The sequence below is a fragment of the Nostoc sp. genome (assembly GCF_036917465.1).
GTDB lineage: Bacteria > Cyanobacteriota > Cyanobacteriia > Cyanobacteriales > Nostocaceae > Nostoc.
In genome coordinates this window covers 1-57671 of sequence record NZ_JBALDL010000105.1, presented here as the reverse complement: position 1 = coordinate 57671, position 57671 = coordinate 1, and the positions used below count along the sequence as shown (strand labels likewise).

36 protein-coding genes and 1 pseudogene are annotated in these 57671 nt (G+C 41.4%); 18 read left to right on the top strand and 19 right to left on the bottom strand.

Annotated features, from left to right (window positions below; genetic code table 11):
- Positions 1 to 111 precede the first annotated feature (111 nt).
- The 3 genes from V7K38_RS27980 to V7K38_RS27970 form a co-directional block, all read right to left on the bottom strand.
- The gene (locus V7K38_RS27980; protein ID WP_334862804.1) at positions 112 to 1059 is read right to left on the bottom strand and encodes an aldo/keto reductase; all 948 of its coding nucleotides are present in this window, start codon (positions 1057 to 1059) and stop codon (positions 112 to 114) included.
- 205 nt (positions 1060 to 1264) lie between these two features.
- Entirely contained in the window at positions 1265 to 5215 is a 3951-nt protein-coding gene (locus tag V7K38_RS27975; RefSeq protein ID WP_334862802.1) for a DUF2157 domain-containing protein, read from the bottom strand.
- Positions 5216 to 5470: 255 nt separating this feature from the next.
- Positions 5471 to 7063, bottom strand: a complete 1593-nt coding sequence (locus tag V7K38_RS27970; RefSeq protein ID WP_334862800.1) for a glycosyltransferase family 39 protein — start codon at positions 7061 to 7063, stop codon at positions 5471 to 5473.
- Between the two features lie 947 nt (positions 7064 to 8010).
- Here V7K38_RS27970 and argZ point away from each other — a divergent pair.
- Together argZ and V7K38_RS27960 are read left to right on the top strand one after the other, a co-directional pair.
- Complete coding sequence (gene argZ / locus V7K38_RS27965; protein ID WP_334862798.1) at positions 8011 to 10122, top strand: bifunctional arginine dihydrolase/ornithine cyclodeaminase; 2112 nt, start codon at positions 8011 to 8013, stop codon at positions 10120 to 10122.
- 34 nt (positions 10123 to 10156) lie between these two features.
- The gene (locus V7K38_RS27960; RefSeq protein WP_334862796.1) at positions 10157 to 10678 is read left to right on the top strand and encodes a DUF2085 domain-containing protein; all 522 of its coding nucleotides are present in this window, start codon (positions 10157 to 10159) and stop codon (positions 10676 to 10678) included.
- A gap of 248 nt (positions 10679 to 10926) precedes the next feature.
- Here the strand turns inward: V7K38_RS27960 and V7K38_RS27955 are convergent, their stop codons facing one another.
- The 8 genes from V7K38_RS27955 to V7K38_RS27920 all read right to left on the bottom strand — a co-directional run bounded on the left by V7K38_RS27955 (position 10927) and on the right by V7K38_RS27920 (position 20355).
- A complete protein-coding gene (locus V7K38_RS27955; RefSeq protein WP_334862793.1) occupies positions 10927 to 11598 on the bottom strand; it encodes a hypothetical protein in 672 nt (223 codons plus the stop codon).
- A gap of 376 nt (positions 11599 to 11974) precedes the next feature.
- On the bottom strand, positions 11975 to 13249 hold the full coding sequence (locus V7K38_RS27950; protein ID WP_334862791.1) for a glycosyltransferase: 1275 nt from the start codon (positions 13247 to 13249) through the stop codon (positions 11975 to 11977).
- A 411-nt stretch (positions 13250 to 13660) separates the two neighbouring features.
- Positions 13661 to 14920 (bottom strand): glycosyltransferase, encoded by a 1260-nt coding sequence (locus V7K38_RS27945; RefSeq protein WP_334862789.1) that lies wholly within the window; start codon positions 14918 to 14920, stop codon positions 13661 to 13663.
- A gap of 134 nt (positions 14921 to 15054) precedes the next feature.
- Positions 15055 to 15522 (bottom strand): DUF2141 domain-containing protein, encoded by a 468-nt coding sequence (locus V7K38_RS27940; RefSeq protein WP_334862787.1) that lies wholly within the window; start codon positions 15520 to 15522, stop codon positions 15055 to 15057.
- Between the two features lie 79 nt (positions 15523 to 15601).
- A complete protein-coding gene (locus V7K38_RS27935) occupies positions 15602 to 16585 on the bottom strand; it encodes a glycosyltransferase family 2 protein (RefSeq protein WP_334862785.1) in 984 nt (327 codons plus the stop codon).
- Between the two features lie 100 nt (positions 16586 to 16685).
- A complete protein-coding gene (locus V7K38_RS27930) occupies positions 16686 to 17690 on the bottom strand; it encodes an NAD-dependent epimerase/dehydratase family protein (protein WP_334862783.1) in 1005 nt (334 codons plus the stop codon).
- A 203-nt stretch (positions 17691 to 17893) separates the two neighbouring features.
- Positions 17894 to 19072, bottom strand: coding sequence for an ABC transporter permease DevC (gene devC, locus V7K38_RS27925; RefSeq protein WP_334862781.1), 1179 nt, complete (start codon positions 19070 to 19072; stop codon positions 17894 to 17896).
- Positions 19073 to 19146: 74 nt separating this feature from the next.
- Positions 19147 to 20355, bottom strand: coding sequence for an ABC exporter membrane fusion protein (locus tag V7K38_RS27920; RefSeq protein WP_334862779.1), 1209 nt, complete (start codon positions 20353 to 20355; stop codon positions 19147 to 19149).
- Positions 20356 to 21706: 1351 nt separating this feature from the next.
- Here V7K38_RS27920 and V7K38_RS27915 point away from each other — a divergent pair.
- The 7 genes and pseudogenes from V7K38_RS27915 to V7K38_RS27885 all read left to right on the top strand — a co-directional run bounded on the left by V7K38_RS27915 (position 21707) and on the right by V7K38_RS27885 (position 39219).
- A pseudogene (locus V7K38_RS27915) lies at positions 21707 to 21984 on the top strand (hypothetical protein).
- Positions 21985 to 22212: 228 nt separating this feature from the next.
- Complete coding sequence (locus tag V7K38_RS27910; RefSeq protein WP_334862777.1) at positions 22213 to 27609, top strand: beta-ketoacyl synthase N-terminal-like domain-containing protein; 5397 nt, start codon at positions 22213 to 22215, stop codon at positions 27607 to 27609.
- Positions 27610 to 27788: 179 nt separating this feature from the next.
- Positions 27789 to 29516 (top strand): SDR family NAD(P)-dependent oxidoreductase, encoded by a 1728-nt coding sequence (locus V7K38_RS27905; RefSeq protein ID WP_334862775.1) that lies wholly within the window; start codon positions 27789 to 27791, stop codon positions 29514 to 29516.
- A gap of 221 nt (positions 29517 to 29737) precedes the next feature.
- Positions 29738 to 34486: a PfaB family protein gene (locus V7K38_RS27900; RefSeq protein ID WP_334862772.1), complete on the top strand. Its 4749-nt coding sequence runs from the start codon at positions 29738 to 29740 to the stop codon at positions 34484 to 34486.
- Between the two features lie 180 nt (positions 34487 to 34666).
- On the top strand, positions 34667 to 36343 hold the full coding sequence (locus V7K38_RS27895) for a PfaD family polyunsaturated fatty acid/polyketide biosynthesis protein (RefSeq protein ID WP_334862770.1): 1677 nt from the start codon (positions 34667 to 34669) through the stop codon (positions 36341 to 36343).
- A gap of 2 nt (positions 36344 to 36345) precedes the next feature.
- On the top strand, positions 36346 to 37860 hold the full coding sequence (locus tag V7K38_RS27890) for a thioester reductase domain-containing protein (RefSeq protein ID WP_334862768.1): 1515 nt from the start codon (positions 36346 to 36348) through the stop codon (positions 37858 to 37860).
- Between the two features lie 555 nt (positions 37861 to 38415).
- Complete coding sequence (locus V7K38_RS27885) at positions 38416 to 39219, top strand: SDR family NAD(P)-dependent oxidoreductase (RefSeq protein WP_334862766.1); 804 nt, start codon at positions 38416 to 38418, stop codon at positions 39217 to 39219.
- A gap of 47 nt (positions 39220 to 39266) precedes the next feature.
- Here V7K38_RS27885 and hetI read toward each other — a convergent pair whose 3' ends face one another.
- Positions 39267 to 39974 (bottom strand): 4'-phosphopantetheinyl transferase HetI, encoded by a 708-nt coding sequence (hetI, locus tag V7K38_RS27880; RefSeq protein WP_334862764.1) that lies wholly within the window; start codon positions 39972 to 39974, stop codon positions 39267 to 39269.
- Between the two features lie 136 nt (positions 39975 to 40110).
- Here hetI and V7K38_RS27875 point away from each other — a divergent pair, with 136 nt between their 5' ends.
- Positions 40111 to 40305 (top strand): DUF433 domain-containing protein, encoded by a 195-nt coding sequence (locus V7K38_RS27875; protein ID WP_334862762.1) that lies wholly within the window; start codon positions 40111 to 40113, stop codon positions 40303 to 40305.
- A gap of 161 nt (positions 40306 to 40466) precedes the next feature.
- Here V7K38_RS27875 and V7K38_RS27870 read toward each other — a convergent pair whose 3' ends face one another.
- On the bottom strand, positions 40467 to 41531 hold the full coding sequence (locus V7K38_RS27870) for a YheT family hydrolase (RefSeq protein WP_334862760.1): 1065 nt from the start codon (positions 41529 to 41531) through the stop codon (positions 40467 to 40469).
- A 156-nt stretch (positions 41532 to 41687) separates the two neighbouring features.
- Between V7K38_RS27870 and V7K38_RS27865 the strand changes: the two genes are divergently transcribed.
- Entirely contained in the window at positions 41688 to 42431 is a 744-nt protein-coding gene (locus V7K38_RS27865; RefSeq protein WP_334862757.1) for a response regulator transcription factor, read from the top strand.
- Positions 42432 to 42608: 177 nt separating this feature from the next.
- On the opposite strand, the gene V7K38_RS27860 is transcribed toward V7K38_RS27865, so the two are convergent.
- Entirely contained in the window at positions 42609 to 43703 is a 1095-nt protein-coding gene (locus V7K38_RS27860) for a hybrid sensor histidine kinase/response regulator (protein ID WP_334862755.1), read from the bottom strand.
- A 632-nt stretch (positions 43704 to 44335) separates the two neighbouring features.
- On the opposite strand from V7K38_RS27860, the gene V7K38_RS27855 reads away from it, so the two are divergent.
- The 6 genes from V7K38_RS27855 to V7K38_RS27830 all read left to right on the top strand — a co-directional run bounded on the left by V7K38_RS27855 (position 44336) and on the right by V7K38_RS27830 (position 51376).
- Positions 44336 to 45055, top strand: coding sequence for a response regulator transcription factor (locus V7K38_RS27855; RefSeq protein WP_334862754.1), 720 nt, complete (start codon positions 44336 to 44338; stop codon positions 45053 to 45055).
- Positions 45056 to 45180: 125 nt separating this feature from the next.
- Positions 45181 to 46869, top strand: a complete 1689-nt coding sequence (locus tag V7K38_RS27850) for an NAD(P)H-quinone oxidoreductase subunit 4 (protein WP_334862752.1) — start codon at positions 45181 to 45183, stop codon at positions 46867 to 46869.
- 548 nt (positions 46870 to 47417) lie between these two features.
- Positions 47418 to 48332 carry a homoserine kinase gene (gene thrB, locus V7K38_RS27845; RefSeq protein WP_334862750.1) on the top strand — a complete coding sequence of 305 codons (915 nt, stop codon included), beginning with the start codon at positions 47418 to 47420 and terminating at the stop codon, positions 48330 to 48332.
- An 11-nt stretch (positions 48333 to 48343) separates the two neighbouring features.
- Positions 48344 to 48853, top strand: a complete 510-nt coding sequence (locus V7K38_RS27840) for a hypothetical protein (RefSeq protein WP_334862748.1) — start codon at positions 48344 to 48346, stop codon at positions 48851 to 48853.
- A 570-nt stretch (positions 48854 to 49423) separates the two neighbouring features.
- Entirely contained in the window at positions 49424 to 51037 is a 1614-nt protein-coding gene (locus V7K38_RS27835) for an NAD(P)H-quinone oxidoreductase subunit 4 (protein ID WP_334862746.1), read from the top strand.
- 195 nt (positions 51038 to 51232) lie between these two features.
- A complete protein-coding gene (locus tag V7K38_RS27830; protein WP_334862744.1) occupies positions 51233 to 51376 on the top strand; it encodes a hypothetical protein in 144 nt (47 codons plus the stop codon).
- Between the two features lie 103 nt (positions 51377 to 51479).
- Here the strand turns inward: V7K38_RS27830 and V7K38_RS27825 are convergent, their stop codons facing one another.
- The 4 genes from V7K38_RS27825 to V7K38_RS27810 all read right to left on the bottom strand — a co-directional run bounded on the left by V7K38_RS27825 (position 51480) and on the right by V7K38_RS27810 (position 55227).
- Positions 51480 to 51890 (bottom strand): response regulator, encoded by a 411-nt coding sequence (locus tag V7K38_RS27825; protein ID WP_334862742.1) that lies wholly within the window; start codon positions 51888 to 51890, stop codon positions 51480 to 51482.
- A gap of 6 nt (positions 51891 to 51896) precedes the next feature.
- Positions 51897 to 52298: a response regulator gene (locus V7K38_RS27820; RefSeq protein ID WP_334862739.1), complete on the bottom strand. Its 402-nt coding sequence runs from the start codon at positions 52296 to 52298 to the stop codon at positions 51897 to 51899.
- Positions 52270 to 54381: a sensor histidine kinase gene (locus tag V7K38_RS27815; protein ID WP_334862737.1), complete on the bottom strand. Its 2112-nt coding sequence runs from the start codon at positions 54379 to 54381 to the stop codon at positions 52270 to 52272. The genes V7K38_RS27820 and V7K38_RS27815 overlap by 29 nt, the downstream gene beginning before the upstream one ends.
- A 330-nt stretch (positions 54382 to 54711) precedes the next feature.
- The gene (locus V7K38_RS27810; protein ID WP_334862735.1) at positions 54712 to 55227 is read right to left on the bottom strand and encodes a phosphoribosyltransferase; all 516 of its coding nucleotides are present in this window, start codon (positions 55225 to 55227) and stop codon (positions 54712 to 54714) included.
- A gap of 100 nt (positions 55228 to 55327) precedes the next feature.
- Between V7K38_RS27810 and V7K38_RS27805 the strand changes: the two genes are divergently transcribed.
- The gene (locus V7K38_RS27805; RefSeq protein ID WP_334862733.1) at positions 55328 to 56785 is read left to right on the top strand and encodes an MFS transporter; all 1458 of its coding nucleotides are present in this window, start codon (positions 55328 to 55330) and stop codon (positions 56783 to 56785) included.
- 265 nt (positions 56786 to 57050) lie between these two features.
- Here the strand turns inward: V7K38_RS27805 and V7K38_RS27800 are convergent, their stop codons facing one another.
- On the bottom strand, positions 57051 to 57269 hold the full coding sequence (locus V7K38_RS27800) for a hypothetical protein (protein ID WP_334862731.1): 219 nt from the start codon (positions 57267 to 57269) through the stop codon (positions 57051 to 57053).
- Positions 57270 to 57671 lie beyond the last annotated feature (402 nt).

Below are 57671 nucleotides of genomic sequence, written 5' to 3'. Positions count from 1 at the left end.
CAAATAATGTTTGCGACACATCATATCATGTCCGGTTAAACAATTGCTGACACTGGGAACTAATCCCAATTCGCTTGGGTTAAAGATTGTTTGTAGTTAGCGCTAAATGTTCTAGGAACTGGCTTGATTTAGAAGGTCTATCGCATCTGGGTCGAGTTTGAGATCGATAGCTTTAATGATATCGTTGAGTTGCTCAATATTAGTTGCACTCACAATAGGAGCAGTAATAGTGGGACGCGCAATCAGCCACGCCAAAGAAACTTGGGTGGGAGTAGAATTATAAGTTTTTGCTACTTCATCAACCGCCTTTAGAATTCGGAAACCACGAGCATTTAAATATTGCTTGACAGAATTACCACGGGCACTAATAGACAAATCTTGTTCTGAGCGATATTTACCAGAGAGAAAGCCACTAGCAAGAGAGGAATAGTTAATCACACCAATTCCCTGTTCTTGGCTGAGAAGTTGTAAATCCTGCTCATAGTCGGATCGAGAATACAAGTTATAACGGGGCTGAAGGCTCTCGTAGCGAGGATATCCATGCTGCTGGCTGATTTGCAATGCCTGTGCTAGACGGGATGCACTATAATTTGAAGCGCCAATTACACGCACTTTTCCCTGACGAATTAATTCCCTATATGTTTCAAGGGTTTCTTCAAGGGGAGTGCTTTCATCATCGATATGTGATTGATATAAATCAATATAATCGGTTTGTAATCTTTGTAATGAGTCTTCAACAGCTTGTTGAATATATTTGCGAGAAAGCCCTTTACCTTTAATACCTAAATCATTACCAACTTTAGTAGCAATCACTACTTGATCACGGTTCCCACGGTGCTTAAGCCATTTCCCTAAAATTGTCTCAGACTCTCCACCCTGATTCCCAGGAACCCACTTGGAATAGACATCAGCAGTGTCAATAAAATTACCTCCAGCCGCAATAAAGTGGTCTAAAATCTTAAATGAAGTATCTTCATTAATTGTCCAGCCAAATACGTTGCTACCAAAACATAGGGGTGATACTTCTAGTTCTGAACGTCCAAGTTTGCGTCTTACCATAGATATTTAGACTCCTTTTTATCTATTGCTTACTCTGGCTTTGGGTGCTAGCTGACTGCAAAGTAATAAGTACAATCAAGATTAAAATACGGCAACAAACTAGTTTAACCGTAGATTATAAAAGATAAATGCAGACTATCATAGAAAATCATCCAAAATCAAGGGCGAATTTTTCGAGTGTCAAATAGTTAAAAACTCTCTGCCTTTATTGCCATGATTGAAATTCATCAATAGCGCTACGAATTAAGGTAGTTATTTGAGCGCGACGGGTTTCAAAGTTGGCGGCGATGTAAATCAGTAAAATACCAACTAGCAAGCCAACAATCCATTTTAAAAAGGAGTACTGCAAGCTGAAAATTACCGATTGATAGATTGTAGTAGTTAAAAAAGTGGCTGTACCAATGTAGAGAAAAGCCCGCACTCGCAAAGCTAATCCGGCAAAAATGGCGATGAGGCTGAAAATTCCAGGTATCCAGGCTGTATTTTGATTAAATAAAATTGCCCACCCACAAATTAAACCACTACCTAGCAATCTCAAAATATGGCGAGGTGTTTTGTACTCTGGTAGCTTCAGTTGGGTATCTACTTGAGCAATATAAAGCAGTGATAACCCAATTGGTGTTATGTACCATAAAATTTCAGTCAGGCGTAAGGAATCAAACCAACGGTAAAGCGCCCAATCAATCAACGCCACACTAATATAGGTAAAACGGATGTTTTCACCTATCTTTGCTAGGAAGATGTAAAATCCAGCTGCGAGTACCAAAGTAATGGGGTAAGTTTGCAGTCTGGTTTCCCATAAAATTATCAGTGGAATGATGTAGGCGGCTTGCTGCCAAGGTTTTTTAGACCAACCCCAGCTTTCCCAAGGTAGGATGTACAAAAAATAGGCTACCACACAAGCGATCGCACCATTCCAAGGAAGTAATGGCCCAGCCCAAAATTTTCCGACTGCTGTCTCGCGCCAATAAATCCTCATGCCGGCTACCTCTAATAAACCAAGGTAAACCCACATCTCGCCGATTGTGATTCCTCTCAAGATAGTGGGGGAAGGGCGCGAATTTCTTCCCTGAAAGATGGCATAACGAATCAAAAATACCCCTGTAGCTAATCCCACCAAACGGTTAACTCCAATGGGGAGAGGAATGGCAGCCATTAATAAGCAGCTACTCCAAGCCCAATGAATATGGGCAATTCCTCTAAGTTCTTGGGGGGTTAGGTGTAAGTAGCTGACTAGCCTTGGCGACAAAATGCGGTAAGCATACATGATACTGGCACCAAGGGCAGACATGGCAATCAATCCATCACCTAATGCTCCTCCTGAAGCTTGTGACATTTGATAGAACAAAAGTTCATAAGCAGAAATTGATACGCCAATTATTCCTAAATACAGCAGGGGTTTAAAGTTCTCGCGCCGTCGCCCCACGCCAATGATGATTAAAGCTACACCCAAGGAATACAAACCAGTCCACTCGGTGAAGGTGTTCAAACGTAGGAATACGCTGAATGCACCATAAATTAAGGGCAAAATGTGAAAACTGCTAGGAACCCTTTCTAATTGGTATCGTCGTCGCCACCACTCTCCGAAAAGTTGAGCGATTAAACCTAAAGCGATATTTGCGATCGCAATTTTAACAGTTGAGCGTTCCCCAAATCCCAACACCTGGGCAGTCAACAATTCCAATGACCAACCAATGCCATAAAATGCCCAATTTGTCGGTTGTTGCCAACTGCGATAAACAATAGCTACCAAGGTGATTGCAGTGGCAGCTATGTACAAAAATCCTGAAGACAGAAACCCTGAGTAAATCAGTACTGAGTGTAGCGTCAAAATAAACAACTCAAAACCACATAATGCGATCGCCCATTTATCACTGGCGGCTGCATAAATAAGGGCTAATTCGTTACCGCGTCGGTTTAAAACTGTCCGCGCTAACCATAGACTTAAAGTTGTGATCGCGCCTACGAGAAACCAACCTGCTAGCATGAGGCGAGGTAAACCAGGTACACCCATCCACAACAGCGCCACTATGAAACTCAGAGCAAATCCTTCTGTAATTACGGCAGATATTTGGTTTCGTAAATAGCGCGTATTTACAAACATTAGCCCCGCACCTACCGCCAAACCAATTAATCTGGTTCCTGGTAAGTGTAAAGTAAGTAGCTGGGCAACTCCCACAGCCAAAATACTCAAGTAACGGGTAGTAGTGCGACGTTCTGTAATTGTACAATTTGCAACACCCGTAAGAGCTATAGGCGTAACTAGCCATAAGGTTCCCCAATAAGCTCTGGTATCAACGACACCATACCAAGATGATTCTGTATTCATCCACAATAGTAAAAAACTAACGGCGGCTAGTACTAAACCAATATCCCATGCACTACTTCGCCATACTCCTTGTTTGACGCTAAATCGCCATTCTGCAACCATGAGAGCTAATAATATACTTGCCCAGACTTGTTGACTCAAGGTTGGTACTAGGCAATTAATAGTAGAGCAAAATGTCAACACTCCCATGATGTGAGTTAGATATACCAGGGGAAGGGATGAGGGGGAACGGCGTTGAGTGACGAATGTCAGAGTAATACTGGAAAATAGTAGATTTAGCGATCGCAATACCGGATTTACCATAGCGATCGTTGTTAAAAAAGCTCCAAGTAAGAGAGTGAGCAGTTCGCCAAATTTCGCTAACTCTCGCTTTTCGCTGCGGTGTAGGCTATCTGTAAGCGCCACCATCAAAATTATGTAGGGAAATAAAGCTATACCCAGCAATGCCCAAGGTTCATTTTGAGAATTTGTGAGTTGGGTGCTAGTTGCGATCGCTAATTTCTGAAAGCTATCAGGTACTAATCGCCAACCTAGCCAAATCGTCTGTAAGCCGATCAAGAAAACCGCAGCGAAGTCTAACTTTAAACTATACCGCCGCAAGCGATTTCCCACAAACCACAAACCCAAACTACTGACAGCTATGGCTTGCCAAGGATAATTTATTACCGAAACCAGCCAACCGAGGAAGAGGAGAATCCCACCAAGTTTTTCCCAAAGAAAGAGAGACGAGGGGAATGGGGGAGATGGGGAGAATATTACAGTTACATCCTCTGCTTCCCCTGCTCTCTGCCCCCTGCCTCCTGCCCTCTGTTGTGCTAACCAAGTTACAAGAGCGCCGCAAATGCCAATAGCTAACCCCAATTGCGTGATATCTACCCTAGCGACAAAAATCGCCCGCACTAGCAGCACTATTAAAGCATAAATAATCACAGCAGCAGGTAAGCTAATATTTAACCTACTGCGTAGGTGTAGCCCGTCGTAGACATCGTTTCTATCTTCTTGACTTTGGTAAAGATTGTGATAAATGGTAATGACAGTTGTGCCAATCATTGCCAGATAAACCGCAATTAAGGGGAATCCTCTTAATTGCCAACCCCAATGCAGATAACTCAGCCCTAGAATATTGGCTAAAGGTAATTTGTCGGTACGTAAATTGGGAAAAATAGTCCGATTTTTGAAGAGTAAGACAGTTATAGCAGTGAGGATAGGGCAGGCGATCGCAACTACAATCAAATCCACAGGATTTTGCCACAACTTAAAGCTATCCATTGCCCAAAAATTCATTGGGACTAACAAAAGAGTGGCAATCAGCAAAGTTTGAGCCGTCAATCTGAGGTTGTTTTGTCTAGTTGCCCAAAAGCTTAACCCCCAAAAACTCAAAGTATAAGCAAATAAAACTCCATACTGTCCAGAAGCAGGAAACTTTTCCCACTGACTCGCAGCCAGTACCCCAGAGGATACGACTACCAAAAATACCCCGAGAAAAAGTAGCCAGCGTACACTTAGTTCTGCCCCCAAAGACTGCAACATTGTACTGACAAAGTTGGGTTCGGCTGTTTTTGGTTGCGGTTGTCTACGGCTACGAGATTGCGAAGCGGGTACGGGTAACTCTTCGGGTTCATCAGTTAAAAAAGTTACCTTTTTTTGAGTTTCCGGTTGCGATCGCAACGCTACCGTACACACCAGAAACTCTCGGCATAGCTCCTTAACTTCGGTATCGGATATCAAACCTAAACGCAGCCATATATCTAGTCCTTCTAGTAACTGAGGATGTGACGATGGGAGTCTAATTTCAAACTTTAGCGGGCGCTCAAGGGGCGATGACATAAGCGGCAGCAGTATCAGTATATACTTTAACTAGATATTAATTAAAGTATATTTTGGCTTTAATTATGCCACTTATTAGACTAGTTGATGTTAATTTTTAAGTTCCAACTGACGATTTTTGCTGAGGTTAAGGAGGCAGTTCTTGCTGGATAAATCCCCATACATAAATTTAGGCGTTCCGTGAGCGTCAGCCGAACGGGGACTTAATAATGACGAAGTAAAAATCCCAACAGCTAGATGCGATGTATCCTTGGGTTAGGTGGATTTTGTTACTTTCCATAGAACCTGGTTGATCTGCTGTAACTTTGAGTTGTAAACTTTTTCAACTCCAGCTTTTAAGAAATCAGATGGTTCGACCAATAACAAAAATATATCAGTAAAGCCATTAGTTATCTTTGGTAACTGATTTTTTCCGATAATTTGATATTGCACTTTCGGTTCGAGCAAATAACTAAGTATTTGTACTGACAAAAGTATATTGTCAGTGCTACTTATTAATAGTGGTTTATTACCTTGATTAACAATGTTAGCAATTTTCGGAAATTCTCCATATTTTTCAGGTAAGTTGTTCCACCACATCTGGGCTTGAGAGTTGAGTGTACAAGATACAATTCCGCTCATAATCAACATAAACGTTATAAGCGACCAGAGTTTGTTTTGCCAAGCTTTAGTATTAATGGACGCAATCTTAGTCGTCAATAGGTAAGCAATCGCTAACTGTATACCTAAAACTGAGGAAAGTGTATATCGACTAGTACCATATCGTTTTTGAAAGATGAAATCTGCTATTAGTAGAGGAATTCCTACCGAGCCAATCAAGGTTAAGACAAATAACCAAACTTTTTTAGGGGTTCTTCGACAAATAAAATAAATTGAGTAAATAATTAAAGCTAAAATAATTAAAATAAAAGGAATTAAGGCGATCTTAACTATTCCTGGAGCGTTAGGATTAATACCTAAATCAAGAAATGGACGACTATAAAGCCCTGCCCACCTCATAGCTGAGGCAAAGAATGTTTGTTTAGCACTTGCCCAACTTACAGATCCTGGCTGAACGTTAGTAATAATAATCCAAATCCAAGGTACAAAACTCATCACCCCTGCAAGTGATGAAATCAGGTAATAAATCGATGTTTTACTCAATCGGAAGCGTTCGATTGCTATTAGATAAATTCCTTGTCCAAAAGCAACTAAGATAAAAAATAGATGAGTATAAAATCCTAATGATAATGTTGCTGCATAAATACCCCAACTAACTTTTGTTTTCAAGCGTATGGCTCGCAACAGTGCTACGCTCGACATTAAGATGGTTACTATCCATAAAGTGTATGCTCTTACCTCTTGTGCATACACGAGATGAATAGGTGAAACGGCTATCAACGCGATCGCTATCCACCCTACTAGTGAAGACTCAAATAATTCTAGACATAGCAAATATATAAGAGGAAAGGTAAACAGACTAATAAATGCCGAAAAACTTCTCACCACTGCTATAGAATCACCAAACCACTCTATCCAAAACCGGGTCATTAAAAGATATAACGGCAGAATCTGTGAGTCCTCTAGAGCAATCGCTTTAATTGTGTCACCTGCATCTTTTTCTGCATTAGGATGCTGGTATTTATGCAAATCTTCTACAGTGAATACCCGGCCATCACTTAACTGCTCATTCATTTCTGACTGCAAATAGCCAGATATGCGTAATAATGAAAAAGCTTCATCGCCCCAATACCCTTTTTTGTCAAGATTGGCAAAGCGAAAAAAGACACCTATTACTAATAGGATGATAATTAAAAAACGTAACCCAGACTGAGAAATATTCCAGTTCTGTAACGATTGCTTTTCCATACAGGTTAGAAAATTATTAGGAACATTAGAAAACAGTATCGGCAAAAGTTAAAAACAGTTTTTATGGCAGCTTCTCTAAATATTTAGATTTAACATATCAGTTATGAGCTAGCAAGTAAGCGTCTAATTAAATTATCTCAGATTAACACTTAATTAGAATCAAATTCTCTTGGGACTTACGCAAAACTAGACGCGTTAGGGGCAATTCATGAATTGCCCCTACCGAAAACTCAAGGTTTGGGCTATTTTTTACGTAAGTCCTCTCTCTATAAAAAATACTTGGGCTAAAGGTATCCTATTTACAAAAAATGACGAGCAGAAAGTTTGTATATTTACGGAAATGGAATACCATACTGAATGTAATTTTTCACTTGAAATCATACAGTATAGATTGATCTAAATGTAAAATAATTGTGTTAAAAACAAAAAGATTTGATAAACTTTATGTAAAGATACCATAAATACGGATTCGGGTAGGATTGTAGCCAAAGGTACGTTAAAGCTTATTTAAACCCAACCTTGCAACAGTGGAAGATTCTGGATTTGGTTTATTGAGTAGTCTGAGCGATCGCACAGACAAAATAATCTGTCTTTTTTAGATCCTCGCTCCCTGCTATGGATGTAGATCATTTTGTAACCTTCTCTACTGATTACCATCTTGCAGTAAGATAGAACTCCTATTTGATTTTTGAAAAAAAACTCGGTACACCTTTAATCTTCCAGAATCCTTTTGCCTCTTGCCTACTAAGCTAAATAATTATGGTTACGCTCCCGTGAGGGATACAGGAATCAAACCGGATTTCTATAGAATTTAAGAGTGAAGCTGTTGTAAAGCCTTCAACTATCTAAAAATGAAGCTCTAGTTGCAGATTTTACAAAAAGTTAGTAAATCAAAAATCTGTATCTAAAATGGGCTTGTAGCAATATAAAACGCTTGTAAAATTTTTATGACTTCCCGGATTCGCTTTTTGATGTGTCCTCCTGACCACTACGATGTAGACTATGTGATTAATCCCTGGATGGAAGGGAACATCCATAAATCATCGCGCGATCGCGCCGTGGAACAGTGGCAGGGATTACACCAGATTCTTAAAGAACACGCCATTGTAGATTTAGTATCACCCCAAAAAGGTTGGCCTGATTTGGTTTTTACCGCCAACGCTGGCTTAGTACTGGGGGATAATGTTGTCCTAAGTCGCTTTTTGCACAAAGAACGTCAGGGAGAAGAACCTTACTTCAAACAATGGTTTGAGGAAAATGGTTATACAGTTAATGAACTTCCCAAAGATTTGCCCTTTGAGGGCGCAGGAGACGCACTGCTAGATCGGGAAGGACGCTGGTTATGGGCGGGATACGGTTTCCGCTCGGAATTAGATTCTCACCCTTATCTAGCTAAATGGCTCGATATTGAGGTTCTCTCTTTACGACTCATAGACGAACGTTTCTATCACCTGGATACCTGTTTTTGTCCCTTAGCAAATGGCTATTTGCTGTACTATCCAGGCGCTTTTGATTCTTACTCCAACCGCTTAATTGAAATACGAGTCGCACCAGAAAAGCGAATCGCAATTGCCGAAGCCGATGCAGTCAACTTCGCCTGTAATACGGTGAATGTGGACAGCATTGTAATCATGAACAAGGCAAGTGATGCTTTGAAAACCCGCCTTGCAGATGTGGGTTTCCAAGTGCTGGAAACACCGTTAACTGAGTTTCTCAAAGCTGGTGGTGCAGCTAAATGTTTAACCTTGCGGGTAACAGAACCAGTTAGAGATGAAATTCATGCCAATATCTCGGTAGAAAGCCGGATCATTCGCATGGAAGGACACTTACTTGATGCTGGCTTAATTAACCGCGCCTTGGATTTGATTATAGATGCTGGGGGAAGCTTCCAAGTCCTGAATTTCAACTTGGGAGAACAACGGCAAAGTACCTCCGCCGCCGAGGTGAAGGTATCAGCACCATCTCATGAAGTGATGGAAGAAATCATCTCAATGTTGATTGATTTGGGTGCAGTAAATTTACCCCATGATGAGCGAGATGCAATCTTGGAACCTGTGATCCAAGATGGTGTAGCGCCTGATGATTTCTACGTCAGCACAATTTATCCTACCGAAGTCCGAATTAATGGGCAGTGGGTGAAGGTAGAAAATCAACGAATGGATGGTGCGATCGCAATTACTCAAACTCCCACTGGCGTAGTTGCTCGGTGTAAAATACTCCGCGACTTAAAAGTTGGCGAACAGGTAATTGTAGATGTATTAGGTATCCGCACCATCCGCAAAACAGAATCGCGCGAACTCCGCAACACCCAAGAATTCAGCTTCATGTCGGCGGGCGTTTCCAGCGAACGGCGCGTGGAATTGGTGGTTGAACAAGTAGCTTGGGAATTACGGAAAATCCGCGATGCTGGCGGTAAAGTAGTTGTCACGGCTGGGCCTGTGGTGATTCACACTGGTGGCGGCGAACACCTGGCGCAACTGGTTCGGGAAGGATATGTACAGGCATTGCTGGGTGGAAATGCGATCGCAGTTCACGACATCGAGCAAAATATGATGGGTACTTCCTTGGGTGTGGACATGAAGCGGGGTGTCGCCGTTCGTGGTGGACACCGCCATCACCTGAAAGTAATTAATAGTATCCGTAGATACGGCAGCATTCCGAAAGCTGTGGAAGTGGGGGCAATTAAGAGTGGCGTGATGTATGAGTGCGTCCACAATAATATACCTTTTGTGCTTGCGGGATCGATTCGGGATGACGGGCCTTTACCTGATACCCTAATGGATTTGATTCAGGCGCAGGAGGAATATGCTAAACACTTAGAAGGGGCGGAGATGATTTTGATGCTGTCATCAATGCTGCACTCCATTGGCGTGGGGAATATGACTCCGGCGGGGGTGAAAATGGTGTGTGTGGATATTAATCCAGCTGTGGTGACTAAATTAAGCGATCGCGGTTCTGTAGAATCAGTTGGTGTGGTGACGGATGTGGGATTATTCCTGAGTCTGTTGATTCAGCAGTTGGATACGTTGACAAGTCCCTATGTAAATAAGGTACGTTAAAGAAACGAGCCGCAGAAGACGCAGAGAGAGGGAGATGATAAGAGTAGCTTTTAATGAGGAGTTGCAGGTTAATTGGGTCAGTTTGATTGCTGATTTCTTGTTGGCGGGAATGGTTTTCGGCCCGCCTATCGCTCCCTTTTTGGCTGCGTCTGGAGTGTCTTTGCTTCCTGGGATTGCGGACATCATTTATTTTATGGGTAATCATGTATGTCCGCAACCAAATATGGGGTTAGATTTAGCACCACCCTTTATTATGGCTGTGTGTATGCGCTGCTACGGCACTATAACGGGTTTGTTGATTACTCGTCTGCTGTATGGCGTAACTGGTGATAAAGGATTTTACTGGTTAAGTCAGTATGGCTGGAGTGGTGTGGCGATCGCAAGTGTGCTGATGATGGCTTATCCTTTGGAATTGGCAGCACAAATTTTTGGTTTGTGGAGTTTTAATAACTATCTGGTTACGCCTTTTGGGTTAATTACAGGTTTGGCGTGGGGATTGTTTACCATGCCTATTTTGCATGGGTGGCGGGTTGCTATCAGTTTAGATAAATTGTAGAAATAAATAATTTTCCAGGATTTAGTAGAGACGTTATAATCAACGTCTCTACAGCTATCAAATCTTGACAAAAAATCCTTAAGTGAACACCATTAAGTAAGTGGGTCAAATTAAATATAAAACCTCACCCTGCCTCCGGCTTCCCTCTCCGAACTCACGGAGAGGGGTTGAGGGTGAGGTTTGATCTTATATTTAATTACGCCTACCTACTTAGTATAGTTACCCGGTTTTAAGTGGCTTATGCACGATCAAGCCTTAACCGAAGCGTATTGATTTACAGGACTGAGGGCTGATTTATGTTTACGTTTTTGCCGCAAACCTACACTTAAGGCTCCAAAAGTCAATGCAGCCAGTGCAAAATTAGGTTCGGGAACACTGGCAATAGTAGACTTATTTTCGTTTGTAAGAGCATTCCAAGCACCAAACTCGTACAACTCTAACCGATAGCTAAACAAACCGTCTGAATCACCAATAAATTGCAGAGGTGCTGAAAATTTCAGCACAGTGCCATCGAGGCTGTATGGTACTGAACCCCGAATCTTACCCCACCCTGCGGAATTGGGTTCTGATGGGCCAACTGAGAAGACATCACGTATCCGAACGTCACCTGCAACGTGAATTTCTTCTCCGCGAATAATTGACTCAAGGTTACTATCGAATGGAGAGCCTCTGAATATAGGGAATTCCCCATCTGCTTCAATAAAGTATTGGAAAGAGTCGGCTTGCCTCCCGAATTGATCAAGCGTGAAAAAGTCTGGCACTCTATTAAAATTTATAGTAAACAACGCTTCTTGAGCATCAAGATTTACCACAGCTGACTCTGATGTAACCAATAGTTTTGCTTGTGCCATTTGCACTGTACTTAAGGCAATTAAAGCTGCTGCTGACAGAGACACTGAGAATTTTTGTAGATATGTCATAAAAATTACTGTTTTAACGGTAGTATGACATCCAAATAGTACAGCTACCAACATACTAATTAAAAACTGCCATAGTAATCTCACTGAAATTTTATAATAATTTTACAAAATTGTTAACAAAGCTCGTACTACATTAGGCTACGCGAGCGCACCATTCAATTAACAGTCTTGCTCATCCTTAACCTAAGTTCCTCAACCAATTCGTAATTACGAATTACAAATTACGTTAGCGTTCGCGCAGCGTCTCGTAGAGAAGCGTAATTACGAATTACGAATTATAATCTATCCCTCTCCGACTCGGAGAGGGACGGTTTTACGTAGTAAAACCAGGGAGAGGTCTTTTGATTCCGCTCGTTAAGCGAACACTATATAATCGTTATCGTCTCACCCTAGTACCTACCTTCACTCTCTGCGATCCTGCAACGATTTGGTAAAGTTTGTCTTCAAGTTTTTGCATACATGCCGACCAATCAAATTCAAGTATAGAAGGGCGAGCGTGGCGGGTCATATCTGCTTTCAAATCAGGATTTTCCAGAATCGTAATCACCTTTTGAGCAAAGTCTGTAGGGTTGTTAGGTTGAGCAAGAAAGCCGTTATGACCAGGAGATACCTGTTCTGAAGTTGAGGGTGCAACAACCGCAACTAGAGGCGTTCCAGATGCTAGCGCTTCGTTATTTGTAGTGCAGAAATTCTCAGTAACGGAGGGATTCACAAAAATATCCGCTCTAGCAAACCAGCCTAAAAGTTCTGTACCGTGGGATTCGCCCCAGATAGTAATACCCGATCCAAACTTTTTAGCACGCTCACGAATCTCTTCATCCAACGGGCCACTACCAACAATCACCAGATGAATATCAGGAATTTTGGCAGCTATGAGTGGAAATATATCAAGCAGCTGATTAACATTCTTTTCGGGGGTGATGCGTCCAACAAACAAAATAGTTGGTCGGTTGTCGTTAGGAATGGGATTATAACAAATGTTGCGCGGGTGAAATTTTTCGCAATCAATGCCTTGATAAGGGACATATTCAGCCCGTTGGCATTTCAGTTCTTCGTATTTAGTGAGCTGTTCTTTAGAAGAAAAGTAATTGAAGTCATAAGACTCACTAAATTGCTTGACTAAAACGGGAATGATGGGACGAACAAAGTTAAAGAATTTATCTCCAAAATAATATTTGATATACGCAACGATATCAGTGTGGAAAAGTGATATTATTGGCGTACCTGTTCGTTTTGCGTACTCGACACCAATTGGACGACCATAACCTTGCAGGAAAAATGAGTATAAACCTCTCATTTGCGCGGCTTCTTCAACCAAGATAATATCGGGCTTAAATTTCTCCAGCAACTTGGTATCACTCCAATGCCGATGATTTAACGGTTGGGGAAGAGACTTATAGAATAATAGCGGTTCGGTGGGAAATGCGTAAGCAGAGAAATTGGGGAAAGACTGAATTTCATTCAAACCTACCATCGGGCGATCGCCAACATTTTTGGGGTAGCGATCGCTGATTTGCGGATGAACTAGAAAAACCTCATGTCCTTGCTCTAGTAACCAACGAACTCGTTGGTGAACAGCGACAGAAACACCAGTCAAGAAAGGAGCATACAATCCTGTAAACAGTGCAATGCGAAGTTTTTGCTTAGTCATAATAAAGGGAAATATTTCACAAAAATGCTGGTTTTGAATTCAGGATTTACGCAGCTTATGTTTCATGAACATCCTGATTCTCTAGCTAATAAATTACAACTAATTCGGGTAGGCTAAGGATTTACGTATTTTCAAATAGCCAAAAATATCGATTGTGAAGTGGATGTTTATAAACTGGGATTGAAACTATCAAAACATCCAAAGTACTAAGTCAAGATTCCCCTTAATATATTTGTCTAAACTCTTGCCATTAGTGCAAATACATTTTGATAATCAACAAGAAAAAACGTGTATTCTGACAAGAGTTATAGCTAATATAGTTGTACTAAATATAAGATAATCTAATTTGAAGACTAGGGAATGTTTAGTGTAATAACTTTCATGCCCTAGTTCATATTTTAGCGATTTAATTCAAAGAGAAACTTTGCTATCAATAGGCTGATCTAACCATTGATAAGGGCGATATTCCACTAACCGGACATTCCAAGGCCCTTGAATTCGATAAGAGACACCACGCCAGGTTACTGTTGAGATCCAAATGGATGATAGCATCGCTAATCCATAAACCCACTGTGTTAGGGGAATCCCAATTAACATTTTGATGATTGTAGCAGCTGATAATTTTGCGATCGCCTGGTCATTAGAGCGAACCACTCGCTGAACCTCTAATTCCAACACAAGCATTATTAAGAGTAGTGCTACAGTATAGGCAGCATAACAGCCTAATAAGAGAAACGCAGCTTCCCATTTTGCCTGCAAGAAGGACTCTAGAATTAAGATAATAAGTGCAGTCGGAAACAAAATGCTAGAAACAGCTTCACTGACTAAAGCTAACCAACGTGGGTGATACAGTCGAGAATAAAGTATCAAGCGCTTAAGATAGTCGATTAAGTTGGATAAATCAGTCTCTTCACGATTGACAATTAGCAGCGAAGGCACAAACTTTACCTGAAACCCATGTTTTTTAAGGATATCGTGCATCATAAAATCTTCGCCTAAAGCTTGTCCCCACTTATCTAGGAGTTCTGTTTGGCGAAGCACTTCTGTTTTCACAGCCAAACTTCCACCCCAAGGAATCTGGAAGATAAACATTTGCACTACTGTGGATACATTACCGATGTACCGGACTAAAGATCCCCAATATTTACCTGTAGGGACATACCAACGATTACCTGTTGTCGCCCCTACTTTAGCATCACCTAAAGGACTGACCAATTCTCGCAGCCAATTCACATGAACTATGGTATCAGCATCTACTAAGGCAACCACCTTGTAGGAATCATCCAACTCACCCACAGCTTGGACTAAGGAACTACATTTGAGACTACAATTGTTGCGTACTATTCTCAAAGGGCTAATTTGAACGTTGGTCGCTTCTTGCTCTGTGATGGTTTCACTGGCAATTTTCCAAGCGGGGTCTTCGTGACTATCAACGATCAATTTTAAATCATAGTGTGGATAGTTTTGGTTCAGGAGCGATCGCAAACATCTAGGCAAAAACGGATCGGCTCCGCGTAAGCAAAGAATCACTGCTGTTTTGGGTAACTGATCATCTGGTAATAAGTTTTTTTTAGATGAGCGCAGATACCATATAAAGACAAGCGTAAAACACACCTGAATAACCAACCAACCCATCAAAGACTTAGACAAAAATATCGCCAAATCTTCCATTAAATTTTTAATCTCCGATAGGATTAAGGACTGGGGATTAGGGACTGGGGATTAGGGACTGGAAATCAGAAGTATTTTCTAGAGAATGAGTAGTCCCCAGTCACCAGTCCCCAGTACCCAATCCCCAGTAGCCTTTATGAATCCAGCGAATACTTCATAATGATGTTCACAGTTGTATTTTTGTTGACAACAAAACTGGCATCACGAAACTTTGGTGTACCTGTTTGTATAGACACAGTTGGATTTTTAGAAATCCCAAAACCTTCTGTGGGAATACCGAAAAAGTCTTTATGGAGTTTGCGATCGCCATTTTGATCGTCAAGCACGCTAACAGCATAAGTTCCAGGCTTCAAACCGGAAAATTCTTTTTTTACAGAAGTGCCAATAATCTTAGTGCAGCCACTTTGAGATCCCTTAGAATTACTCGTGGGAAATCCTTGTTCAGTTGCGTAAACTCGGAAGCAAATTTCACCTTTTTTGTGTTGTATACCATTTACTACAATACTAAGTGTTGCAGTTGGTTCAGCATTAACTGTTTTAGCAAAGCTGAGGCTTACTAAAGTAGCAAGTAAAACATGAAAGATATGAGATAGTTTCAGCATAGTTTTGTGGTGATGAATAGGTAATTTTGCAACTGGGTAAAAGCTAGTAAGTACAGCTTTTATTTTTGAACTGATTCGTTCAATTTATGACTTGATGTTTTTTAATTAATGCTAGTCGCCAACTTTTCCAAAGTACTTGCAGCACTCTTAGTAAATCTTTCAGCAAAAGATATTCTGCCCCTTTTAACTGCTGATATAAACTTCTATGACAACATAGGCGCTCATTCCAACTCAGAGGGCTACGCCATATAGAGAGTAGATACTCCCAGATTATTCTCCAATGTGGCAATAAAATTTTTCCTTGCTTTGCTGAATCAAACCACACTGTATACGCATAAAAATCAGGTAGCATACTCAATGAGTGTTTTTTACTGTTGTTAGCAAACAACAAATAATTAGGGAAATACATACTCATTGATTGTTGCGGATGGCTTCTGGCAAAAAATAGGTATTCAGGAATTTCATAAAACCTACCAAGAATACCAAGTCTTAATAAAAGAATTCCATCTGCATTACCGTAACCACCCATAGATGGTATCTTTCTCAGGACACTGGCACGAATTACTCCGTAACATTGATAACATAAATGTTTCGTCAGTAATTCGTGAAAACGCTCGTGTGGTTTTAGCGCATCTGCCTTAAGTTTGATATCGTAATTTTGGAGAAAATTACCCTGTTCATCAATAAAATATGTCTGGGGGTGACACAAGATTATGCTAGGGTCTTGGTCAAGTATCTCAACACATTTCTTGATAAAATCTGGAGCATGTAGATCGTCATAAGCTGCCCACTTAAAGTACTCACCTGAAGACAATTGAAAGACACGATTAAAGTTACGGGCGCAACCAATGTTACTGTCATTGCGGTAGTAACAAATACGTTTATCTTTCTCAGCATAAGCTCTACAAATTTCCTCAGTTTTATCTGTAGATGCATTATCTGAAATAATTAGCTCAAAATCTTCAAAGGTTTGATCCAAGAGTGAATCTATGGCTTCTTTGAGAAATCTTTCACCATTGTATACAGGTAATCCGATGCTCAATCTTGGCTGATCGTTACTCATAATAAGTATTCGGAAAATCTGTGAATTATTTTATGCTCAATTGCAGATAATTGTGGTATCTACATCCCCGACTTATTTAAGAAGTCGGGGATGTAGAGGACTATTTAATCAAGTTTTGAATATCTGTTTTTTGCAGCCATTCATGTGTTCGCTGCATTCCTTCTTCTAGGTCAATTGTTGGTTTATAATTTAACAGGCTTTGTGCTTTGACAATAGAACAAGCATAAGGACGAGTCATAAAATCTATAGACTCTGGTAAGATGTCAACTTTTTTCCGAAAAAGTTTTTGTCCTTGAACACGTAGCTTTAGAAACAACTTGATTTCATCTTTCGATAATGAAAGAGGTGCTTGTAAGCCTTCCATTGCTGCTAAACGCATAAAATACTCTTTCCACGAAGTTTCTTGTCCATCAGTGATATTAAATATTTCACCGTAGGTTTCTTTTTGTATCGCTAGAAAGATGCCATCAATCAGGTTATCTATATATACGTGATTGATTACTCCTTTACCATCATTGGCACAGGCAAATAATTTTTGACGCATCATCAAAACCGGTCTGACTATCCAGGGTATACTTCCTGGTCCATAAACATCTCCGGCTCGAATAACGATGATGCCAAAATCTGGAGGATTATTCAGTTCTAAAACTGCTGTTTCGGCTTCTATTTTTGTTTCACAGTAAGGATTATTTTCGCCAGAAAGTGGCCCAGATTCTGTAACCCCATTAGGATAGTTGAAGCCGTAAACCATTACACTAGAAAGATGCACAAATGTTTTTACACCAGCCTGTTTAGCAGCTTTAGCCATGTTGACAGTACCGCCAACATTTACATCACGAAAATTCTTAATTGCACCAGCTTCTTCGGCAAGTTGATCTGTATGTAAAACGATATCTGCTCCCTGACAAGCCTTTTGAGCAATAGTAGAATCGGTGATACTACCAATAATTATCTCAACACCTAAATTCTGTAATTGTTTGTTCTGTTCTGTAGAACTTTGCAGTCCACGAACCTTCATCCCTTGCGCTATGGCTAACTCGGCTGTACGCAAACCGACAAATTCATCAATACCAGTAATTAGCAAGGTTTTATCTTTGAGGTTCATATAGTTGGGGTATACCAATTTTGGATTTTAGACTTTTGGTGAGCGTTCAGTCGAACGGTTTTAGATTTTGGATTCAAACAAAAGCACTAGCTTTGATGGTTCGTAGTAAGAACTTCAGTACTTATAAAATAATTACTTAAATCCTTACTACAAAATTAATTTATCCACCAGATTAAATATTTATTAAAAGCAGATTTTCTTGCTTAGAAAATATCTCCAGGGTCTGCGGAGCGGAGTTTATTGATAGCAAGCGCTCCTGATGTTATGCACATTAAAACTGTTGAAGTTAAGACGATCGTTGCATTATTAGTGGTCATAACTATTGGTAGTTTAGTTGATTCTGCTGCAAAACTATATAACAAAACAGAAGTGATAAATCCTGGGATATAACCTAAGATTGCCAAAATTAAAGCTTGCTGAAATACCACATTCAACAAATAACTATTGGCATATCCGATGGCTTTTAAAGTGGCGTAAGCAACAAATTGAGTAGCAATATTGCTGTAAAGAATTTGATAAACAATAACCACACCAACCACCGCAGCCATTGTCAACATCAAGTTAAGAATAAAACCAATGGGAGTTCTAACAGCCCAATAGTTTTTTTCAAAATCAATGAAGCCTTTGCGGGTAAAAACTTGGACATCATTAGGCAAGTTTGCTTGCAAATTTTTCAGTACTGTTTCGGCATTAGTACCAGGTTTGAGTGAAATCAAACCGATATCTATCATATCCGCAGGACGGCTATTGGGATTTATCCTCAAGAAAGTGGAGTCACTAACAAGTAAATTTCCGTCTACCCCAAAGGAAGGCCCTAATGTGAATAAGCCACCAATTCTGACTCTATAGCCAATTAATGAATTGTAGGGAAATATTTCAATTGTCTGTGCAGTATTTCCCGCATCAAACTTTTCAGCTATTGGGCCAAATTCTGGGCGAGAACCCCGGTCAAAAAGTACGACATCAGGAATTTTGAGTTTATCTAAATTTTTCTCCACTTCTGGGAGATTCATCACAGGTTTACCCGGATCGAAACCAATAACGTATATTGAATATTTCTCACTAGTTGCCGGATTTTTCAGTTTAGCAAATTGCAAATACATGGGACTAACTGACTCAACGCCATCAAACCCCAGAGATTGGTACAAACGAGTCCGCGAAAAGCTTTGATTTGAGGTTAAAGATTTATATTGCGAACTGACTACAAATAAATCTCCCTTGAGATTCTGATGTACAGCAGTTGCACTAGAATAGAGGGCATCTTGGAAACCAAGTTGCACAAACATTAGCAGCACAATAAAACCAATCCCGGCTACAGCTACTAGTAAACGAACTTTTTGCTGCGCTAGCTGTAGCCATCCTAAAGGAATTTTGAAATTCATGGATTTATTTGTCTTTTGTCATTGGTCATTTGTCATTGGTCATTTGTCATTTGTGAATGACATCTGCCAATTGACTAAATATGAATGGCTACATCCACTTGTAAGTTAGTTAAACGAGCGACCTTTTCACTATCTGCGGGATTATCAATGGAGATTTTAACTTCAACTATTCTGCGGTCTGTATCTGAACCAGGGTTAAGGCTGAAGATGTTTTGCTTGTCAACTTGCCAACCAATCTCTTTTACAGTTCCTTTTATTGTTCCAGTAAATGCAGTGCTGGTAATTGTGGCTTTTTGTCCTACACGCACTTTTTGAACATCGGTTTGATACACCTCTGCAATCACATACATTTGAGATGTTTTACCGATTTCAGCAAATCCTTTGTTGGTGCTGATTACTTCTCCGGTTTTGGCATGAATTTTTAAAATTTTGCCATTTATGGGAGATTTAATGTAAGTTAAATCCAAGTCGGCTTTTGCTTGTTGAACAGAAGTTGTGGCACTGTTGACTTCGGTTTGTGCCACCTGAACATCTACACTACGCACTTCGCTAATACTGGTGAGTTGTGCTTGTGCTTGCTTGCGTTGTGCTTGGTATGTGTCTTGAGTGCGCTTGAGAGTGGCTTGGGCTTCTGTTAGCTGCTGTTGTGTAGTCTTGAGTTGCAAAGCTTTGGTATCTGCTACAGAGACCGCGATCGCACCTTGTTTATATAATTGCTGATAGCGATCGTTTTCGGCTTGAGCATTGTCTACCTCAGCCTGGATACGGTCGATTGTCGCCTGTTGGGTAGCAACATCCCCTTTATATTGTGGCTCTAAACGGGCGATCGCAGCCTTTTGAGCATCGACATCTCCGGTTTTAGCTCCAGATTTAACCTGCACTAATTTAGCTTTGGCAACTTGTAATTGGTCTAAAGCCTGTTGCAATGCACTTCTAGAACGACCATAATTTTCTAGATAAGCCAGTAATTGCCCTGTTTTAACTGCCTCTCCTTCTTTCACCAACAGTCTGTCTACTCGCACCCCATTATTAGAAGCAGGAGCAGTCAAAGATGTAACTTCACCTTCTGGTTCCAAACGTCCCAAGGCTGTCACAGCAACTTTCGCAGGAGTCACAGCTTTTGGAGGATTTGCTGCTGGTGTCACAACTTTAGGTTTAGACCAAAATGGAACTAAACTATAAAAAGCTATTAATCCGGCCGCTAGAATGAGAGAAGCTGCTAAAATTACTTGCGATCGCCCTACGGGTTTTGTGAATAATCGGCTTTCTTTATTTACTGCCATCTTTTCATTCCAATTCTGTTTTCTAGGGGATAGCCTGGTTATATTTAATCGATTAGATATAGACTCATCCGCAAATTACTAAGAGGATTTTCCTCTAGAGTTTCTACCTTAATAAACTGGATGGGTCTAAATTGGTTTTATATGAATTGTTGTACGCTTTTACCACCCAAACTCACTATTGTGGCGTGAAAATTAATGGTGGTGTTACTTCAAAGCTTCCTAAGTTATATCCTAATTTGACATCTAGTCCAGTAGCGTAAAATACAATAGCGCTAACCAGAAAACTTAACTCTCAAGAACAACGAAGCGCTAATAAAAATGCAATCAAAACTTGGATAAACTTGTCATTAAGTCTGACGTAAAAATGGGATTTTGTCAATCGATTTAATTTGTATAAGTCTTGATTCTCTCACTAAAATATTTCATCGGAGTCAGATTAGATGCTGAAAGATTTTACTCATCACCAATCCGTAGTCTGCTATTGAATACCAACAGATAGTTCGTTATTAAGCAGATTTGATATTCCTAACAGATTATTGTTAGCAAGGTTGTGTAGTATAAGACATTATTTTTGGCTTTGCTCATAGTAATTAAAAGGCGGTTATAAACCGCTTCTACACAAGCATAACCCACCTCCGTGGGCTTAAAATACCCAATTTTCTTAGTTTGAGGAGGCGGTCTACTCTGCCCTGTACCAGAGGTATAATTCCATTGCCCCGGCTTTATCTCATGCAATCATGATTATGTTTATCACGGAACATACTAAAAATTAACATTTGCTTTATAAATAACCGCTTTATTTCTTAAGTTGACTTATATTGAAAAATAACCCAAAACTTTGACTCAATTATGATGCTTCTCTGAAAAAACATACTTATGGTTGTTCAGTTGATCTATGTATTCATTGAATTGTTACTTACTAGACAACAGATTTGTATTGTTAACTTAATTCAGCAGAAATTTATGGTTAATGCGTAGATAACAAAACATCTGAGACATTTATAGAGTTATAAATTATACTTTTTTGCTTAATTTTATTCAAATTAACATCAGTAATTGTGAATGTTACTTTATAAAATAACTTTAAAGAAATGATTTAGTTTCTGTAAAGTATGTTAGTATTTTTATTAATTCAATGCTTTAAAGTAGTTATACAAACTAGTTATTTAATTGAGATTTTGAAATTAAAAATAACTAAATATAACTGCTTTTCCATCGTCGTCTGCTCGTTTCATTACTTTTTCAACTTACATAAATTCGGATTAAAGGTGGTGTCTTTTGTGTAACGAACTTGTCAACTTTGCTAGTTCAAGTAGCATAAAATATATTATCCCGGACGCTGAAATTGGCTATGACGTTGATCGAGATACAGAACGTTGTCATTAACAATCGCTATGTTGCTGTGGTTAGGCTAAATAATCAAAAGCTTGTGGCTGAAAAAATGTTTCTGTTCTCTTAGCTACTCCTAAATTTCCATCGCTCCAGTAGGATACCATTACTCAAAATCTCTACCATTACAAATGGATTAAATTCACTGGTCAAGCAGCTATTACACTCCAAGACTATTTTACCAGTTTTAACAACGTTTTTGACCTATTGCCACAATTTAAAGAGTCTAGCGTTGGATAACAATTTTTGCGATGTCTACGACGGGCTACGCCTACGCGGGCTACGCCTACGCAGTCTGCCAAAGTCGCCTGGAAACATAAGGCTTTACCTGGTATAGTTCGTAATTCGTAATTACTTTTCTGCCAGGATTTCAAATGTGCTAACTGGTTGCACAACGAGAGTTTTTCATTAATTAGTAGGCAACAGAAATTACTGTAACTACACAATCCACAGTACTCACTATGCCCTATGTCTGCTTATTCAATTGATACTGCCTTAGCGGAGTTAGAAAGCCTGATCCAGAATTGCGAACAGGCTGTAATTAAGTCTATTGAGGGAAAAAAAATGAAGTCAGATAAATCAGTGTCAGTCAACAGAATTAACAGACAATTACAACACAATCCTATTGCCATCGTTGGGATGGCTTCTCTATTACCTAAAGCCAGAAATCTGCGGGAATACTGGCAAAATATAGTAAACAAAATTGACTGTATTACTGATGTTCCTTCCACTCACTGGAGCGTCGAAGATTATTACGATCCGAATCCTAGAACTACTGAAGATAAAACTTACTGCAAAAGAGGCGGGTTTCTTCCAGAGGTAGATTTTAACCCGATGGAATTCGGCATACCACCCAGCATTTTAGAAGTTACAGATGTATCGCAACTATTAAGTTTAGTGGTTGCAAAAGAGGCGATGGAAGATGCTGGCTATGGCGAAAAACGTGAGTTTAGCCGCGAGACTGTTGGGGTAATCTTAGGCGTGGCTATGGCCAAGCAATTAGGAATGCCGCTTTCTGCCAGGTTGGAATATCCGATTTGGGAAAAAGTTCTCAAAAGCAGTGGTTTATCCGACGAAGATACGAAAAAAATCGTCGATAAAATTAAAAGCGCTTATGTGAAATGGGATGAGAACGCTTTCCCTGGAATGTTAGCGAATGTAGTCGCTGGACGAATTGCCAATCGCCTAAATTTTGGCGGGATGAATTGCGTAGTTGATGCCGCTTGCGCTAGTTCTTTCGGTGCTTTAAAAATGGCAATTAGTGAGCTAGTTGAGCATCGTTCTGACATGATGCTGACTGGTGGTGTTGATACCGATAACACCATCATGGCTTACATCTCGTTCAGCAAAACACCGGCTGTTTCTCCTAGTGAAAATGTCAAACCTTTCGATGCTAAATCCGATGGGATGATGCTAGGTGAAGGTATTGGGATGATTGTCCTGAAACGGTTAGAAGATGCTGAACGGGACAACGATAAAATATATGCCGTAATTAAAGGTATTGGTACTTCCAGCGATGGACGTTATAAGAGCATTTATGCTCCCCGCAAAGAAGGCCAAGTTAAAGCCTTAGAACGCGCTTATGAAGATGCCGGCTTCTCTCCCGCTACTGTTGGTTTGATGGAAGCACATGGTACGGGTACAATGGCTGGAGATCCGACAGAATTCGGTTCTTTAAAAGACTTCTTTGATGAACATGATGAGAAAAAGCAGCACATCGCTTTGGGTAGTGTGAAATCACAAATCGGACACACAAAAGCAGCTGCGGGTGCGGCGAGTTTGATTAAAACTGCTTTGGCTTTACATCACAAAGTCTTACCGCCCACAATTAACATCACTGAGCCAAACCCCAAACTCAACATTAAAACTTCGTCCTTTTATTTGAATACCGAAACTAGACCTTGGATTCGTCCAGAAGGTGAAGCGCCAAGACGTGCGGGTGTAAGTTCTTTTGGGTTTGGCGGAACCAACTATCACGTCGTTTTGGAAGAATATGAAGCCGACCAAAATGCCGCCTACCGCTTACACAGTCCTGCTAGTGAAGTGCTGTTGTTTGCTCCTACAGTAGACCAATTGTTGAGCAAATCTGAAGAGATTTTAGGTAAGTTGCGCTCGCCAGACGCACCCAGATACTACGCACAATTAGTCAATGAGTGCAAATCACAACAAATTCCCCTCTCTGCTGCCAGATTTGGGTTTGTAGCTGAGAATCTCGAAGAAGCTTGCAAGTTGCTGCAAACTAGCATTGAGTGGCTGAAACACAAAGGAACAGCAGCATCTTGGGAGCATCCCCAAGGGATTTATTACCGTTCATCTGGTATGGAGTTGGGTGGAAAAGTTGTCTCTCTATTTTCTGGTCAAGGTTCGCAATACTTGGAGATGGGACGCGAACTGGTGATGAATTTCCCGTTGATGCGTCGTCTTCATGGTTATATGGATAGCCTGTTGCTCAAAGATAATTTGCAGCCGTTGTCAGAGATCGTTTTTCCTCATCCTGTGTTTGGAGAGGCAGAAAAAAATGTCCAAATTGCTGCCTTACAACGCACAGAATACGCTCAACCAGCCATCGGGGTGTTGAGTGCAGGGATGTACAGCATACTGCAACAAGCTGGGTTCAAGTCAGATTTTGTTGCCGGCCATAGCTTTGGTGAACTGACAGCGCTATGGGCTGCGGGGGTTTTGAGTACAGAAGATTACTTGTTCTTAGTGAAAGCTAGGGGTCAAGCAATGGCTGCCCCCGAAGATCCAGATCATGATGCGGGAAGTATGTTGGCTGTTAAAGAAGACATCAGCAAAGTGGAAGCAGTGCTGAGGTATTTTCCGCAAGTTGCGATCGCTAATCAAAATTCTCCCACTCAATTTGTCTTGGCTGGCCCCACCGCAGAAATAGCGAGAGTCAGAGAGGCTTTACACGAGAAAGGATATACAGCCGTATTGTTACCTGTTTCAGCAGCGTTCCATACACCGCTAATCGCCTTTGCTCAAAAATCCTTTGCGATCGCTACCAAGTCTGTCAAGTTCCAAAGTCCGAAAATCCCTGTTTACAGCAACGTCACCAGTAAGCAGTATCCCAAAGAACCCCAAAATATTCAAAAAATCCTGGAAACCCACCTCTCGAACTCGGTGCTGTTTAAACAGGAAATTGAAAATATCTATGCGGCGGGTGGTACTTGCTTTGTGGAATTTGGGCCGAGAAGAATTCTCACCAACTTAGTAAAAGATATCCTTGGCGATCGCCCACACATCACTGTATCTTTGAACCCCAGCGCTCAAAAGAATAGCGATCGCTCTTTACGGGAAGCAGTTGTGCAGCTGCGAGTAATTGGTTTGGCTTTGAATAACCTCGATCCTTACCAACTTCCCCAAACTATTCCCCCAATTGAGACGAAGAAGACATTAAATGTCCGTTTAAACGGCATAAACTACAGATCCGAAAAAACGAAAAATGCCTTCGCTTTAGCTTTGCAGGATGGGCATAAAGTCACATTACCCACCCCCGAATATTCTGATGCGGCTCCCTTATTTACTAGCCCAGGTGTGACTCCACCTCTAGCAGTGATAGAGACTAACGGACATAAAAAATCCATCCCAGAAATGAACGGTGTGACATCTAATATCATCACCCAGCCAGAGCAACAGATGAATCCTGTTACCCTGTCACAACCAGCCCAGGAATCTAAGATGCAACCAACACCAGAAAAGCTGACAAATTACGAACAACTTTTAGCAAGTTTAGAATACCTCCTGACACAGTTCCAGGAAAATCAAGCCGAGAATTTACAAGTTCACGGTACTTATCTCAACCATCAAATGGAATATGCTAAAGCGTTTTTCCAACTGATGCAACAGCAGAATTCCTTGTTGAGTGAAAGTAAATCAACAGCCGAAACTGCCAAAATGAAGCTTGTTGTCATGGAAAGCTTAGAGCGCAGTATGATGCAGTTTCATTCCCAACAAGGTGAAACCCTACGCATCCATGAGCAATATCTTCAAGAGCAGTTGGAATATACTAAGAGCTTTTTCCAACTCATACAGCAAGAGTATTCTCAGATTATCTCTGGTGAGGGAGCAACCCAACTAACAGAGAAACTAAGCGATGCAGTACGCCATCATTTCACAACAGAAACAACTGTTACTAATGCACCAACCAAGATAGTAGAAAGCCAACCTTTGCCTGTAGCCGAGCCTGTAGCTAAAAATGACTTAAATGTTATCCAAGAATCTCTCTTGGTTGCTGTAGAGCCAATACAGACGCAATCAATCGCATCTCTACTTCCGACTCCCCACTTCGCCACCGTCGAGACATTAGAGCCTGTAATCGCGCCACCTGTCCCAGTTGTAGAACCCCAAGCTGAGGTTGTAGTCAAAATTAGCTCACCTCCAATCAGCGAAGTTGTTGCATTCACTCCAGAACCGGCATCTGTATCTAATGCAACCATCGATATTGTTGACTTGGATAAAAATCTCTTAGCCATCACCAGCGACAAGACCGGCTACCCAGTCGAAATGCTGGAAATGGACATGGATATGGAGGCTGATTTAGGGATTGACTCGATCAAACGGGTGGAAATCTTAGGGGCGCTACAAGAAATGTACCCCAACCTACCCAAGCCCAATTTAGAAGAACTGTCAGAAAAGCGCACCATCGGTCAAGTTGTAGAGTATCTGCAATCCCACGCTTCCAAAAGTATTACTGTAGAAATTGCAGTTCACGAAGTACAACAACCAACTGAGATTGCAGTAGAAGTTGCACCAGTAGTTGAGGTAGTTGTTGCACCCGAACCAAGCGTAGTTATCGCATTCACTCCAGAACCAGAACCCGCTACAAGTGATGAATTTGCAAACTTAGGTGAAACCCTGTTAGCTATCACCAGCGATAAAACCGGTTATCCAGTGGAGATGCTGGAACTGGACATGGACATGGAAGCCGATTTAGGGATTGATTCGATTAAACGGGTGGAAATCTTAGGGGCGATGCAAGAAATGTACCCCAACTTACCCAAACCGAATATTGAAGAACTCGGCGATCTCCGCACCATCGGTCAAATAGTCGATTACCTACAGCAGTTGGCTGGAGGTGAAAAAAAAAAGTCTGAACCTGAGTTTGTCCAACAGCAGCCACCCCAATTAGAACATGAATTAGAGCATAATATCCAGCGCCATCTCGTCAAACTCAGAAGTTTACCACAGCCCGATTATTTGGATTTCACGTTACCAGAGGGACACATCGGTTTAATTACCGATGATGGTTCCCTCACCACTTATAAATTAGCTGAATCCCTAATCGAGAAAGGCTGGAAAGTAGTAGTTATCAGCTTCCCCCAATCGCTCATCGCCCAGCAAGCGCCCTTACCCACAGGAGTAACCCGCGTCACCTTAGCAAACTTGAGTGAAGAACATCTTCACCAACAACTACAAGCGATCGCATCTCACTGCGGAGCGATTGGGGCTTTCATCCATCTACACCCAATGTTTGTAGGAAATCACACCGGAAGTATTTCTTATAACGAATCAGAAAAGGCGATCGTCAAGCACGTATTTTTGATGGCGAAACACCTGAAACCTTCCCTCAACGAAGCTGCAAAACATGGACGTAGTTGTTTCTGCACAGTTGCTCACCTTGATGGAGCCTTCGGTTTAGAGTACAAAGTCAACTTCGGTGCGATCGGCGCTGGTTTATTTGGATTAACCAAAACTCTGAGATGGGAATGGCCAAAAGTTTTCACCCGTGCGATCGATTTAAGCCCCAGACTTGACGCTAAACAGTCAGTACAAAAAATCATCGCCGAACTTCACGATCCCAATCTTTATATCAGTGAAGTTGGCTACGGCTCACAGGGACGAGTCACCATTATCGCCGATTAAAAGCAGATTAACGCAGTGTGTAACTTTCTCTCAAACCTAACTCCCAACCCCTTCCCTACAAGGGAAGGGGAGTAAGAATCAAAGCCTCTCTCCCTGTGGGGGAGAGGAATGGAAGCGGGGGTTTAAAGAATCAGTTGCACATCAAAAAACCAAAATTATGCAGGTATTCACGAGGATTTATGACACAAACAGCCCAGCTTAGTCCATCATCTGTCTTTGTCGTGAGCGGCGGTGCAAAAGGGATTACGGCTGAGTGTACTATCAGATTAGCTCAACAGCAACCCTGCAAATTCATCCTTCTCGGTCGCTCCGAACTATTAGAAAGCGAACCAGATTTTGCTCAAAATTCCGATGACTCCGCATTGAAAAAATGCATCATGGAAAATCTTCTTTCTCAAGGAGAGAAGCCCACACCCATGAATGTGCAAAAAATATATAACAAAATTACCTCCAGCCGCGAAATTAAAAAGACTCTAGCAGCAATTGAAAAAACCGGAGCTAAAGCAGAATATATCAGCGTCGATGTTACAGATACGCAAGCTTTACAAGAAAAACTTGCCACTGCTGTGCAACATCTCGGCCCAATTACCGGAATCATCCACGGCGCTGGAAACTTAGCTGATAAGTTAATTGAAAAGAAAACAGAAGATGATTTTGAAAAAGTTTACACCGCCAAAGTTCAAGGCTTAGAAAACCTACTGGCTTGCGTTAACCCTAGTCAACTTCAGCATTTAGTTTTGTTTTCTTCAGTCACAGGCTTTTACGGAAATCCCGGACAATCTGATTATGCGATCGCAAACGAAATTCTGAACAAATCAGCCCATATATTTAAGCAAAGTTATCCCTCATGTCATGTAGTCGCTATCAACTGGGGCGCTTGGGACAGTGGGATGGTGACAGCAGAATTAAAGAAGATTTTTCAAGAGCGAAAAATTGAAATAATTCCCATTGCAGTCGGGGCGCAAATGCTGGTTAAAGAAATGGATAATACTAATCATGCAACTGCACAAGTTGTTATTGGTAGCCCATTAGTTCCACTTGCGGCAGAGTTAGATTCAGAACTACGAACCCATCGTATCCGTCGCCAAATGACATTAGAGGCTAATCCATTTTTACACGATCATACTATTGCTGGTTCTCCAGTTTTACCAGCAACTTGTGCAATGACGTGGATTATCAATGCTTCTGAACAATTATATCCTGGTTATCGGTTGTTTTATTACCAAGATTTCAAAGTTTTGAAGGGGATTACTTTTAATGAAACATTAGCTAAGGAACATATTTTAGAAATAGAAGAAATTTCTAAAGTTAACCTTGAAAGCATCGAACTTAAAGCCAAAATTTCAAGTAAAAATCCAGAAGGAAAAACCCATTTTCATTTTAGCGCTCAACTCAATCTCCAGCGTGAAATCCCAGATGCACCAATCTATGAATCTCTCAATCTCGAACCAGATAATATCATCACCGCTACAGGAAAAGCTTTTTACCAAAATGGTGGGGCGACATTATTTCACGGCCCCGGTTTTCAAGAAGTCAAAAGAGTTTTAAACATCACTCCCGAAAAAATCACAACAGAATGTTTGTGGCCAGAACTCACCCCACAGCAACAAGGACAATTCCCCGTCCAATGGGTAAATCCTTACACCACTGACTTGAGTATGCACGCCTTATGGATTTGGACACAACACTTTCATGAAGAAGGTTGTTTACCTGGAAAAGTAGAAAAATTTGAACAATTTGAAGCAATACCCCATAACGAAACATTTTACGTTTCTTGTGAAGTACTAGCTAAGACACCAAGTAGTGCGATCGCTAACTTCATCATACACGACCGCCAAGGTAAAATATATTCACGAATGCTCGGCGCTCATGCGATTATTTGGTCAATGAAAATGCTCAGAAGCTAGTAATATTCTTTAAAACTCAACACCTATAGCATTCCTAAAATCCCTGTGAAATTCTTTCTCTTCTTAGCGTCCTTTGCGCCCTTTGCGGTTCGTTAAAAACAGCAATTTTCACAACTCAAATAGGATTGCTATAACTTGCCTCGTTCAAAGTTTGGGGAACAGCGTAAATCCTGCCTTTTAATTATCTCTTGCTAAATACCCAAACTCGGAGCATATAAATCGTGGAAAAAATAGCCATCATCGCATTATCATGCCTATTCCCCGATGCTAAAAACCCTGAAGAATACTGGCAGAACATCGTTAATCAAAAAGATTCGACATCCTCTGCAACTGTTGAAGAAATCGGAGTAGATCCGACAATATTTCATAATCCAGTTAAAGGTACACCAGATAAAACCTATTCCCTCAAAGGCGGATACATCCGCAATTTCCAATTTAATCCATCTGAATACAATCTACCATCAGAATTTGTTGGTGGTTTAGATAACACCTTCAAATGGTCATTGTATGCCGCTAAACAAGCAATTGTACAGAGTGGTTATTGGGGTAATCAAAATGTCCTGGCAAAATGCGGCGTAATTTTAGGTAATTTGTCATTTCCAACAAAATTATCTAATCAATTATTCTCTCCAATCTACCAGAAAGCTATTAACCCTGCTGTCAGAGAACTTTTGCAGTATGAAGACTTTGATTTAGCTGTCCCAAGTGCAACTAAATCATCTTTATACAATGCGATGATATCTGGTTTACCAGCATCTATCGTTGCTCAAGCCTTCTCCCTTTCCCAGATTAATTTATGTCTGGATGCTGCTTGTTCGTCATCATTTTATGCTATTAAATTAGCATCTCATTACTTATGGTCACACAAAGCTGATGTGATGTTAGCTGGAGCCATCAGTTGTGCAGATTCCCTATTCGTGCGGATGTTATTTTCCGGTGTTCAAGGATATGCAGAAAACGGCATCAGTCGCCCCTTAGATAAATCCTCTAGAGGGCTAATTCCCGCCGATGGTGTTGGAATGGTGATGCTGAAAAGATATTCTGATGCCGTTAGAGATGGCGATAATATTCTCGCTACCATCTGCGGTAATGGACTCTCCAATGATGGCAAAGGGAAACATTTACTGAGTCCCAATCCTAAAGGACAAGTCTTAGCTTTTGAACGAGCCTATAATGAGGCAAAATTTAGTCCCAAAACCATCGATTATCTAGAGTGTCACGCCACAGGCACATTACTCGGAGATACAACCGAATTCAACTCTATAGAAACATTCTTTGGTCAAAATCAAGCTGCGCCTCTGGTGGGTTCTGCTAAGGCAAATACTGGTCACTTGCTAACTGCTGCTGGCATGGTTGGCTTGACTAAGGTGATTTTGAGTATGTCTCATGGTGTAATTCCACCAACCATGAATGTTTCTGACCCTTTAACGTCAGAAAAAAATACAATTTCTGCCGACAAAATTGTTAGAAAAGCGACAGCATGGCCTAATAATAACACACCAATTAAACGGGCGGCTATTAGCGCTTTCGGTTTTGGCGGCACTAATTCTCATCTGATTTTAGAACAAGGAAATACAACACAATCAGTTGAATCAACTCCACCTGTTCCACCTACGAAAGTCGCCATTGTCGGCATGGATGCCTTTTTTGGTAACTGCAATGGTTTAGATGCTTTTGAACGCAGTATTTATGATGGAACACAACATTTTACTTCTCTACCACCTCAAAGATGGCATGGTATAGAAAATCAAGAAAATGTCCTGAAAGAGTACGGTTTGACAGACGGGAAAGCACCAGTAGGGGCATATATCAAAGATTTTGAAATCGATACTTTATCGTGCAAAATCCCACCGAATGAAATAGAGAAGTTAAACCCACAACAATTATTGCTTTTGAAGGTTAGCGATCGCGCCGTAAAAGATGCGAAACTAAAGGAAGGCAGCAATGTGGCCGTTATTGTCGCCGCCGAGACAGAATTCTCTGTGCATCAGCTACAGCAAAGATGGAATCTCTCTTGGCAAGTTAAGGACGGCTTACTCAACCAAGGAATTTCTCTACCTGCTGAACAGCTGGCGCAACTGGAAACCATTGTCAAAGATAGCATTCACCAACCAGTAGAAATCGGCGAATATGTCAGTCACATCGCCAACATCATGGCGAGTCGAATTTCTGCTTTGTGGAATTTCACTGGCCCTGCATTCACCATCAGCGCTGGCGAGAATTCTGCCCTCAAAGCGTTGGAAGTTGCACAAATGCTACTTGCTACTGGAGAAGTTGATGCAGTCGTTGTGGGTGCGGTAGATTTAGCCGGTGGTGTAGAAAATGTCTTGTTCCGCAGCCAATTTGCACCAATTAATACAGGTGTCAATACGTTGGGTTATGACCAACAAGCAAATGGCTGGACGGTTGGCGAAGGTGCGGGTGCTGTCGTCCTTAAGCGCTACGAAGCAGCTAAGGAAGATAATGAACGCATCTATGCAGTAATTGATGCCATGAGTTTCGCACAAGGTAATTCTACTTTGAGTAACGCTCTGGTAAAACCTGATGCCTCAGCTATCAGTAATGTCTGCAAACAAGCCTTCCAGATGGCGGAGATTCAACCCACAGAAGTTAACTATGTGGAAGTCTTCGGTAGTGGCGTTCCCCAGGAGGATGAAGCTGAAATCGCAGGTTTACTGCAAGCTTATCCGAAAATGGGCAATGGTTTGCATTGTGCATTGGGCAGCGTCAAAGCTAATATCGGCCACACCTATACAGCATCGGGAATTGCTAGCTTAATCAAAACCGCTCTCTGTCTTTATTACAGGTATATTCCCGCTACCCCCAAATGGTCTGGTGTCAAAACACCGCAAGTATGGTCAGGTAGTCCCTTCTATGTGGCAATGGAATCAAGACCTTGGTTTGTCGATAAAGGCGGCACACGTAGAATAGCAGCAATTAACAGCATGGGTATAGATGGGAGTTACGCCCATTTAATCTTATCGGAGGAACCCAGCCAAGAGGAGCGCGACAACAGATATTTGCAACAAATGCCTTTTCATCTGTTCCCTATCGCAGTTAGCGATCGCTCCAATATACCAGATTTACTTAATCATCTCCAACATACCATCGAAGCTAGTTCTTCTTTATCAGCTACCGCTAGCCAAACATTCGCTACCTTTCAACAGCATTCTAATCAAAAATACGTCTTATCAATCACAGGACGTAACACAAAAGATTTACTCAAAGAAATTGAATCTGCTCGTAAAGGTATAAACAATGCTTTTGAGAAAGGAACAGATTGGCAAACACCACTAGGAAGTTATTTCACAGCGAAACCATTAGGTAAAACTGGAGCAGTTGCTTACGTTTACCCCGCAGCAGTCAATTCTTATATCGGCATTGGTCGGACTGTTTTTCGCTTGTTTCCGAAAGTCTTCGAGGACTTAAAAAGTAATAATCTCTACAACCGGGCTGCCGATGTTGAAAAGCTAGTTTATCCCAGAAGTTTACCTAAATTGACAACCAGGCAACTAGAAACTCTTGAAAAGCAATTGTTAGATGATTCACTGGCAATGTTTGAAAGTGAAATTGCCTTTGCTAGATACATGACAGCAATTTTCCGAGATGATTTTCAAGTCAAGCCGCAGTCTGTATTTGGGTATAGCTTGGGTGAAACTAGTATGATGGTTGCTCAAGGAGTTTGGAGTGATTTTGAGGGTGGAAGTAACACCTTAAATTCATCACCTCTATTTGGTGATAAGTTATCTGGCCCTAAAAATGCTGTGCGTGAATATTGGGGATTAACAGATTCACCAAACAACAATTTTTGGAATACCTATGTTCTCATGGCTACTCCATCTCAAGTTAGAGAAAGCCTGAAACAAGAGAATCGCGTCTACTTAACTCAAATCAACACACCAGAAGAAGTATTAATCGCTGGTGATGATGCAGCCTGTAAGCGATTGATTGCAACTTTAGGTTGTAATGCCTTCCCCGCGCCCTTCGACCATGTGATACATTGTGAAGCGATGCGATCGCAGTACGAGGAAATCAAGAAAGTAAACACCTTACCATCCCAAAATCTTCCTGGCATTGTGTTTTATTCCGCCGCCGATTATCAACCAGTTGCACTTGAAAGTGATGCAATTGCTCACAATATCGCCAAAGGATTGTGTCAAGAGCTTGATTTCCCGCAATTAGTTAATCGTGTCTACGATGATGGTGTGCGAATATTTTTAGAAGCAGGCGCGGGTAGTGTTTGTTCACGATGGATTGATAAAATTCTCGGCAACAAAGAACATGTCACAGTTTCTCTGAATCGTAGAGGGATGGATGACCATGCTTCGATAGTCAAAGCATTAGCAAAACTACTCAGCCATCAGGTGAACGTGGATTTATCACCACTGTATAGCAAAGCCCAAGAAACCGCTAATTCAAATAAAGCAACATTGAGAACAGTTACCTTGGGTGGGAAAGCGATCGCAGCTACAATTTTGAGCGAAGAAAACCGTAAACTTGTTGAAAGTTTAGTTGAGGATATTAAGGGCGATCGCTTCAAAAAACAGCATCCAAATATACCTAATATCCAACAATCTGAAATCACAGATTCTCTTAATACTTCCAACCAAATAACCCAACAAGAAAGTTATTCCCCTACCATCTTGCTTCAGCCAGAAGAACTCAAACCGAAAAATATCATTGATAACGTTTTTGAGCCGAGAGAACAATTACAATCTTCTGAGTCAATTGCAATTAAACATCCAATTCCTGTTTCATCCCCACCCATCAGAACTAAAAAAATTACTAGCATCATCAGCATGTTCGATTTAAATAAGACCCAGTATCAAAAGCTCAATGCTAATAATTCAAAGATAACTAAAGCACACACAGCCTTTTTACAAGCTAGACAAGATTACAGCCAGCAAATGAGCGAAATAATTCAATTGCAACTAGCTTGCGCCCAAAACTTGCTTAACGAAGAATCTTAATATCTCATACCAATTCTCTCTAAACCTTCTCTTCCTTAGCGCCCTTTGCGTCCTTTGCGGTTCGTTTAAAAATTATTACGTGCATCTCCTAGAGAATTGGTATGAAAATCTAGACTCCTATAAAAAGTCTACACCCTTCAACTTTATCATCCATTGCTTGTAATCCGAGGGATAACTACCGTGACAACCGTAGATACGGTACTAAGTAAACACGATAATGGCCTTAACTTCTCCACTTGGTCTTATAACAAAAACCAAGTTTGGAAAGGTTCTTTAGAAACAGTATCTTTTGAGAAACAAACCATCAAAGATAAATTGATGGTATTAAATAAACCCTGCTACATCGTGAAAGTTGCCGGAAAAATCGGTGTCACCAACGAGGGGTATTTATCCCCTGGTGATAATGGCACAACAGCACAAGTAGAACTCTTAACATTTGCAGCCCCAATCCGAATTCAACAGTTTGGAGATCCCAATTTCCTCTCCGCTTATGGAGTAAAATATGCCTACGTTACCGGCGCAATGGCTGGCGGAATTGCTTCCGAAGAAATGGTCATTGCACTAGGAAAAGAGCAAATTTTGAGTTCCTTTGGTGCAGGTGGTTTAACTCCAGAACGTTTGGAAGCAGCCATCAATCGCATTCAACAAGCTTTACCTCAAGGGCCTTATGCTTTTAATTTAATTCATAGTCCCAATGAACCAGCAATTGAACGCCGCGCCGTAGATTTATACCTCAAATATCAAGTGAGAACAGTAGAAGCGTCTGCATTTCTCGACTTGACCCCCAACATTGTTTATTACCGTGTTGCTGGATTGGGATTAAACAACGCCAATCAAATCGAAATCAAAAATAAAGTCATTGCCAAAATTTCTCGTCGAGAAGTTGCGACTAAATTTTTGCAACCAGCACCAGCGAGAATACTCAAAGAGCTTCTTGAACAAGGATTAATTACCGAGTTACAAGCAACCCTTGCAGCAAAAGTTCCAATGGCTGATGATATTACCGTCGAGGCTGATTCTGGAGGTCATACAGATAACCGTCCACTGGTTTGTTTGTTACCTTCTATTATTGCCTTGCGGGATGAAATACAAGCCCAATCTCATTATCAAACACCAATTAGAATTGGAGTAGCAGGGGGAATTGGGACACCACAATCAGCATTAGCAGCCTTTATGATGGGCGCAGCTTATGTAATGACCGGTTCCATTAATCAGTCATGTGTTGAATCTGGAGCTTGCGAACATACTAAAAAGTTACTAGCTCAAGCAGAAATGGCTGATATGATAATGGCTCCAGCAGCCGATATGTTTGAAATGGGAGTCAAATTACAAGTTCTCAAACGGGGTACAATGTTCCCAATGCGAGCGCAGAAATTATTTGAACTCTATCGCGCTTATGGTTCCATTGAAGAGATTCCTTTGGCAGAAAGAGAGAAATTAGAAAAACAAGTTTTTCGCAAAACTATTGCTGAAGTCTGGGAAGGAACTGCGGCTTATTTATCCCAAAAGAATCCTGAGAAACTGGGGAAGGCAGTCAATAATCCTAAACTGAAAATGGCGTTGATTTTCCGTTGGTATTTAGGATTATCTTCCCGTTGGTCTAGTTCTGGCGAAAAAGGTAGAGAAGTAGATTATCAAATTTGGTGTGGCCCGGCAATGGGCGGTTTCAATGACTGGGTACGCGGTTCTTACCTGTCTGAACCAAATAATCGTGGTGTAGTTGATGTTGCTAATCAAATTATGACTGGTGCAGCCTTTTTGTATCGCGTCCAAAATTTGAAAATTCAAGGGCTGCAAACTTCCGATTATTACAGTCAATATCACCCTGTTCGTTCTACATTATTGTTGGAGATTTAAAAATGACTATAAAACAGTCTTTCACAGCAGACGATATTCAAATATTTTTGGTATCTAATTTAGCTAAGTTGCTAGGAGTAGCAACCGATGAAATAGATGTCAAAGAACATTTAGAAAACTATGGGTTAGATTCAGCCCAAGCAATGATTCTAGTAAGTAACTTAGAAAAGTTGCTCGGATTTCAACCATCTCCGTTGCTATTGTGGCATTACCCAAATATTGAAGCTCTTTCACAGCGTTTAGCTGAAGAAGTGCAAGAAGGTTCACCAATTCAAGATACAAAGGTGACAGCTTCTAATGCCAATGCTGCTCCCTCTATTCTAGATTTAGGTGCTGAGGCTGTTCTTGACCCCACCATCCATCCTGGTGCTGGAGCTAATGTGCTTGTGGGTGAACCCAAGAACATCTTTATAACTGGAGGAACCGGCTTTTTAGGAGCTTTTATCATCCGGGAATTGCTACAAGAAACCAATGCCGATATCTATTGCTTAGTGCGTGCTGCCAATGCCGAAGAAGGTAAAAGCAAACTCCAAAAGAATCTGGAACAATATGCAATTTGGCAGGAAGAATTTAAGTCCAGAATTATTCCGGTTGTCGGCGATTTATCTCTGCCATTATTAGGTGTTGGTTCGGAACAGTTTCAAATGTTAGCTACCAATATTGATACTATTTATCATAGCGGTGCTTTGTTGAATTATGTTTTTCCCTATTCAGCGCTGAAAGCAGCCAATGTTTTAGGAACTCAGGAAGTTCTAAGATTGGCTTGTCAAGTTAAAGTCAAGCCTGTACATTACGTTTCTAGTGTGGCTGTTTTTGAATCCACGGCTTATGCTGGCAAGGTTGTTAAAGAACAGGATGAGTTTAATCATTGGGAAGGTATTTATCTTGGTTACTCTCAAACGAAATGGGTAGCTGAAAAGTTAGTTAAAATTGCTCGTGATCGTGGGCTGCCTGTAACTATCCACAGACCGCCACTGATTTCAGGTGATAGCAAAACTGGCATTTGTAACACACATGACTTTATCAATCTGATGACCAAGGGCTGTCTACAAATGGGATATTTCCCTGATGTAGATTATATGTTGGATATGTCACCTGTAGACTATGTAAGTAAAGCAATTGTTTATCTATCAAGACAGAAAGAATCTATAGGTAAAGCTTTCAATTTACAACATCCCCAACCTGCTGCTTTGAAAATACTAGTTGAGTGGATACGCTCTTTTGGTTATTCAGTTGAAATGATTCCTTATGAAAAATGGCAATCTGAGTTAATCAATAATGTGACTTCTGCCGACAATCCTTTGTACACTCTGCGACCATTTTTGCTGGAACGTTGGTCTGATGAACAACTGACTATTCCTGATTTGTATTTACAAGCTAGAAGACCCCATATTAGCTGCCAAGATACTCTTCATGCATTGGCAGGTAGTTCTATTGCTTGTCCTCCAATTGACTCTCAATTGTTTATGACTTATACCGCTTACTTGATTCAAAGTGGTTTCTTAAATCTCGCTTAGGAATTTCAACTTCTGTAGGATGTGTTAGGAATGTAACGTATTATCCCTGATACTTCGGTACGTTACGAAAGCCGTAACACACCCTACAAAATAATTTTTTAGTCCATGTTTTTAAAACACAGTACTGTTGAATAGCCAAGATTTCAGATGCCAAGAATAACTCATACTCCCACACTGGCAATATAATTGCCCTATTTTTTTATGCTCAATAATGTAAATTTTTAGTATTCACCTCTTGACATCAGCAATTAAGGATAGAATGGTTAGTGTCGGGGATGAAAGTTTGATTTTAGCTGCTGGCTTTGGTAAGTAATAAAAAGCCAGTAGTAATAGTTTGAAATAACCAAACTTCTTTAATGCCTCACTTATTCGATGCATAAGTCCTAAGTTTACGTTTGGACTGCTACATCTATCCAAGACATCATACAAGCATTTGAAAAGGTAATAACCAAGACATTTCTTGTCGGTTCAAATATTACGCGTACTTAATTGTAGAACGAGAACCACTGTAAATGCAACGCCGCTTCATCAAGTTGAATTCACCAATATTCTTACATGAACACAACACATCAAGGTCGGAGGAAAAAAACTGCTCTTATTACTGGGGCAGCCGGTGGAATTGGCTACGAATTAGCATGTATTTTTGCTGCTCATGATTACAATCTGGTATTAGTAGACAGAAACGGATTAAAGCTTGTAGAAATTGCTGCTAAATTCCAAGAAAAATTTGGAAATCTTGTCAAAACTATTGTTAAGGATTTATCTATATCAACGGCTCCTGAAGAAATTTTCACGGAGTTGCAACTCGCCGATATTAATGTTGATGTGCTGGTAAATAATGCTGGATTTGGTATTTATGGATTATTTCACGAAACAGACTTAGCGACTGAGCTAGAAATGCTACAGGTAAATTTGGTGTGTCTCACCCATTTAACCAAGCTATTCGTGAAGCAGATGGTAAAGCAAGGTGAAGGCAAAATCTTAAACGTCGCCTCGGCTGCGGCTTTTCAACCTGGGCCTTTGATGGCGGTTTATTTTGCTACTAAAGCTTATATCTTATCTTTTTCGGAAGCGATCGCTAATGAATTAGAAGGTACAGGTGTCACTGTGACAGTTCTTTGCCCAGGTTCAACCGCATCTGGCTTTCATGAACGTACTGGCATGGCTGACTCTAAGTTGCTCAAGGGTAAGAGGATGATGGATGCAAAAACAGTAGCTGAAGTTGGTTTCCGTGCCTTAATGAAGGGTCAAACCATTGTCATTCCTGGTTTACTCAATGCAATACTTGCAAAAAGCGTCAGATTTGTACCCAGAAACCTGGTGACAAAAATTGTCCGAAATATGCAGGAGGACAAATAAGCAGGGGAGCAGGGGAAGAATTCATAACTCTTGACCAATCACTAGCATTAATATTGCCAACACTTCAAATCCCAGCCAAAATTCTCTACAGCAACAGCAGCAACATAATTGTTAGCGGGTACTAGTTCAAAAAGACTCCAGTCTTCAGATATCTGTAACTTGGCTGGTTCTGTGGGAGTGAGCGACACTTCAATTTGCTCTAACTGGGATAGTCCGTCTCCAGTTGCTTTTAAATAAGCTTCCTTACAAGTCCAGTAACGGAAAAATACTTCTTGCTGTTGGTTGGGAGATAGCGATCGCAACATTTCATATTCTCTCGGTAAAAAGAACCGTTTGGCAAGAGCTTCTAAATCAGACATCGGGCGAATATATTCTAGGTCTATACCAATTGGGCGAGTACAATTCACTGCACACAAACCCAAACCTTGAGAATGAGACAAGTTAAACGCCAGTCCACTATCAGCAAATGTTTCTGCTAATACTGGTTTGCCACGCTGTTGATAATTAAACTGCACTTGTGACGGCTCAATACCCAAATAGCGACCTAATATAGTTCGCAGGATACCACGGCCAGCGATGAAACGCTGCCGGTGTTCCTGAAAATAGAACCGTTCCGCACGAGCCATTTCATCGCTCGAAAGAGTTGCTGCTAAATTTTCCAGTTCTAGTTCTGGTTGGTCAAGTTCTATACGCCAGACATGAATCTCATCTGGTAACAAAGTTAAATTTGTGGGCGCAGGTAGCCAGAGATTCATAATAATTCGTAATTCGTAATATTTCGACTTCGCTTAGTACAAGTTAGTTAAAATCTTAATTATTACCTTTGCTATCAAAAAATAGTGATTATGGACTGGGGACAATACATTCACTCTGACCCCAAAATATTATTAGGTGAAACCAACGGTAAAAGGTACAAGGTTATCTGTTGAATTCATACTTGGTTTCTTGGCTAACAGTTGGACGGTACAGCAAGTTTTAGATAATTATCCAACTTTAACACCACAAGCTCTGCAAGCTGTATTTGTTGCTGAGTGTATGCGAGATAAATCTTTGTATATGCTACCGTTTTTATCTGAGTCAGCGTGATGCTATTTTTAGCAAACGAAAATTTCCCGATGATCAGTGTTATCCGCTTGCGGAATGCTAGTTATGATGTAGCTTATGGTAGCGAAGATGCTTCTGGTGCGGAAGATTTGCTAGGGTAAAGACACATACCATTTTGACAAATCGGACTACGGAACTTAAAATTACGAATTACGCTGTTGCTCCAACCATTCTAAAACCCGATTCCATGCCCACCAAGGGTCAGAATCTTTTACTTTACGTTGACACTCTTTGCTACTCAAATAGCCAACATGACCGCCGTATTGAGTAAGTAACAAATCTATTGCGGAATTGCGATCGCACGCTTGTTGTAATTCCGGTATGATGGCTGGGTCAAAAAGTGGATCGTCAGCAGCATATAAAATCAAAGTTGGTTTCGAGATTTGCGGCAATATTTGTAAAGCACTACTCGCTTGGTAATATGCTTCCACAGAAGAAAAACCTAATCGCTTAATTACCAGTTCATTATCAAAACCCCAAATACTATTCGCCCGTTCAATGGCTTCTGGTTCAATGCTTCCAGGATGAGCATCATGGATTCGCCATGCCAGTTTTTTTAAATTCTGGGCAATCCCCGCTTCCAAATATCTGCCCAAGGGCTTAGTAACTAGATAAGATAGCGATCGCTCCGAATCTAAACTCGGACATATCACCATACCACCACCAATATCGCTATCTGTTAGCCCTAAATCTTCGTTCTCCCTAATTACCTCACCAGCTACCTTCACTGCCCATAGCGCTAATTGCCCCCCTAAAGAATACCCTGTAAACCAAAATTTACCGAGACATCCCATTGCTTTAGCAGCAGCCGCAATGCGAACAAAATCTTCCCCCTCATACAAACCATCAGAAGTTAGAGTCGGGGACAATTCGGCTGTTTTACCGTGGGCCCGCCAATCAAATAACACCACAGCGTATCCTTGAGCATAAGCTTTACGCGCTAGTACTCTCAAATACCATTCTGTTTCTAACTCTCCAGTAATGCCATAAGTACCGATAATTGTGCTGTGAGCATTATCAGGTATGGCAACCAAGCCAAAAATTGGCACACCTTGGGCACCAACAAAAATTTTTTCGTGATAAGACGGTTCTGGGTCTTTAGCAGTCCTTTCCCAGTGGCGCTTTCCCCACAAAGCGGTGTATACAGTCATGATCACACCGTTTTGTAAAAACCAAGACGGATTGTAGGGGGGAGTATAACACATCATAGACTATAAGATTTCGTGTGGTTGAGTCTTGATTTCACAGTCATTTAATCTTAATATTTATGTAAGATTTAAAAACTTTTTTAGAATCGATTCAAAAATCTTTGTATCTATCAAAGGTTGTTAATTATCCTTAATAAGTAGTAGTAATTTTTAAGAATGCCGAGGATTCTTGTCATAGACGATGACCCAGCGATTTCAGAACTAGTTGCCGTCAACTTGGAAATGGCTGGCTACGATGTTAGTCAAGCTGAAGACGGCATCAAAGGTCAAGCGCTGGCTCTCCAGCTACAACCAGACTTGATCATGCTCGATTTAATGTTGCCCAGGGTAGATGGGTTTACCGTTTGCCAACGCCTGCGCCGCGACGATCGCACCTCTGAAATTCCCGTATTAATGTTAACGGCTTTGAGCCAAACTCAGAACAAGGTAGAAGGCTTCAATGCTGGCGCAGATGACTACCTCACTAAGCCTTTTGAAGTTGAAGAACTGCTGGCGCGGGTGCGGGCGCTCTTGCGACGGACTGATCGCATTCCTCAAGCAGCAAAGCATAGTGAGATTTTAAACTATGGCTCACTCACCCTCGTTCCCGAAAGATTTGAGGCAATATGGTTCAATGAGACAGTGAAATTGACTCACTTGGAATTTGAGTTACTTCACTGCTTACTACAACGCCACGGTCAAACAGTTTCTCCCAGCGAAATCCTCAGAGAAGTTTGGGGCTACGATCCTGATGATGACATAGAAACGATTCGAGTCCATATTCGCCACTTGAGAACGAAGCTAGAACCAGATCCCCGCCACCCCCGCTATATCAAAACAGTATATGGTGCTGGATACTGTCTTGAGTTACCCGGTATCCCTCAAGCAAGCGAAGGAGTTTCCACAACACTGGTTGAATAAAATTACGCTAAATTCCCTTAACTAAGCCATGAATTAGGCAAGAAATCTCCGCAACTCTTATTCCTTACCGTTTAGTTAAGATTACTGCGATTCACAGGTGTGTAGAGAAGTTGCAAGGTTGCAAGGTAACTTCTCTACAAGAATTAATCAGAATATTGCCAAAAAACATTCCCACTTTTACTTTTCCCCTGCTATAGGTAGACGGATGGTGAATCTACTACCTTGCCCTGGCTCAGATGTTACATCAATTGTGCCTTGATGTGCTTCAACAATGCAGCGAGATAGATATAGTCCCAAACCACTACCAGAACGCTGGTGTTTACCTTGACGAAATCGCTCAAACAATATTGCTTGGTCTTGTTTAGAAATTCCTGGCCCTGTATCTTGGATATCAATAATCACATCTGCTGGAGTCAGATGGCAGTTAATATCTATAGAACCTTTGTCTGTAAATTTGATAGCATTGCCGAGAATATTTGTTAAAACTCGCCGCAGTTCTACGCGATCGCCCATGATGGTGCTTGCGACTTCACCTCGATCGATATTTACAGCCAATCCTTTTTCTTCAGCTAAGGGAGTTAATTCTTGGGTAACTTCACTAACTAGTTCCTCAATATTGCAGGCAGAAATCTTTAAGGTTTTACAACCTGCTTCATGACGATAAACTTCTAGCAAGGTGTTTACCATTTCTAGCAGGTCTTGGTTACTGCCAATCATGGTATCAATTATTTCTTGCAATTGTGGCGAAACATCGCAAAACCTACCTTCCAGCAATAATTTTAAGACGCGGTTGGAGGCTACTAGGGGTATACGTAGATCGTGAGTAAAACGCGAGACAAAATCTGCCCGCAGGTTAGCCATCTGATCTCGTTCGTCGATGCTATGTTTAAGGCGCAAGAGCGATCGCACTCGTGCATGTAGTTCATCAGGATCGAATGGTTTACGAATAAAATCATCTGCACCAGCATCGAGTCCTTCCACAACGCTAGACTGATAGTGAGCCGTTAGCAGCAGAATCGGGATAAATGGCAATGCCGGATTCTTTCGGATACGTCGAGTAAATTCATAGCCATCTATCTCCGGCATCATCACATCTAAGAGAATGATGTCTGGTGGTGACTCCTCAACCATAGCCAAAGCAATTTTGCTATCTTCCACCAAGCTAATTTCATAGCCCTCATCTTCTAGGACTGCTTCTAACACCAGTAGATTGTCAAAAACATCATCGACAGCGAGAATTTTATCTTTTTTGACAGTTTTAGTTAAAGACATGGCTGAATAAAAAAAAGAAGTGCTTGGCTATCCCTAGCAAATCTAGTAATAGCTTACTTTACCAGCGCTGAGATTATTAAGGATTCACATTTTCCTTTAAAGTTTCTTGAATTAAATATTGTGTTATCTAAGTAAATACCCTGTACTTCAGCATACTTAATAGTACTAATTAAGTAGTATTAATTATTGTAAGTATATTAATCGTCTAATTAAGTAGAACGACTCGGAAAAACCAAACTATGTTAAGAAAATTAAATATTCACACCAAGCTACTTATCTAAACAATATCTGTATCTGGGTTTTATTGTATGTACGTCATCATAGCCACTGTGAGGGTAACTATTTATTTAATAGTCATCGACTCTTGCTTGCTGCCGGATTTTTAATGAAAAATTTTTGACCGTAACACATCTATATCAGGTTAAGGTATAAAAATATTTTTCATTGAATTATCTTGTCATATCAAAATTCTTGCCTTAGAAAAACTTATCAGATAAGGCAATTTATGTCTAACGGTAGATGAACTTCAGGAAACAATACCAAGTGTATTGCTTTTTGTATAAGATACCGAATAGAAGAACGAGATTATTTTAATCTGTACTTTCGATAGATAACAGTAAAGTTAAGTAACTATGAGTGAAATCAAGATCCTTCTGATTGAAGATCACAACCTAACGAGAATTGGTTTACGGTCTGCCTTACAAACCCAGCCAGAGTTTAACATTGTTGGCGAAGCTGCTAATGCAGCTGAGGGCATCAAGCTTCTGAAAACTCTCAAGCCTGATGTTGCGACTATTGATATCGGTTTGCCTGACATGGATGGGATTGAGCTAACACGCACATTTAGGCAATATCAATCAGAAAACGAAGACTATACAACAAAGCTGCTAATTTTAACGATGCAAAATAGCGAACAGGCTGTTTTAGCAGCATTTGCAGCAGGTGCAGATTCTTATTGCATGAAGGATATCGAAACTGAAAGACTGGTAGAGGCTGTGCAAACGACTTATGCAGGTAGCTCATGGATCGATCCGGCGATCGCAGACCTTGTACTACAGCAAATACGTCAAGATTTCCCCGACGGCAGCAGAGGCGCATCTGGAAAAAGAGTTTTGATTGAAGGTATTGATCCAGATACCGAGAAAAGTATCGTCAGCTATCCTTTAACTCATCGAGAGATGGATGTTTTAGAGTTGATTGTCGCTGGGTGTGACAATGCAGAAATCGCTAAAAGACTCTATCTAACAGTCGGTACTGTCAAAACTCATGTTCGAGGTATTCTCAATAAACTCTGTGTTGCTGACCGGACACAGGCTGCTGTCCGAGCTTTGCGGGCTGGATTAGTACCGTAAATATACTTATTAATAATTATATTTAGGTCAAAACGATTACTTCTAAAAAGATTTATGAAGAAATTGTTACACACTTTAGTAAAATGACATAATCGACAAACAAATAAGTATTTTTCCTCATATACATGATAGCGGATCAATTTCCCTGGCTTACCGCGATTGTCTTGCTGCCACTCGTTGCCTCCCTGCTCATCCCTGTGCTACCTGATAAAGATGGCAAGCGCGTGCGGTGGTATGCATTAGGTGTTGGTATTGCAGACTTTGCCTTGATGTGTTACGCCTTTTGGAAGCATTACGATGCCAGCAGTGCTAGTTTTCAACTCGTTGAGAATTATGCCTGGATGCCTCAGTTAGGTTTAAACTGGGCCGTATCAGTTGATGGACTTTCAGCGCCACTTGTGCTTCTAGCAGGATTTGTCACCACACTCTCGATTTTTTCAGCTTGGCAAGTCGATCGCCGTCCGCGCCTTTTCTATTTCTTGATGTTGGTGCTGTACTCAGCACAGGTAGGGGTGTTCGTTGCCCAAGACTTGTTGCTATTTTTCATTATGTGGGAAGTAGAACTGATTCCCGTCTACCTACTAGTCTGCATTTGGGGTGGGCAAAGACGGCGTTATGCGGCTACAAAATTTTTGTTGTATACCGCAGCCGCTTCTATATTTATTTTGGTGGCAGCCTTGGCAATGGGGCTATACGGTGGCGGTGATATGACATTTGATATCACCGCCCTCGCCAATAAGGAATATCCACTTGGACTACAACTGCTACTTTATGCAGGGTTGCTGATTGCATTTGGTGTCAAGCTTGCTGTTTTCCCGATGCATACCTGGTTGCCTGATGCCCACGGTGAAGCATCCTCTCCTGTATCGATGATTTTAGCTGGTGTATTGCTGAAGATGGGCGGATACGGACTGATTCGCCTGAATCTTGAACTACTTCCCGATGCACACATTTACTTTGCGCCCGTTCTAGCCATTCTTGGTGTTGTCAACATTATCTATGGTGCATTAAACTCCTTTGCTCAGACGAATATGAAGCGGCGTTTGGCTTATTCGTCGATTTCTCACATGGGGTTTGTACTGCTTGGGATTGCCTCATTCACTGATTTGGGAATCAACGGCGCGATGTTGCAAATGATCTCGCATGGTTTGATTGCATCGGTGCTGTTCTTTTTAGCCGGCGTTACTTACGATCGCACCCACACAATGGTAATGAAAGATATGGGCGGTGTTGGTCAAGCCATGCCCAAAGTCTTTGCCCTATTTACAATCTCCGCGATGGCATCCCTGGCACTTCCTGGGATGAGTGGCTTTGCTGGCGAACTCTCCGTATTCGTTGGGATGACAAGCAGTGATGTTTACAGTTCAACTTTCTGCACCGTGACGGTTTTTCTCGCCGCAGTTGGAGTTATCCTCACACCTATTTATTTACTTTCAATGCTGCGAGAGGTATTTTATGGTGACGGTGCAGCACTCATCTGCGACATTAATAATGCAGGCTTAGAAAATCAAGAAGATGACGGAACAGTTTGTTTTGGTACAGACTGCCTCGTGCCAGAGGATGCAGTTTACGATGATGCTAGACCGCGTGAAGTGTTTATCGCTGCATGTTTTTTGCTGATGATTATTGGTATTGGTTTTTATCCTAAGATGGCCATGCAGATGTATGACGTGAAGACTATTGCAGTGAATGCTAATCTTCGCCAGTCTTATGCGATAATCTCGCAAACAAATCCTCAGATTTTTGCTAATCGATTGTTGGTTCCGCAAATTTCAGAGGTTGAGGTAGAACCAGTTTTGGAAACTTTGAAGTAAGCTTTTTGACCAATATACTTGTCAAAAAAAGCGATCGCTAACTTAGAGAAAGAACTTCTAGGTATCTTTAAGAGGAAGAACAGAGTATTGATAGCCTATCACTGTAGATAGGCTGTCAATCCCCAATCATTATCAGGATGCCCAACATGTTTTTTCTGGAAAAGATCCTTTTTTCCAATCTTGCCAAACCTTTACTGCTGCTCGTTGAAAAAATGTCTGTGAGTTTTGCTCTGGTGTTTCTTGAAGTTCTTTAACTTCCCCACTAAATTTATCTATCCACAAAGAGCCGAGACGATCTTCATGTGGGCCAAAGCGGTAAGTAACGCCGATCTCATCCTCATTTTCTTTTAAATTTATCTATCCACAAAGAGCCGAGACGATCTTCATGTGGGCCAAAGCGGTAAGTAACGCCGATCTCATCCTCATTTTCTTTTAAAATTAATACGTAAAAAGCCATAACAGATTAATGTGGTTTATAAAATAGCATTACTAGTAAACAAATTAACCCTTTACATGAGATGCTGGTTGATGATTACTGAGTTTTACCAATGTCTGTTGTTTCTGCCATCACTGTTACCGTTCCCGCCACAACTGCGAATTTGGGGCCTGGTTTTGATTGCATCGGTGCAGCATTAAAGCTGTACAACGAGTTCAAGTTTACTCGCCTAGAAGAAGGTGGGTTAACTATTAATGTCAATGGTGCGGAAGCTGAACGAGTCCAAACTGATGAAAGCAATCTCCTCTACCAAGCGTTTGTCAAATTCTATCAACATATAGAGCAAACGCCGCCGAGTGTAAAAATAGAAATTAAGTTAGGTGTCCCAATGGCGAGGGGTTTGGGTAGTTCGGCGACAGCAATTGTTGGCGGGTTAGTTGCTGCTAATCAACTTGAGGGTGCAACTCTGTCTCAGTCACAGGTGATGGAATTAGCGATCGCAATGGAAGGACATCCTGATAATGTAGTTCCAGCTTTGTTGGGAGGATGTCGTCTCGCTGCTACCACTGGCACAGCTTGGGAAATTTGTGATATTCCGTGGCATAAAGATGTTGTACCAGTTGTGGCTATTCCTAATTTTGAACTTTCCACTTCAAAGGCGCGGGGAGTTCTCCCCACGGAGGTGAGTCGCGCCGATGCAATTTTCAATACAGCACATTTGGGGTTACTATTGCGCGGCTTAGAAACTGGTAACGGACAATGGTTAAAGACAGCTTTGCAAGATAAGTTGCATCAGCCCTATCGTAAAGCTTTGATTGCTGGGTACGATGCTGTTAACATCGCAGCTGTTAGTGCTGGTGCTTATGGTATGGTGATTAGTGGTGCGGGGCCGACACTGTTAGCTTTGGCAGATAAACTAAACTCGAAAGCTGTGGAGGCGGCGATGTTAGCTGCTTGGCAAGAAGAAGGAATTACAGCCGAAGTGCGATCGCTAACTCTCGATACCCAAGGCGCAAAAAGCTTTTAATATTTGATTTTATGGAGCAAATTCAGGCTGAAATGGCGGCGCTTAACTCTCAAATTCAAATTCTCCTAGAAGAACGTGCTGCACTCACTATTAATAATGTCATCTCTGGCGAGAATGATTCACCCCAGGCAATGGTTGAAGCGTATCGCCGTCAAGCTAGAGAAAACGCCCAATTATCAGTTGAACTCCAGGGCATCGATGCTGCGATCGCTGCTTTAGAAGTCCAGATCAAACAAAAACAAGGTAAGTTAGTGCGATCGCAAGTTGCATCAAAAGAACTTATCCAACAGCAAGAGCTAGAAGAAGCGAAAGAAGTGGCTCAGGTTCATGCTCAACGCATTAATGAACTTGCTGGAGAATTGGCGGCAGAAGTCCGCCTCCTTAAACGTTGTGCTAATGAATTGAGTCCAATCTATTGGCGGATTTATTACAAACCCTTCATTACTGGGTTCAAGACAATCTCCGTTCCTTATGTCCGCTCTGATGGGGAAGTGTGGACAATTGTCAACCGAATTGTTTAATGGTCAGCAGTTCTAAACTAGAAATACTTTACTAACATTCATTGACTTTTTCAAGAACCATTTGATATGACAAGACAGTTGCTAATATCGTCCATTAAATAATTATTGAGAATGAGGTGTTGAAGAAGGTAGGAATTTTATCGATTATCACAGGATATTACTGGGATTTAGATAAAAAACCAAAAAAAGCCTCAAATCTAGATAAAGATATACTTTGACATCGTTTTGCTTGGTATATTGCCATAGCTGAAATCCAGCTATTTTTGAGTACTTGGCGTATTTCCCTTACCCTGCATAGGTTTGAGGCTTGTTTCTACCTCAAAAATGTTCCAGAAAATGTAACGGTGGCTTTAGCTGCCGTTTTTTGTTGACGTTGCAAAACTTTACATTTAGAATTAAAAGCGGCAAAATCCGACAAGTATTTATCCTGAAAAATTGACATTCGATGAGTATATATTCTTGTCAAAAGAAAAAATTTAATATTGTAGAGTTCAAAAATGTTTACAAAACTCAAAATTCCTTAATATAATGTAACCAAAAGCGAAAAGGCAATATTGATTGTCAGAAGTGATGAATGCTATTGAATTTCCCTGGCTAACAGCCATAATTCTCTTACCCTTGGTGGCAGCCTTAGCTATCCCCCTGATCCCAGACAAAGAAGGTAGAACTGTGCGGTGGTATAGTCTGGGAGTTGCGATCGCTGACTTTGCACTGATGATTTGTGCCTTTTGGTATAAGTACGACTTTCAAAGTTCGACACTCCAACTTGTAGAAAACTATCCTTGGATACCGCAATTAGGTTTGCATTGGGCTGTGGGGGTTGATGGTTTATCAATGCCCTTACTGCTTCTAACAGGCTTAATAAATACCCTCGCAATCTTCGCGGCTTGGAAAGTTACCACCAAGCCGCGATTATTTTATGGCTTGATGCTAGCGATGTACAGCGCCCAACTTGGCGTATTTCTCGCCCAAGATTTGTTGCTGTTCTTTCTAATGTGGGAAATCGAGTTAGTGCCGGTTTACCTGCTGATTTCCATCTGGGGAGGACAAAACCGCCGTTATGCAGCTACCAAATTCATTCTTTACACCGCCGCCGCATCAATATTTATCTTGATTGCCGGTTTTGCAATGGCATTCTCTGGAGATACAGTCACCTTCGACATGGCGACTCTGGGAATGAAAGAATACCCCAAAACCTTGGAATTGTTGGTTTATGCAGGTTTCTTGATTGCCTTCGGTGTAAAACTGCCGATTTTCCCCTTACACACTTGGCTACCTGATGCCCACGGTGAAGCATCTGCACCCGGTTCAATGATTTTGGCTGGTGTGTTATTAAAAATGGGTGGTTATGCCCTCATCCGCTTCAATGTGGAAATGTTGCCCAATGCCCATGTGACTTTTGCCCCGGTGCTGGCAATTTTGGGTGTGGTTAACATTGTCTACGGTGCTTGCTGCGCCTTCGCTCAAACCAATCTCAAACGCCGCTTGGCTTACTCTTCAATTGCCCACATGGGGTTTGTGCTAATTGGTATTGCCTCCTATACAGAACTGGGTATCAGTGGTGCAGTGTTACAGATGGTTTCCCACGGCTTAATTGCTGCTAGCTTATTCTTCCTGTCTGGCGTGACTTACGATCGCACCCACACCTTAATGATGGATAAAATGGGCGGTATGGCCAAGGTAATGCCCAAAACCTTTGCTCTGTTTACCATTGGTTCAATGGCTTCTCTTGCTTTACCCGGAATGAGTGGTTTTGTGGGTGAGTTGATGGTGTTTCTCGGTATCGCCACCACTGATGTTTACAGTTCCAGCTTCAAAATTTTAGTCGTACTGCTGTCAGCAGTTGGCGTGATTTTGACACCGATTTATTTACTATCGATGCTGCGTCAAGTATTCTACGGCGAGCAAAATCAAGAGTTACACTTGGATGCTGTAATATCTGATGTCAAACCCCGCGAAATATTTATTACCGCTTGTTTGTTGCTGCCAATCATCGGTATCGGCTTCTATCCCAAATTAGCAACGCAGACTTATGATGTGAAGGCAGTAGAATTAGCTGCCCATGCTCGTCAAGTTTTACCAGTTGTAGCCCATCAGCAACCATCAAGTCTGTACTCGCGGATTTTTACAGCGCCAACATTGGCTGCTTCTCAAGTTGAAAGTTCAATTAATATTTCTGAGTAAATTAACTTCCCATTAAGGGGCTGCAAGTAAATTCTAAATATTAGGGGAATAAAGGGGTGGTTTCATTCTCTTAACTCTATGTCCGCATTTGTCAGATGACTAAATTGTGGTTTTCCTCGCGGCTTAGGTTGTAAGTTTCCTTCAAGTTTTTGTTGTTTTACAAGCTTTTGCACTAAACTCTTTGAGACGGAAAATATGTTAGCTACTTTCCTGATTGAGATGTTTTTCTGGAGATATGCTGCAACTATTTTTTCTCGAAGATCGACAGAGTATGATCAAAAAATTAATGCGATCGCTAAACAAATCACTGGTTCTGGAGTAAAATTGTTTGCCAGATAAGCGTTGCGGCTCAAGGGTAAACTGGATTTATGCACTGTGGTGCGATCGCTGTTAACCTCTTTTTAAGGCAAGCAAAGGTTAGAAAATCTTAAGTACTTTTCCCCTAAATATCCTCAGTTGTACCTGCTGTGAGCAGCCGCTTCATTTGGTTAGCCAATAATTCTAGCCCAGCATCCTTGGCAAAAAATCCGTCTGCCTCTGGACACATTTGTTTGCCATGTACCTCTAACTCATTCTTGCTCATGTAAGCCGTGGCTAGGATGACTACAGGAGAACGAGGCAAGTCGCGCTTGAGATCGGCAACGATTTGGATGCCATCTATATTTGGCTCATACTGAGCCGTGGGTAGCAGCACAAAATCTACCAAAAAGATATCGTACTGATTTAATTCCTCTATCTCCCACAAGAAACGAGACACAGACTTGTAGGTTTCCACAGCATATTCTTGCTTCATAAAGCGTTCGACAATCCTACACCAGTGTTCGTCATCATCCAAAATCGCCAGCTTGTACATTAAGATTCAACTCCTTTTTTGACCGAGAAGAGTAATAATATCCAGAAAGGCATCATAGTCAGTGATGGGTTTGGTATAGCAACTGTCAGCCCCAGATTGGGACAGCAAAAGATGTTGCTCGGCAGGCATAGTGTAAGCCGTCACCAAGATAATTGGTATGTGTTTCCACTGTGACTTTAGATGGCGCGACAGCATAGAGCCATCGATTTTTTCCCCTTGCCAGCGTGCCCCCCGCAAATTGATATCCATAATCACCAGTTCTACTGCCCCCGCTTGGCATTGTTGGAATATTTCTTTTGGTTCGGCAGTAATAAACACCTGATGACCCCCCAAACGTTCGATTAGTTTGGCGGTTCCCTTAGCCAGGAGTTGGTTATCTTCAACCAGTAGGATGTTCAAGACTGTCACCTCTAATCTGACTCGGTTTGTTTAGGGGCAGGGTAAAGCTCACTGTGTTTCCCTGGCCTAGCCCAGGACTTTCAAGCCATATCTTACCACCCATCAGTTCCACCAATCGCTTACAGATAGTCAGCCCTAACCCGGTGCCTGCGTAGGAGCGCTGAATAGAACCATCAGCTTGCACAAATGGAGAAAACAGTTGCTCTGAGTCTTCCATGTCAATGCCGATACCTGTGTCCTGTACCGAGATTTGAGCCATTTTCCCAGTCCTATCGACAATAGCCTGGACATCAATTTGTCCCTCATCTGTGAATTTAAAAGCGTTATTCAGCAGGTTTGTCATCACCTGGCGGACTTTGATATTATCGGCGAAAACAGTCTCGATTTCACAATCGAGTCTCAGAGGAATTGACTTACAGAGGCTTTGGGCATTTGAGAGAAAACATTGCTCTTGTAAAAGCTTTTTCAGATAAACCGTCTCTAACTCTAAAGCTATGCGTCCGTTTTCAATCTTGGCAATGTCAAGCACATCGTTGATGATAGTAACAAGATTTTCCGTCGATTGGTAAGCGCCATCTATATATTGGCGCAACTCATCTTCGTCTTCATAAAGGCGCTCTTTGAGCAACTTTAAGTAGTTTAAGGTCGAGGCCAGAGGGGTTCGCAGTTCGTGGCTGGTAGAAGCCAAGAAGGTACTCTTGAGGCGACTTACCTCTTCGGCGGCTGCTCGGGCATGAGAGAGGGCTTGATTGTGCATCTCAAGTACCAGGCGTTGCTGCCGTTCGCGCTCATAGAAGCGGTTTTGCAGCACAGCCAGCGATAGGTGAATGTTCAAAGATTGGATGAGTTCTATCTCTTCGATGCTCCAGGGATGAGCTTTATCTTGTTTGAGCGCCTGCCATTGCGCCATTGACTGACGGGGAGGCTGTTGACGCTCATCGCCTTCCTCATAGCCCGGCCAAAGGCTTGGTGTGCCGATTTGGTCACGAAAGAAGGTTAGATACCCTAAAAATTCTTTACCATAATACAAAGGTTGAACAATCAAACCCTGAATCACTTTGGTCTGGAAGGATTCGAGCAGCTGTTGCAAACGTGGTTCTTCCTGAAGATTAATTACTACTCGCAGAGCAGGCTTATCCTCTTGGGTTAAGTCAGTGTCGATGGGAGTATGAGTTTTCCCTACCTCTTGCCAGAGGGGATAATTTTCTAGTAACTGTGGTTGCTCAAGCTCCGATGAGGCCGGTTGATTTCCGTAAGTATAAATATGGGCGGGTATTGCCTCATCGAGGGAAGTTAGGTACAACCTCCCTCCAGAACTGCCAGATGCTTTGACTGCTTGTTCTAGAACATTATGCAAAATCTGCTCATGGGTCAGAGGCGCGTGTAGCATAGTGGCAATTTGATTGACGATCGCTTCGCGTTGCTGCTGCTGCTGTACCTGACTCAGCAGGCTTGCCTGGGTAATTGCCAGTGAAACCTGGTCAGCAAGCAATTGGATGACCTGCAAATCCTCAGATGTAATTTCTCTGGGTTCGGCATGATGAGAAATCAACAGCCCCCAGAGTTCCTGTTGATAAATTATTGGCACCACCAAAGAAGATTGCACACCCATCTGGGTGAGATAGTCTATATGGCAAGGGTCTACGGGACGGCTTAAGATATCTTCGAGGGGTTGCTCTTGGACTTCTTGAACGGTTAAGTCGCCGGTTGCCGTCGTTTTGGGGGTCGGCAACGAGTTGAGGATAATTCGTTGTTCGCTAACATTGACAATGCAACGGGTACGTGCTTTTACAAACAAATCCCGCGCTTGGGGGGGAATATCATCAGATGGATAGTGCAATCCCAGCAAAGAAGGCAGGCGGTTTGGGGCACTGGCTTCGGCAACGACGTGTCCATGCCCGTCGCCATCGAAGCGGTAGACCTTAGTCCGGTCGGTTTGCAAAAATGCCCGCAACTCGACTACAGTTGCATCCAAAATCTCTTGGAGGTTCAGCGATTGCCGGATTCGGTTGGACATCCGAGCTAGTAGAGCCTCTTTGCGTTCACTCAGGAACTGATCTTTTAGGTTTCTAAAACCGGAATTTGTAGCCAACTTTTACCTCGATTTCTGAGGATAACTATATTATCAACATAGTTTGGTTTTTCGCGATCGTTTTACTTAATTCGTAATTTGCATTGCATACAGCACTTACTGAAGTTATAAGGTATACTAATTGACCGAATTATCGTTGATCTGGGATTAGAAAATCAGGACTTAAGCCCTGATTTTCTAACCACTAAAGTGCATTTATTTTATGTAGATATTAATTAACACAGTTGACTTATACCAATTCTTTATGAAGATGCATAGAATATTAAACGAACCGCCAAGTACGCCAAGAGCGCCAAGAATAAAGAGTTACTCATTCAGTGCAGCTTCACATTAAATTGGTATTAGCCTAGCCGCAAGTTCGGCGGGGTTTATCTGCTCGTAGTGTTCAAAAGGTTGATGAATCCAGGGATTGTCAGGTAGATAATCAACATAATAATTGGGTGCTATAACTGAACAGGCTTTATACCAAAGTACGGCGGTGCGAATTTCTTCAATGGGAAACTCAATATTTTGCTTGAGCCAAGATATAGTCTGTTCGAGGGTGATGCCAGAGTCTACTAAATCATCCACTAAGAGAATGCGTGAACCTAACTTTTCGGCAGTCATTGTCAAGTGACGGGCGAGATTTAAATTATTTCTTTCTTGCTGACCGGGGCCACTGTAAGATGAGGCTGCTAAAATTGCCAGTGGTTGTTGATATATCCGAGAAAGAATATCTCCAATTCTTAGTCCTCCTCTGGCAAGACAGATAATCTGGTTAAATTCCCAACTGGATTGATAAATCTGAATAGCCAGTTGTTCAATTTTTTGGTGATAATCTGACCAAGAAACGTAAAGGTCTGGCATAAGTCTAACGGAAGTAGTAGATAGCTAGTATTGAAGGCGATGTTCTACGATGGGCTTACGCCTACGCAGATTTTTTATTTTAGTATGAGTACAAAGTTTTATGAATGATTCTACTGCTGATGGTGATGCCCAACGAGATATTCTCAGTAAAAAACTCAATTTTAAAACAAAACTGGCTTACGGTGCAGGAGATTTAGGGCCAGCAATTACTGCAAATATCTCTGTCTTTTATCTGCTGATTTTCTTTACCAATGTCGCTGGTATCCCTGCGGGTTTAGCTGGCACTATTTTGTTAATTGGCAAAATCTGGGATGGCGTAAATGATCCGCTTGTCGGGTTCCTGACTGATAAAACGAAATCTCGTCGTTGGGGTCGTCGTCTTCCTTGGATGTTTTATGGAGCAATCCCCTTTGGAATTTTCTTTTTCTTGCAGTGGATTGTACCGCGATTTAGTGCAAATCAGAGTGATAATATTTGGCCGATGTTCTGTTATTACGTAGTGATTGGGGTGATATCTCAGTCCTTTTACACAGTTGTGAATTTGCCTTATACGGCAATGACTCCAGAACTAACTCAAGATTACGACGAACGCACCAGCCTTAACAGCTATCGCTTTACATTTTCCATTGGTGGCAGCATTCTGTCGTTGATTTTAGCGCAAATTGTTTTTTCGCAGATTCGCGATCTTCAAAAAGCGTATCTGGTTTTAGCAGCAGTTTGTACAGTAATCTCAATTTTAGGATTATATTGGTGCGTTTTTGGAGTCCGCGATCGCATCCAGGCTTTTGAAGCTAAACGCATCCAAGTCGAGGAACCTGAATCTCTCCCCTTCGGCGAACAGCTAAAAATTGTCTTCAGCAACCGACCTTTTTTATTTGTTATTGGTATATATCTTTTTTCTTGGCTAGGTGTGCAGATTACAGCCAGCATTATTCCCTTTTTTGTAGTCAATTGTATGGGTCTAAAATTTGAATCAGATGTAACGCCAGTGCTGATTACAGTTCAAACAACTGCCCTGCTGATGCTATTTGTATGGGGATATCTGAGTAAGAAAATTGGCAAAAAAGTTGTCTATTTTCTCGGAATGAGTTTATGGATAATAGCCGCCGCCGGACTATTTTTCTTACAACCTGGTCAAATACTTTTGATGTATGTGATGGCTGTTATGGCTGGTATTGGTGTCTCCACAGCTTATTTAATTCCCTGGTCGATGATTCCAGATGTGATTGAATTAGATGAACTCCAAACCGGGCAGCGCAGAGAAGGCATATTTTATGGCTTCATGGTTTTACTACAAAAATTTGGTTTAGCTTTCGGGCTATTTTTGGTGTCAACTGCTTTGCAAGCAGCCAATTTCAAAGAATCTGTAGCCGGAAGTCCACTACCCACCCAACCGGAATCAGCATTGTTTGCCATTCGCATTGCCGTTGGCCCCATACCTACAGTTTGTTTGCTTTGTGGCTTGGTTTTAACGTATTTTTACCCAATTACCCGCGAGATGCACGCAGAGATTATGCTGAAACTCAAAGAACGGCAAGAAAAGAGGACAAATTCGTAATTCGTAATTACGTTATGATTGGGGCTTAAATCCACATCCATAACGGGGCGACACTTCGAAAAACTCTGTTACCACCTGTAGAGGTTGGGGACTCTAACCCGATTTTTTATAGCGGTTCCCATTCAGATGCGGTACAACATTATATTGCGAAGTGTAGGGGCACGGCACTGCCGTGCCCCTACGGGTAGACCTTACGTAAACGAGAACCCCTATAATTACGAATTGGTAATGATGTTGAATTCTTAACTACGAATTACGAATTACTTTAAGCGGTTTCTGTGAACATACCAGTTCGTGCAAATTCTTCTTCTTCAGGGGTGAAGATGGGAGCTTTATCGGTAAGTTCAGGCTCAAAGTAGTATGTCTCTTGCAGAAACTCGCCACAAATAATAGCTTCTTCTAAATCTCTAATGTGGTTCTGTGCAACTATACATGCTTCCTTGAGGTTATTTGTATCACCCTTTTGCAACAGCAGCGTTTCCACGGGGCACTTTGCGCCATCGCCTGAAAACTTTAGCTTAGAGGATGTTTTAAAAGTCCTCTGCTCGGTAGCAAAACGTTTTAGATCCCCCTAAATCCCCCTTAAGAAGGGGGACTTTTAGAGACTTTGCCCCCCTTTTTAAGGGGGGTTGGGGGGATCAACAAGTGCCTAAAATTACAGCCGCCCACTTTTAAAACATCCTCTTAGATGGAGTGGCAAAAAATTTGAATGGGTGCGATCGTCAATTTATAACTCGTTAACGAGTATAAAAGACTCATTAATCAGTATAAAAGACTCATTACAGCACTTACGTCTGTTATGAGGTACACTGAATTAAAATATAAATTCTTTTAAATGAAGTCATACTCTGTCGACCTTCGAGAAAAAATAGTTGCAGCACATCTT

Bases quoted from the DNA above. Each gene is read 5' to 3' on its own strand.
- V7K38_RS27910 (WP_334862777.1), top strand. From the start codon at position 22,213: ATGTCTGCTTATTCAATTGATACTGCCTTAGCGGAGTTAGAAAGCCTG.
- argZ (WP_334862798.1), top strand. From the start codon at position 8,011: ATGACTTCCCGGATTCGCTTTTTGATGTGTCCTCCTGACCACTACGAT.
- V7K38_RS27935 (WP_334862785.1), bottom strand. From the start codon at position 16,585: ATGAGTAACGATCAGCCAAGATTGAGCATCGGATTACCTGTATACAAT.
- V7K38_RS27805 (WP_334862733.1), top strand. From the start codon at position 55,328: ATGAATGATTCTACTGCTGATGGTGATGCCCAACGAGATATTCTCAGT.
- V7K38_RS27930 (WP_334862783.1), bottom strand. From the start codon at position 17,690: ATGAACCTCAAAGATAAAACCTTGCTAATTACTGGTATTGATGAATTT.
- V7K38_RS27940 (WP_334862787.1), bottom strand. From the start codon at position 15,522: ATGCTGAAACTATCTCATATCTTTCATGTTTTACTTGCTACTTTAGTA.
- V7K38_RS27865 (WP_334862757.1), top strand. From the start codon at position 41,688: ATGCCGAGGATTCTTGTCATAGACGATGACCCAGCGATTTCAGAACTA.
- V7K38_RS27870 (WP_334862760.1), bottom strand. From the start codon at position 41,531: ATGATGTGTTATACTCCCCCCTACAATCCGTCTTGGTTTTTACAAAAC.
- hetI (WP_334862764.1), bottom strand. From the start codon at position 39,974: ATGAATCTCTGGCTACCTGCGCCCACAAATTTAACTTTGTTACCAGAT.
- V7K38_RS27850 (WP_334862752.1), top strand. From the start codon at position 45,181: ATGATAGCGGATCAATTTCCCTGGCTTACCGCGATTGTCTTGCTGCCA.
- V7K38_RS27825 (WP_334862742.1), bottom strand. From the start codon at position 51,890: ATGTACAAGCTGGCGATTTTGGATGATGACGAACACTGGTGTAGGATT.
- V7K38_RS27945 (WP_334862789.1), bottom strand. From the start codon at position 14,920: ATGGAAGATTTGGCGATATTTTTGTCTAAGTCTTTGATGGGTTGGTTG.
- V7K38_RS27960 (WP_334862796.1), top strand. From the start codon at position 10,157: ATGATAAGAGTAGCTTTTAATGAGGAGTTGCAGGTTAATTGGGTCAGT.
- V7K38_RS27835 (WP_334862746.1), top strand. From the start codon at position 49,424: ATGAATGCTATTGAATTTCCCTGGCTAACAGCCATAATTCTCTTACCC.
- V7K38_RS27920 (WP_334862779.1), bottom strand. From the start codon at position 20,355: ATGGCAGTAAATAAAGAAAGCCGATTATTCACAAAACCCGTAGGGCGA.
- V7K38_RS27890 (WP_334862768.1), top strand. From the start codon at position 36,346: ATGACTATAAAACAGTCTTTCACAGCAGACGATATTCAAATATTTTTG.
- devC (WP_334862781.1), bottom strand. From the start codon at position 19,072: ATGAATTTCAAAATTCCTTTAGGATGGCTACAGCTAGCGCAGCAAAAA.
- V7K38_RS27905 (WP_334862775.1), top strand. From the start codon at position 27,789: ATGACACAAACAGCCCAGCTTAGTCCATCATCTGTCTTTGTCGTGAGC.
- V7K38_RS27980 (WP_334862804.1), bottom strand. From the start codon at position 1,059: ATGGTAAGACGCAAACTTGGACGTTCAGAACTAGAAGTATCACCCCTA.
- V7K38_RS27810 (WP_334862735.1), bottom strand. From the start codon at position 55,227: ATGCCAGACCTTTACGTTTCTTGGTCAGATTATCACCAAAAAATTGAA.
- V7K38_RS27955 (WP_334862793.1), bottom strand. From the start codon at position 11,598: ATGACATATCTACAAAAATTCTCAGTGTCTCTGTCAGCAGCAGCTTTA.
- V7K38_RS27830 (WP_334862744.1), top strand. From the start codon at position 51,233: ATGTTAGCTACTTTCCTGATTGAGATGTTTTTCTGGAGATATGCTGCA.
- V7K38_RS27855 (WP_334862754.1), top strand. From the start codon at position 44,336: ATGAGTGAAATCAAGATCCTTCTGATTGAAGATCACAACCTAACGAGA.
- V7K38_RS27885 (WP_334862766.1), top strand. From the start codon at position 38,416: ATGAACACAACACATCAAGGTCGGAGGAAAAAAACTGCTCTTATTACT.
- V7K38_RS27950 (WP_334862791.1), bottom strand. From the start codon at position 13,249: ATGACTAAGCAAAAACTTCGCATTGCACTGTTTACAGGATTGTATGCT.
- V7K38_RS27840 (WP_334862748.1), top strand. From the start codon at position 48,344: ATGGAGCAAATTCAGGCTGAAATGGCGGCGCTTAACTCTCAAATTCAA.
- V7K38_RS27975 (WP_334862802.1), bottom strand. From the start codon at position 5,215: ATGTCATCGCCCCTTGAGCGCCCGCTAAAGTTTGAAATTAGACTCCCA.
- V7K38_RS27970 (WP_334862800.1), bottom strand. From the start codon at position 7,063: ATGGAAAAGCAATCGTTACAGAACTGGAATATTTCTCAGTCTGGGTTA.
- V7K38_RS27860 (WP_334862755.1), bottom strand. From the start codon at position 43,703: ATGTCTTTAACTAAAACTGTCAAAAAAGATAAAATTCTCGCTGTCGAT.
- thrB (WP_334862750.1), top strand. From the start codon at position 47,418: ATGTCTGTTGTTTCTGCCATCACTGTTACCGTTCCCGCCACAACTGCG.